This is a genomic window from Exilibacterium tricleocarpae (assembly GCF_007004655.1).
GTDB classification, from domain to species: Bacteria; Pseudomonadota; Gammaproteobacteria; order Pseudomonadales; family Cellvibrionaceae; genus Exilibacterium; species Exilibacterium tricleocarpae.
On record NZ_ML660090.1, the window covers coordinates 1 to 57,671 of the forward strand.

The 57,671-nt window shown below is 52.6% G+C and carries 46 protein-coding genes; 18 read left to right on the top strand and 28 right to left on the bottom strand.

Going from position 1 to position 57,671, the window contains the following annotated elements; genetic code table 11:
* Positions 1-113: 113 nt before the first annotated feature.
* Genes ectB through FKG94_RS06530 form a run of 7 tightly spaced genes read right to left on the bottom strand, consistent with a single transcriptional unit; the run spans position 114 to position 6,092 of the window.
* On the bottom strand, positions 114-1,379 hold the full coding sequence (gene ectB / locus FKG94_RS06500; protein ID WP_142903406.1) for a diaminobutyrate--2-oxoglutarate transaminase: 1,266 nt from the start codon (positions 1,377-1,379) through the stop codon (positions 114-116).
* A 35-nt stretch (positions 1,380-1,414) separates the two neighbouring features.
* Entirely contained in the window at positions 1,415-1,918 is a 504-nt protein-coding gene (locus FKG94_RS06505; RefSeq protein ID WP_142903407.1) for a GNAT family N-acetyltransferase, read from the bottom strand.
* Complete coding sequence (locus FKG94_RS06510) at positions 1,900-3,021, bottom strand: YqcI/YcgG family protein (protein WP_142903408.1); 1,122 nt, start codon at positions 3,019-3,021, stop codon at positions 1,900-1,902. Before FKG94_RS06510 ends, FKG94_RS06505 begins: the two co-directional genes overlap by 19 nt.
* 38 nt (positions 3,022-3,059) lie before the next feature.
* Entirely contained in the window at positions 3,060-3,443 is a 384-nt protein-coding gene (locus FKG94_RS06515) for an ectoine synthase (protein ID WP_142903409.1), read from the bottom strand.
* 25 nt (positions 3,444-3,468) lie between these two features.
* Positions 3,469-3,783 (bottom strand): cupin domain-containing protein, encoded by a 315-nt coding sequence (locus FKG94_RS06520; protein WP_142903410.1) that lies wholly within the window; start codon positions 3,781-3,783, stop codon positions 3,469-3,471.
* A 21-nt stretch (positions 3,784-3,804) separates the two neighbouring features.
* Entirely contained in the window at positions 3,805-4,506 is a 702-nt protein-coding gene (locus FKG94_RS06525) for a sulfotransferase-like domain-containing protein (protein WP_281284219.1), read from the bottom strand.
* Positions 4,503-6,092 (bottom strand): amino acid adenylation domain-containing protein, encoded by a 1,590-nt coding sequence (locus tag FKG94_RS06530; RefSeq protein WP_142903412.1) that lies wholly within the window; start codon positions 6,090-6,092, stop codon positions 4,503-4,505. The genes FKG94_RS06525 and FKG94_RS06530 overlap by 4 nt, the downstream gene beginning before the upstream one ends.
* A gap of 1,645 nt (positions 6,093-7,737) precedes the next feature.
* Here FKG94_RS06530 and FKG94_RS06535 point away from each other — a divergent pair.
* The gene (locus FKG94_RS06535) at positions 7,738-9,006 is read left to right on the top strand and encodes a hypothetical protein (protein WP_142903413.1); all 1,269 of its coding nucleotides are present in this window, start codon (positions 7,738-7,740) and stop codon (positions 9,004-9,006) included.
* A 164-nt stretch (positions 9,007-9,170) separates the two neighbouring features.
* Complete coding sequence (locus tag FKG94_RS06540; protein WP_142903414.1) at positions 9,171-10,106, top strand: NAD(P)H-dependent flavin oxidoreductase; 936 nt, start codon at positions 9,171-9,173, stop codon at positions 10,104-10,106.
* 138 nt (positions 10,107-10,244) lie between these two features.
* Here FKG94_RS06540 and FKG94_RS06545 read toward each other — a convergent pair whose 3' ends face one another.
* The 4 genes from FKG94_RS06545 to FKG94_RS06560 form a co-directional block, all read right to left on the bottom strand.
* Positions 10,245-11,063, bottom strand: coding sequence for an NAD-dependent protein deacetylase (locus FKG94_RS06545; RefSeq protein ID WP_142903415.1), 819 nt, complete (start codon positions 11,061-11,063; stop codon positions 10,245-10,247).
* A gap of 22 nt (positions 11,064-11,085) precedes the next feature.
* Entirely contained in the window at positions 11,086-11,484 is a 399-nt protein-coding gene (locus tag FKG94_RS06550; RefSeq protein ID WP_142903416.1) for an ACT domain-containing protein, read from the bottom strand.
* Positions 11,485-11,527: 43 nt separating this feature from the next.
* Positions 11,528-12,277 carry a competence/damage-inducible protein A gene (locus tag FKG94_RS06555; protein WP_142903417.1) on the bottom strand — a complete coding sequence of 250 codons (750 nt, stop codon included), beginning with the start codon at positions 12,275-12,277 and terminating at the stop codon, positions 11,528-11,530.
* 111 nt (positions 12,278-12,388) lie between these two features.
* Positions 12,389-13,795 (bottom strand): Na+/H+ antiporter NhaC family protein, encoded by a 1,407-nt coding sequence (locus FKG94_RS06560; protein ID WP_142903418.1) that lies wholly within the window; start codon positions 13,793-13,795, stop codon positions 12,389-12,391.
* A gap of 231 nt (positions 13,796-14,026) precedes the next feature.
* On the opposite strand from FKG94_RS06560, the gene FKG94_RS06565 reads away from it, so the two are divergent.
* The 4 genes from FKG94_RS06565 (at position 14,027) to FKG94_RS06580 (ending at position 18,230) form a co-directional block, all read left to right on the top strand.
* On the top strand, positions 14,027-15,136 hold the full coding sequence (locus FKG94_RS06565; protein WP_142903419.1) for a DJ-1/PfpI family protein: 1,110 nt from the start codon (positions 14,027-14,029) through the stop codon (positions 15,134-15,136).
* Positions 15,137-15,323: 187 nt separating this feature from the next.
* Positions 15,324-16,031 (top strand): response regulator transcription factor, encoded by a 708-nt coding sequence (locus FKG94_RS06570; RefSeq protein ID WP_142903420.1) that lies wholly within the window; start codon positions 15,324-15,326, stop codon positions 16,029-16,031.
* Complete coding sequence (locus FKG94_RS06575) at positions 16,028-17,308, top strand: sensor histidine kinase (protein ID WP_142903421.1); 1,281 nt, start codon at positions 16,028-16,030, stop codon at positions 17,306-17,308. Before FKG94_RS06570 ends, FKG94_RS06575 begins: the two co-directional genes overlap by 4 nt.
* Positions 17,309-17,393: 85 nt before the next feature.
* Positions 17,394-18,230: a hypothetical protein gene (locus FKG94_RS06580; protein WP_142903422.1), complete on the top strand. Its 837-nt coding sequence runs from the start codon at positions 17,394-17,396 to the stop codon at positions 18,228-18,230.
* 14 nt (positions 18,231-18,244) lie between these two features.
* On the opposite strand, the gene FKG94_RS06585 is transcribed toward FKG94_RS06580, so the two are convergent.
* From FKG94_RS06585 to FKG94_RS06605, 5 genes are all read right to left on the bottom strand, one after another.
* Positions 18,245-19,132 carry a DMT family transporter gene (locus tag FKG94_RS06585; RefSeq protein WP_142903423.1) on the bottom strand — a complete coding sequence of 296 codons (888 nt, stop codon included), beginning with the start codon at positions 19,130-19,132 and terminating at the stop codon, positions 18,245-18,247.
* On the bottom strand, positions 19,129-20,088 hold the full coding sequence (gene rarD / locus FKG94_RS06590; RefSeq protein WP_142903424.1) for an EamA family transporter RarD: 960 nt from the start codon (positions 20,086-20,088) through the stop codon (positions 19,129-19,131). The genes FKG94_RS06585 and rarD overlap by 4 nt, the downstream gene beginning before the upstream one ends.
* Positions 20,089-20,511: 423 nt before the next feature.
* A complete protein-coding gene (locus FKG94_RS06595; RefSeq protein ID WP_142903425.1) occupies positions 20,512-21,132 on the bottom strand; it encodes a ParA family protein in 621 nt (206 codons plus the stop codon).
* Positions 21,133-21,154: 22 nt separating this feature from the next.
* On the bottom strand, positions 21,155-24,268 hold the full coding sequence (locus tag FKG94_RS06600) for an efflux RND transporter permease subunit (RefSeq protein WP_142903426.1): 3,114 nt from the start codon (positions 24,266-24,268) through the stop codon (positions 21,155-21,157).
* Between the two features lie 8 nt (positions 24,269-24,276).
* Positions 24,277-25,557, bottom strand: a complete 1,281-nt coding sequence (locus FKG94_RS06605) for an efflux RND transporter periplasmic adaptor subunit (RefSeq protein WP_142903427.1) — start codon at positions 25,555-25,557, stop codon at positions 24,277-24,279.
* Between the two features lie 375 nt (positions 25,558-25,932).
* Between FKG94_RS06605 and FKG94_RS06610 the strand changes: the two genes are divergently transcribed.
* A complete protein-coding gene (locus FKG94_RS06610) occupies positions 25,933-28,245 on the top strand; it encodes a Tex family protein (protein ID WP_142903428.1) in 2,313 nt (770 codons plus the stop codon).
* Between the two features lie 489 nt (positions 28,246-28,734).
* On the opposite strand, the gene FKG94_RS06615 is transcribed toward FKG94_RS06610, so the two are convergent.
* Complete coding sequence (locus tag FKG94_RS06615) at positions 28,735-30,129, bottom strand: hypothetical protein (protein WP_179957514.1); 1,395 nt, start codon at positions 30,127-30,129, stop codon at positions 28,735-28,737.
* A 377-nt stretch (positions 30,130-30,506) separates the two neighbouring features.
* On the opposite strand from FKG94_RS06615, the gene FKG94_RS06625 reads away from it, so the two are divergent.
* From FKG94_RS06625 to FKG94_RS06640, 4 genes are all read left to right on the top strand, one after another.
* The gene (locus tag FKG94_RS06625) at positions 30,507-30,755 is read left to right on the top strand and encodes a helix-turn-helix domain-containing protein (protein WP_179957515.1); all 249 of its coding nucleotides are present in this window, start codon (positions 30,507-30,509) and stop codon (positions 30,753-30,755) included.
* A gap of 106 nt (positions 30,756-30,861) precedes the next feature.
* Positions 30,862-31,350, top strand: a complete 489-nt coding sequence (locus tag FKG94_RS06630; protein WP_142903430.1) for a DUF4240 domain-containing protein — start codon at positions 30,862-30,864, stop codon at positions 31,348-31,350.
* Positions 31,351-31,531: 181 nt separating this feature from the next.
* Entirely contained in the window at positions 31,532-32,128 is a 597-nt protein-coding gene (locus FKG94_RS06635; protein ID WP_142903431.1) for a glutathione S-transferase family protein, read from the top strand.
* Between the two features lie 9 nt (positions 32,129-32,137).
* A complete protein-coding gene (locus FKG94_RS06640; protein ID WP_142903432.1) occupies positions 32,138-33,172 on the top strand; it encodes a 2-dehydropantoate 2-reductase in 1,035 nt (344 codons plus the stop codon).
* 361 nt (positions 33,173-33,533) lie between these two features.
* On the opposite strand, the gene FKG94_RS06645 is transcribed toward FKG94_RS06640, so the two are convergent.
* From FKG94_RS06645 to FKG94_RS06655, 3 genes are read right to left on the bottom strand one after another with little or no spacing between them, the layout of a single operon-like run.
* Positions 33,534-34,070 (bottom strand): GNAT family N-acetyltransferase, encoded by a 537-nt coding sequence (locus FKG94_RS06645; protein WP_142903433.1) that lies wholly within the window; start codon positions 34,068-34,070, stop codon positions 33,534-33,536.
* 14 nt (positions 34,071-34,084) lie between these two features.
* Complete coding sequence (locus tag FKG94_RS06650; RefSeq protein WP_142903434.1) at positions 34,085-34,477, bottom strand: hypothetical protein; 393 nt, start codon at positions 34,475-34,477, stop codon at positions 34,085-34,087.
* A 16-nt stretch (positions 34,478-34,493) separates the two neighbouring features.
* Positions 34,494-34,970, bottom strand: coding sequence for an OsmC family protein (locus FKG94_RS06655; protein WP_142903435.1), 477 nt, complete (start codon positions 34,968-34,970; stop codon positions 34,494-34,496).
* 157 nt (positions 34,971-35,127) lie between these two features.
* Here FKG94_RS06655 and FKG94_RS06660 point away from each other — a divergent pair, with 157 nt between their 5' ends.
* On the top strand, positions 35,128-36,189 hold the full coding sequence (locus FKG94_RS06660) for an adenylate/guanylate cyclase domain-containing protein (protein WP_179957516.1): 1,062 nt from the start codon (positions 35,128-35,130) through the stop codon (positions 36,187-36,189).
* A 28-nt stretch (positions 36,190-36,217) separates the two neighbouring features.
* Here FKG94_RS06660 and FKG94_RS06665 read toward each other — a convergent pair whose 3' ends face one another.
* Positions 36,218-36,595 (bottom strand): hypothetical protein, encoded by a 378-nt coding sequence (locus FKG94_RS06665; RefSeq protein WP_142903437.1) that lies wholly within the window; start codon positions 36,593-36,595, stop codon positions 36,218-36,220.
* A gap of 289 nt (positions 36,596-36,884) precedes the next feature.
* Between FKG94_RS06665 and FKG94_RS06670 the strand changes: the two genes are divergently transcribed.
* The 5 genes from FKG94_RS06670 (at position 36,885) to FKG94_RS06690 (ending at position 45,648) form a co-directional block, all read left to right on the top strand.
* The gene (locus tag FKG94_RS06670; RefSeq protein ID WP_142903438.1) at positions 36,885-37,739 is read left to right on the top strand and encodes a beta-keto acid cleavage family enzyme; all 855 of its coding nucleotides are present in this window, start codon (positions 36,885-36,887) and stop codon (positions 37,737-37,739) included.
* Between the two features lie 653 nt (positions 37,740-38,392).
* A complete protein-coding gene (locus FKG94_RS06675) occupies positions 38,393-39,976 on the top strand; it encodes a hypothetical protein (RefSeq protein ID WP_142903439.1) in 1,584 nt (527 codons plus the stop codon).
* A gap of 146 nt (positions 39,977-40,122) precedes the next feature.
* Entirely contained in the window at positions 40,123-42,831 is a 2,709-nt protein-coding gene (locus FKG94_RS06680; RefSeq protein WP_179957517.1) for a TonB-dependent receptor domain-containing protein, read from the top strand.
* Positions 42,832-43,099: 268 nt separating this feature from the next.
* Positions 43,100-44,989 (top strand): alpha/beta hydrolase family protein, encoded by a 1,890-nt coding sequence (locus tag FKG94_RS06685; protein ID WP_179957518.1) that lies wholly within the window; start codon positions 43,100-43,102, stop codon positions 44,987-44,989.
* A gap of 266 nt (positions 44,990-45,255) precedes the next feature.
* A complete protein-coding gene (locus tag FKG94_RS06690) occupies positions 45,256-45,648 on the top strand; it encodes a hypothetical protein (protein WP_142903442.1) in 393 nt (130 codons plus the stop codon).
* 222 nt (positions 45,649-45,870) lie between these two features.
* On the opposite strand, the gene FKG94_RS06695 is transcribed toward FKG94_RS06690, so the two are convergent.
* The 5 genes from FKG94_RS06695 to FKG94_RS06715 form a co-directional block, all read right to left on the bottom strand.
* Complete coding sequence (locus tag FKG94_RS06695) at positions 45,871-46,119, bottom strand: BrnA antitoxin family protein (RefSeq protein ID WP_142903443.1); 249 nt, start codon at positions 46,117-46,119, stop codon at positions 45,871-45,873.
* Positions 46,097-46,375 carry a BrnT family toxin gene (locus FKG94_RS06700; protein ID WP_142903444.1) on the bottom strand — a complete coding sequence of 93 codons (279 nt, stop codon included), beginning with the start codon at positions 46,373-46,375 and terminating at the stop codon, positions 46,097-46,099. Before FKG94_RS06700 ends, FKG94_RS06695 begins: the two co-directional genes overlap by 23 nt.
* Before the next feature lie 599 nt (positions 46,376-46,974).
* On the bottom strand, positions 46,975-47,355 hold the full coding sequence (locus tag FKG94_RS06705) for a hypothetical protein (RefSeq protein WP_142903445.1): 381 nt from the start codon (positions 47,353-47,355) through the stop codon (positions 46,975-46,977).
* On the bottom strand, positions 47,355-54,044 hold the full coding sequence (locus FKG94_RS06710; protein WP_142903446.1) for an FG-GAP-like repeat-containing protein: 6,690 nt from the start codon (positions 54,042-54,044) through the stop codon (positions 47,355-47,357). The genes FKG94_RS06705 and FKG94_RS06710 overlap by 1 nt, the downstream gene beginning before the upstream one ends.
* Positions 53,987-55,375 (bottom strand): fibronectin type III domain-containing protein, encoded by a 1,389-nt coding sequence (locus tag FKG94_RS06715; protein WP_142903447.1) that lies wholly within the window; start codon positions 55,373-55,375, stop codon positions 53,987-53,989. Before FKG94_RS06715 ends, FKG94_RS06710 begins: the two co-directional genes overlap by 58 nt.
* A gap of 463 nt (positions 55,376-55,838) precedes the next feature.
* Here FKG94_RS06715 and FKG94_RS06720 point away from each other — a divergent pair, with 463 nt between their 5' ends.
* On the top strand, positions 55,839-56,099 hold the full coding sequence (locus tag FKG94_RS06720) for a hypothetical protein (RefSeq protein ID WP_142903448.1): 261 nt from the start codon (positions 55,839-55,841) through the stop codon (positions 56,097-56,099).
* A 325-nt stretch (positions 56,100-56,424) separates the two neighbouring features.
* Here FKG94_RS06720 and FKG94_RS06725 read toward each other — a convergent pair whose 3' ends face one another.
* Together FKG94_RS06725 and FKG94_RS06730 are read right to left on the bottom strand one after the other, a co-directional pair.
* The gene (locus FKG94_RS06725) at positions 56,425-56,820 is read right to left on the bottom strand and encodes a type II toxin-antitoxin system RelE/ParE family toxin (RefSeq protein ID WP_142903449.1); all 396 of its coding nucleotides are present in this window, start codon (positions 56,818-56,820) and stop codon (positions 56,425-56,427) included.
* A gap of 4 nt (positions 56,821-56,824) precedes the next feature.
* The gene (locus FKG94_RS06730; RefSeq protein WP_246124985.1) at positions 56,825-57,040 is read right to left on the bottom strand and encodes a ribbon-helix-helix domain-containing protein; all 216 of its coding nucleotides are present in this window, start codon (positions 57,038-57,040) and stop codon (positions 56,825-56,827) included.
* Positions 57,041-57,671 lie beyond the last annotated feature (631 nt).

Sequence of the window (57,671 nt, forward strand, 5' to 3'; positions counted from 1 at the left end):
TTCGGTATTTTTACATTTCCCCTCTGTATTGGCAGGAGATGTTCAATAATTTTGAATTGTGCTTTCGTGATTTCCATAGGCGCACATTCTATCAAAATTAGTGTGAACAGGCCCTAGCATCTCATTTTATTGTTTATTACCTCATCTATACTATCGGCTATAGTGTCTAACGCTTTATGCAAACAGGAATTATCAATAATTAAAGGAGGTAAAATTTTTAAAACATTTGATGTAGGCCCACATGGCTCAACAATAACTCCTTTTAAAAAGGCATTCCGACAGATTTCGTTTACAACTTTTCCATCCATAAAATCAATACCTTGCATCATACCTAAACCTTTATGTTGAAAACCATGCTTTTCATATTTATCAGTTATTTCTTTGAGACGATTCTTTATTAATAAGCTTTTATGCACCACGGCTTCAGAAAACTCAGAATTTTTCCAATAATATTTGAATGTTTCTGTAGCCGTAACAAATGCCAAATTATTTCCTCGAAATGTGCCATTATGTTGACCTGGCTTCCAATTATCGTAACATGGCTTTATTAAAGCCACGGCAAAGGGTAAACCATATCCACTTAGCGATTTAGCCAGTGTCACTATATCTGGATATATCCTAGCTTTTTCAAAACTAAAAAAATCTCCTGTCCTACCACAACCGGTTTGTATTTCATCAACAATCAATAGCATTCCGTGTCTTTTGCACAATTCCTGTAGTTCTTGCAACCACTTTATGCTAGCTTTGTTTAACCCGCCCTCACCTTGTAGCACCTCTACGATAACACCAGCTGGCTTATCAATTTCACTATTTGAAGTGGTTAGTTTTTCACTAATATAATTAATACTATCAAAACTATTGTCATGCTCTCCATCATATGGTAAACGAAAAACATTATTCAATGGCACACCCGCTGCAGCCCTATAAAATCTACCTCCTGTAACTGCCAAAGAGCCAAGTGTTACGCCATGAAACGCGTTAGTAAAAGCGATTATGTTCTGGCGGCCTGTTACATTTCTACATATTTTTAATGCCGCTTCTACAGAATTTGTTCCAGTAGGCCCTGTGAATTGTACAATGTAACTTAGATTTCTTGGCTTTAATATTTTTTCATGAAATACAGATAAAAACTCCTTCTTAGCTAACGTCATCATATCTAACCCATGAGTGACACCATTTGACTCTATATAGCTAATTAGTTTCTTCTTCAGAATTGGATTATTATGCCCATAATTTAAAGACCCAGCACCTGCTAAAAAATCAATATATCTTCTATTTTGAACATCGAAAATATAGACACCTTCAGAACTATTAAATACTGCCGGATAAAGACGAGAGTAAAACGCCACATTAGATTCAATACCATCAAATAAACTCATAGCCATTTACCAGACTTAAGGAACTGAAAAAATTTTCATAAATTTATGCCTATTTCTTCTATATCAATTTGAATTAGCGTTTCATTTTTCTTTAAATATTCGTAATTGGATTTCAAATAAACTTTCTTTTCAAATAATTCTCCTCTATATATTTTTGAAATTGACTGAAATAGTTTTTCAGATACCGCATTGTTTTTATCAATAGTTGCTTGAATTGCGCCAGCCTTGTTAACGTCAATCAAATAACTGATCAAGGTTTTTGCGAAACCATAGTTCTGATAATTTGGCAAGACTCCTACCTGCCATATAAATAAAACTTTATTATTTTTTTCATGTGAAAAGCCAAGGCAAAAACCAACTATTTTCTTGTCTAATATGGCTACGGAACTTGTTTTTTTGAAGTACGAGCAGAATATCAAATAATGGTAAAAAGAGTTAATTTCAAGTGACGATAATTTTTTAACAATGCAAAAAATACTATTTGAATCAATAGGTCTCACATTTCTATATAATACTCCACTTACAGCGAGTTCCACCACTCAACAACCTCCTTTCCTGCATATTCAGATCGAATATATCTCTGAGGCTCCCTAGGAGACTTTATATTCGTATAAGAAACGCCATTTTTTTCGAATATGTTGCGAATTTTTTTTCTAGTAAGTTGCTCTTTATCCTGACTGAGAGCATCGATAGACCTCAGAGTAAAATCAGGCTGTAAAAAAAATATGGTATTATTTACTCCATAAGTATGCCTTGGGTTATTCGCTTCATAACATACACCAAGAGCAGTAATGAACATAGGTTCATCGGAATATATAAACGACCAATTTTCGTCGCTATTGACATTGCTTAGATTATCTATTGAATTTCTGTCATCTTCAGAAATTATACGAATAAAATTCGCTAACGTTACGGATAAGCAGCTGACTGTATAGCTATAACGAGGCGGTAGTACTACAATAAAACCGTCGAGCCTAGCTGCTTTGCCGACGACCAAAAACACTTTAAGCCAGCAAGATATATTTTTTACATTATCAGAAAAACTATGTTTTTCATCCCAGTTCGGAGCACCCCAGTATTTTCCTGATAGAGCGTAGGGGCATGGAGTCAAACTGACTATTGCATTAAACTTATTTAAAGAATCGCAGTTGCTTGGATCAAAACTATTAGTAGAAAAATTTTTGCTTGAAGATAACGAGTCAGAAATTAAATCTAGTACAAACTCAACTCTCACTTTGAACTTAAAAAACAATGAAGACAAGTAGATTGACAAATCATATATTCCTTCCTCAATAAAGAACTTGTCAGGGTAGTTACTTTTTATTTCATAACTATATAAACTTTTCAAAAAAAATAGGCAACTTTCTTTAAAACTGATATCACTTTTTCTTTTATGAATAAAGGTTAGATTGGCAGGAGATACGCGATAGTAGTTTGAAATCACCCAAAAAAATAGCAATATGCTCGACAATTTTTTATAAGTTTCTGATTTGGAGCTATAGTCAAGCAGACCGTTGTCAGTATTTTCGATAGCTTTTCTAAGAAGCCTTAAAGATACAATGGCGGAATATTTGTATTTAGATTGGATATAATTCTTTTCGATACTTTCAAATACAGAAGCCCATAGATTATTCTCTTTCATACAAACCTCTATTCGCCAACATATAATGCATTCAAGATCTAAACTTCCAGCAATGGATATGACCCACTTTCATCATGAGTTTCTGAGCCGATACAGGGCGGATTGAATATACATAACAGCTCCAAATTTGTCTTAGCTTCCAAAATATGTTTATCATTTTCGTCTAAGGCATACAATGTTCCGGGAGAGATTAAATGGGATCGATTGTTATCCAAGTCCATTAACCGACCTTGTCCTGATATACAATAGACAGCCTCTAAGTGATTCTTATATTGCATAATGTTTCTTGATCCAGCTTTGGTTTTCGTCAAGTGTAATGAAAAGCCCATATTATCTTTTGCAAGTAGAATTCTGTAGCTTGTAAACCATTCATTACTGACAACGCTATCGCTTTCTAAGCCTTTAACAGTTCGGATAATCATAACTTTTAACCTTAAAAAACCAATACTATTTAATAGCATCAACAACGAAAAGTTCAGCATAATCTGTAACTTTAACCCGGTGCCTAATTCCGGTAGAAACTTTAAAGACATCACCCGGATTTAATGTATATTTCTCATTTTCTGTTTCCACTTCCATCCTTCCTTTGTGCAAAATAAACAACTCGTCACTATCAGAATGAGAATGCCAATTAGTAGTAATATTTTTCATTAGCCTAAATCTAACAGTATTATTATTGACAACAGAAATATCTGTAGATTTCCACTCCTTGAATTCCTGTCTAATTAACTCACTAGTGCTTCTAAAACTACTTTCTGTCATTATGCTATGCCTCACAATTTATTAAATGACGTAATCGAATAACTTATTATATATTGGTGTTACCTCTTGTATAGCGTTTTTAACTTTTTCAATGCTTAAATATTTGGCATAGTTTGAATTAAAATTCGTAAAACCCGAGCTATTTATAGCATTTAAATGCCAATCTTCTCTCTCTACCCATTCTTTTTTACTACCTAGATTCCAAGTTAGTGATTCCAAGCGTTTATCAATACTAATTCTACTAGCAAGCTTCTCTACCGTAGAAACAGGGTTCTTTTTCAATAATTCTCCATCAATAATAACAGGAATATTTTTTTTAATTTTTTGAGCTTCTTGAAATACATTATAAATACTGTGATAGCCTACTTCGAATAATGTAAATTTGGGATTCATACTATATAGAGATGGCACGGTATATACTGGATTTCTGATCAAAAATATGTTGACCGATCGCTCAATCAATATTTTTGATGTCTTTTGATCAATATGATAAGCCATATCCTTGACAAAGGTATCGTTATTTAAACTCTCATATAAAATATTTCCGAGAATTTCATCATTTTTTTGCATAAAATACTTGTTAGTATAATTGTCTCTTTTATATTTGTAATTTTTTAAAAATGGCTCACTAATAACAAAGAAGTCTCCACGATTATCAAACATTTTTTCAAATGCTGTTGATAACGATCTAGGAACACACCACAAGAATATTAGCTTCTTCATTGATCAATTTTTAAACCAAATCTATTCATTTCATTAAATTTCCTTCTATCTAACTTCCCATTAGTCAATAAAGGTATTTTTTTTACTTCTATAATCTTATTAGGCACACTTTGTGATGGTAAGTTTTTTTCACAATACGACATCAATTCTTTTGATAAGTGATTGTCATCGATTTCAGTCATAAAGTACAACACGAGATGCTTATTATCCCTATTTTTCCCACTTTCCACCGTTGCTATTGTTCTATTAACTCCAGGAAAAACTGAAGTTATTGCCTCTACTTCTTCAAGCTCTATTCGAGTTCCATTGATTTTAACTTGATTATCAATCCTGCCAATATACTCAATTTCATCACTTTCCAATTGTTTTACTATGTCCCCACTTTTATAGAATCTTATTGAAAGATCATTCTCAATTCTTACTTTTACAAATCGCTTTTTGTCAATATTTCCAAAGCCCCCATTAATATAGCCAGGTGAAACACATATACCTCCTATCCATAATTCACCCGGCTGACCTGTTTTAACTGAGTTTCCTTCATTATCTACAATTAATAGAAATACATTATAAATTGGCTTTCCTATGGGGGGCTTCCTATTATATTTTTTATCGTATTTCCAAACAGTTACGCCAATTGATGTTTCAGTAGGTCCATAACCATTATAAATATTAGAATTTGGTAATACTTCATTGCAGTTTTTTGCTAAATCTATATTCCATGACTCTCCTCCGCATACAATAGTTTTAATAGACTTGCAGCTTTCACAATCCTTTTCTGCTAAAAACTCTCTTAGCATTTCTGGCACGAAATGAACAAAGGTGATTTTATGTAGCTTAACTAAATTAACGATGTAAGCTGTCGATGCATGTTTTCCTGGTTCAGCTATAATTAGTTTACCCCCACTAATTAGTGGTAAGAATATTTCCCATATAGACACATCAAAATTCAAGGGCGATTTAAACAGCAGAGCGTCTCCAGTTACAAAGTTATAATACTCTTTCATCCATTCTATACGATTAACTACCCCTAAGTGCGTGATCATGGCTCCTTTGGGATTTCCAGTAGAACCGGACGTATACATTACGTAACAAATATCTGTCATATTAATTCCTTGGTTGTGAGACAACACGAAATATGAAGACAGATCTTTGATATCTACGGAGATATCTTTTTGAGTGAAGGATTTGTAATTATTGTTATCGGTAATAATCAGTATAGGCTTAGCATCAGCAGCTATTTTAGTATTTCTTTCGTCGGGAATATCTCTTGATAGAGGTAAATAAATACATCCTAGTTTTTGAATGGCGATTATTGTAGCTACTAGTTCGATACTTCTGTGTAAATTTACACCAATTATATCTCTTTGCCCTCCAATTATTTTTTTAATTGAAAATGCAATTTCGCAGAACCTGTCGTTAAGTTCACCATAAGTAACTTTATTGTCTTTAAATATTATAGCTATATTATATTTATATTTTTTAATCGACTCATCTACCAGATCAACAAGAGATTTTTCCGAGAGAATCGTTTCTCTACCACATATTAGTTGTTTCGAATTAAAGTGTAGGATTTCATTTCCGTCCATGATACCAACCAACTAATACACATAAACTTAGTCGAGTGTAAATCATGCTACTTTATGTTAGCTAGTCATATAGGGATAATATATAGCACAAAAAGGAGAATAGGCTGGATCGGGTAGACGACGGTATTACCACCACCGCCGCCCACATATTCGGACGTGCGCGATTAACGTACTCGGCTCCTCAATTCATCACATTGGCAAGGGCATGATAGCTGCCGTCTCTGGCTCGCCGCAAAATACTCTCGAGATTTTCTTCTAGCGCTTGCCCATAGTCGCTGGCTGTCTGGCCATCGACACCTACCACGCCATCCTTGCGCATTTGATAAAAGGCTAATTGCAGCAACGCCTTCGTCAGATACTAATTGAGAGTGGCAAAGCCCCTCTGTGGATATCTCATCTACCCAGCATCGCTAACCTCAGCAGTGGGGTGGACATGGCTTCCGAACTCTTTGTTTCGTACATGTTGCCCTCCTGAGGGTGTGATGAGGTGACCTTCCTTTCCCTCTACAGGCTCTTGGCGGATTGAGATGGTCCAGCTTCATCGGTACTATGTAAAGCTCCGATTTCTGCCTCGACTTCTCGCGGCCGTCCTTTTGATCGTCCCGCCCCAATATCTGGGTTCATGCTGTCTTTCTTCGCACAGCTCAGCATCCAACTGTGTGTCTGGGCTCATAGAGAGGTATTTAGGTGCTCTATCTCCGTGGCCTACTGACTCGCTGTCTACGCTTAACCTTCAGCGTCACTGCTGAAGGTTCAAGACTCGTTTCCGAGTGGTGGCCAACCTTGCCCGGGTGGGACTTTCACCCACAGGAAACTACCGCACAGTTTCCGTTAATTCACCTCCTTGTTGATTAACTTCCTCTGCGTCTAAGCTTTGCTCGACGCACAATGGCAATTCATTCAGCGTATTTGCACCAGTTTATCGATCCCCAACCCAATCGAACCAACCTCAGTTAATCGTGTTGAAGAGAGGTCTGGCTCTGGCTGAAGCCTTTAGAAACTCTCGACAGCAGGGATGCAGGGAAGCCGCCAGGGACAGGTTTAGGACGTGTTTCTGAAGGCTTCAGCCAGAGCCAGACCGGTCAACCAGCACATATTCTCTTGAAGTAGTGCCATTAGAGCCTGCCCCTGATGTTTAACACCGTATAGTAACCGATTTGGCGCCCTTGGGTTTCGAAAGTAGGCAGCGGAGCGGGCAAGTGTCATTTGTTGGTGGACTATACAGTCAACGCGCTTGATTCGAAATGGCGCGTGACTAAAGGGACAGCTGTTGACAAGATGGCAGTGAAGAAGAGTACCTCGGTGAATGAGGGCGATAATTTTGTCGCGCATCGATAGGGCCTTACGGCGCGAGCTTTCACTCGTGCCGATATCCTGTGGCCGGGTCGATTTCTATACTCTTGGTCTGTAGTCCCGGGGGTGACCGTCAAACGTTATTGTGGGGCGGTCGGTATGGATAACGCCGGCCTGTCGGTGCGCGGTATTTGTTTTTGCCATTGATTTTGTACGTTGCATCGGACTGTATTGCCTGTTAAAACTGCCCTTCACACCGCTGCGAGAATCGCGCTGCCGGCGGTAATTCCGTAATTGGGCGGCGCCGGACAACAGCCGCGCACCCACTGCGTACAAGGTATGATCTTAAATTATGAAAGAAGCGCTGTCCGGTATAGTCGTTTTTATTGTTTTGGCGGTAATGCTGCTACAGGCCGATGATGAGCTGAGGCCGGAGGCCCGACAACTGCTCGATATGGCTTCGACCTCAGAGCCGAGCGATGCATATCTCTACCTCATGGGTATTTTTGCCGCAGCCGATGAGGAGCCTATGGCGGTGGGCGCCCGAATTTATGCATCTGTCAGGCAGGGAGAGCAAGCGTTCCTGAACCGGGAAGCTGAGTTCAGTTATGAGGACTATCCCGCCGACAAAAAACTGCCGATGCCGGACGGCGATCTACTCTGCGGCGCTTGGGAAGCCGGCTGCCTTGGGCGCCTCTTTAGCGCAAAAGACCAGTACGCAGAAATGCTACAGACCCATGCCACTGTCTTGGCGCGCTATAAAACCTTTCTGGCGCTGGAGGACTATCGAACGCTGAGTTCACCGGCTGTTGTATCGGCGCCCCTGCCGTCCTACCGATACATAACCGTGGCGAATCGTATCGCCATTATGCAGGCCATTAGTACAGCGGAGCGATCGGGCATCGATCGAGCGGTAGGCGATTTGCTGAGTAATACTACCGGGTTGCGCAGCCATCTCCGGCAAGCCGATACGCTGGTAGGAAAGTCGGTCTTTCTGCTGGCCGTGTCTGAAAATATAGACGTGCTGTTTGTTTTGATGCGCCGCTACGGCTATCAGCTCGACGCCGAACTGCCGCTTCTATCGACAGCGGAGCGCAGTTTTGAACTGCCGATGGCCATCGAGCTGGCGGCGATCTACGGCGTTTATACGAATATGGATGGGCATCCTGAGTTCTGGAACGCGGGGGACAATTTTCCCGGCTGGGCGACGAGAATTTTCTTCAAACCCAATATGAGTATAAATGCCCTCTATCCCGTCTATGCGAGGATAGCGAAATACTCACTGCTGCCGCCGGTGGCGTTTGCCAGTGCTGTAACTGAAGACGGGCCGGTGGACATCGAGCAATCCAGATTGCGAAACTGGGTTGGGACTGTATTGAACCAACTGGCTAATTCCGACTACGAAAAACACGTCGCAAAAGTTTTTGACGTGAATACAAAGATTTTTTTATTTAACGAATTGCGGAGCTTGGACTCGCTGCCGGCTAATTTGGCATTTATCGTAAACCCATACTATGATAGCCCGAACACTGCCTTTTACTCCGAGAATGGCCGGGGCGTATGTCTGACCGGGCCACTTCGCGATACCAGAAATCTGCGTTGTCTGAGAGTCAAAATATAGTTTCAACGTGTCGGTGCGATCCGGCTCGAAAGCTTCGGCAACACCCCTCGATTTCCAAAACCCAAAAGGCGTCAAATCAGTTACTATACAGACTGTTAATAAGGCAGCTTTTTAGCCGACATTTTGTATCCAAGCATAGCGACGGAGAGAAAACGGAGAGAAATATGAATCGAGTGCTCGCCCACACAGGTGTTCAATACCCCATCGTCCAGGCCCCCATGGGGTGGATTGCCCGCGCCCGGTTAGCGGCGGCGGTTTCCAATGCCGGCGGTCTCGGCATCATCGAAACCTCCTCCGGTGAGACGGAGAACTGCAAAGCTGAAATCGAAAAGATGCCCGCGCTTACCGACAAACCTTTTGGTGTCAACCTGCCGATTATGTTCCTCAAAGACGATGCCATGCTGAAGTTTATCTGCGCATCGGGCGTGAAATTCGTTACCACCTCCGCCGGTAGTCCGAAGAAATTTATCGGCCCGCTGAAAGATGCCGGCATCACTGTGTACCACGCCGTACCCACGGTAGAGGCTGCATTGAAATGCGCCGAGGCCGGTGTCGACGGACTGGTGGTCGAAGGCGCCGAAGGCGGCGGTTTCAAAAATCCGGAGGAGGTCTCTACGCTGGTGTTGCTGCAGGCTATCGGCGCCGAGGTGGATATACCGCTGATCGCCGCCGGCGGTATCTGTGACGGGCGCGGCATGGCCGCAGCCTTTGCCCTGGGCGCCGAGGCCATACAGATGGGTACCCGCTTCGTCAGCGCCGCCGAGAGTCCGGTGCACAATAACTACAAACAGGCTATTCTCGACGCCTCGACCGCGGGAACCTATGTGCTCAACAAGCAGTCGACACCTTGTATTCGCGCCCTCAAAACCAAGCGCACAGCAATCATTCACGAGGAGGGCGTGATGCCGGTCGATACGTTTGCCAAAATTCTCGATCTCTATTTCGGCGGTGATATGGAAGCCAGCGTGGGACTGGCAGGGCAGTCGGCGGGCCTGATTGACAGTGTCAAACCGGCGGCACAGATCATCGAGGAGACGGTGGCGCAGTTTTTTGAAATTACCGGTCGCCTGGGGCAGTTGGCGGCGGCACGCGGGTTCTGACCCGTCTCTGCAAATTCCAAACTTATTCACGCCTGCATAAGCATTTACCACTGCGCGTCAAAATAACGTTAATAAGACGTTCAGTGGTATCGCCCGGCTTGTTGTTTGCCAATACCGGGGGCAGCTCTGCCCTAACACTCAGGCTCCCAGCAGACCGACTACGCCATCTAAAACCTCACCACAATCCCCTTCGACTTTAAACTCCACCAGATCATCCGCCCGCGTCACGCCCCGATTAAGCACAGCAATAGGAAAACCCGACTGCGCGGCCAGCTTGCAAAACCGGTAACCGGAGAAAACCATCAGCGAGGAACCCACCACCAGTAATGCACCGGCGCTTTGCAAGGCAGCGGTGGTTGCCGCCACCCGCTGGCGCGGCACATTATCGCCAAAAAAAACCACGTCCGGCTTGACCACACCGCCGCAGCTTACACAGTCAGGCACAGTGACAGCGGATAAATCCAAATCGTCCACATCGGCATCGCCGTCGGGACCGGCAGCGGCCGCAAAGTCGACCAGTTCAGCGTTGTGGTGTTCCAGGAACCGTTGAATATCGGCGCGGCAACGCTGCGTGCCACACGCCAGGCACACCGCCGAATCGATGCGCCCGTGCAGGTCCAGCACCCGCTGACTGCCGGCGCGCTGGTGCAGGCCGTCGACGTTTTGCGTCACCAACAGTTCAATCCGTCCGCGCGCCTCCAGTTCCGCCAGGGCCCGGTGAGCGCGATTCGGCTGCGCCCGCTGCATATACCGCCACCCCACCAGGCTGCGCGCCCAATAGCGCTGGCGCACGGCGTGATCGGCGAGAAAGTCCCGGTGTTGAATCGGTGCATTGCGCTGCCAGTTGCCCCGGTGATCGCGATAAGTGGGAATACCGGAGGCGCGACTGATGCCGGCGCCGGTCAGCACCAACAGCCGCGGGTGGCGCTGCATAAATTCCAGCAAGCGGTCTGCCATCGAATACATCGCTTTTATCGCATCACCCCTGCAGGGCCTGCAACGCGACCAATGCCTCCTCGGCCTTGTCAGTCGGCACAAAGACATGGTCGTGGTAGAAAGCCGCCACCACATTGGCGCTGATACCGTGTTCGGCCAGCACCCCGGCCACCGTGGCGGTAAGGCCGACCGTGTTGAGGCTGGAGTGCACAGTAAGCGTAAGCTGGCGAAAACACGCGTCGTACTCGATACCCGCCCGATCGGCGCGATGGCGCGGCACGATCAGTGTCATGCCCTCGGGCTCCTGAAAGACGCCGAGCGGTGTCAATTCGGCGTGGTCGCCATATTTCATGTCCGTAAACGTGCAGAAAACAAATTCACCATCACCCAGGTTCGGCTGCAGAGACCGCAGTATCTGCTCCAGTTCCACTATTCCACTCATAATACTTACCTCAGCATCGATATTTCGACCGGGAAACCGTCAATCAGTCCAGCCGGCGCCACGCGTACAGGTGCTCATCCAACTGTGACTTCAGTTCGGCCATTGCCAACTTAACCTGCGCTGCACTGCCTTTAATACCGACCTCGTTGCTGGGCAGATCACCCTGCATACTGGGCAGGCAGAATACTTTTACCTGAGGGTGCCGGGTTGTCACCGCCTGCAGTAACGGGGTGAGCACACCCTCATACTGACCTTCGACCATCAGGGCCTGCTCCAGATACTGTCGATCGTTCAGTTCGGGGTAGAGATGGTCCAGTACCCACTCGATCATCGGCCAGGCCATCTCCGGAAAACCCGGCACAAAATGATGGTGACCGACGCTGAAGCCGGGCACGTTGTTGACAGGGTTCGGGATCAGGGCGGCGCCCTTGGGAAACTCGACCATACGCCGGTGGTGATCTTGCAGGGCCACGCCGCGCTTGCGCGCCAGGGCGGTAACCAGCTCCAGGCCCTCGGGATGCACCGCTAAGTCGATATCCAGCGCCGCGGCGGCCGCCGCACGGGTCAGATCATCCGGCGTTGCACCTATGCCGCCGGTGCTGAATACCAGGTCCGGTGTAGCAAACGTGGCGTGCAACGCCTGCGTCAGTAAAGGCCCGTCATCGCCGAGTATCCGCACCCAGTCCAGCACCAGGCCGCGACTGCGCAGAATCTCAACCACCTTGGTGAAATGCCGGTCCTGCCGGCGACCGCTGAGAATCTCATCGCCGACGATAATCAAGCCAATGTGCATGGCAAATACCTCTACAACCCGGCCCTAAAGCCGCTTAACCCATTGCCTTGATCCCGCTGATTTGAGATCCCTTATACCCCGATCCGGTCAAAACCACGGTTACAACAACAGTTACAACAACAGCCCGGTGACGAAGAAGGCCAACAGTGCAATGGCCGCTGAGGCCAGCGCATAGGGTAACTGGGTGCGGACATGGTCGATATGGTCCGTCGCCGCGGCCATGGATGCAACTACCGTGGTGTCGCTGATCGGCGAGGCGTGATCACCAAAAATCCCCCCCGACAACACCGCCGCCAGAAACGGCGCCGGCGGCAGACCCAAAGCACCCGCCATGGGTACGGCTATGGGTATCATAACGGCAAAGGTGCCCCAACTGGAGCCGACCGAAAACGCCATGATACCGGCCAGCAAAAAAACCACCGGCAACAACAGCGCCGGCGGCAAACTATCGCCAATTGCCGAAGCCACGTAAATGCCGGTGCCGAGCTTGTCGGTCAGGTCGCCCAGGGCCAGGGCAAAAATCAGGATAATCGCCACCGGCAGCAGGCCGCCGGCGCCCTTTAAGCTTACCTTGGTGAGCTCATCCATGGTGAATGCTTTTTGTGCCAACAGCAGTATCCAGGCAATCGCCAGCGCAAACAGGGCTGCCCAGAGAATGCTGGTGGAACCCGACCCGGCCACGAGATCGCCATCGCCGGTAATATAGAGTCCCGCCGCCATCATCAATACCATGGCAAACACCGGCACCACCATATTGCGCGCTTTTGCCGGCGGGCCCTCAGCGGTGGCGCCGAGTAAATCCTGATCGACCATGGGGGTTGACTCAGGCCATAACGGCAGCCCTTCGCGTGTGCGTTTCTCAGCCGCCGCCATGGGGCCCACGTTGAGTCCGAAGCCGATGGTCGCAGCGGCCAGCAACACCGCCGCAATCGCGTAAAAGTTATAGGGAATAGAGGCGATGAATATCTCCAGCGCGTTGCCCTGGCCGAGATCACTGAGCAGGCTCAGATTAAAAGCCCCCCAGGCATTCAGGGGAATCAGTATGCAGATCGGTGCCGAGGTGGAGTCGATCAGGTAGGCGAGCTTTTCCCGCGCAACCCGAAAACGATCGAACAGAGGACGAGCCACTGCACCGGAGACCAGCAACGTCATATTGGACTCGATAAAAATACCCACCCCGATCAGCCAGGCCAGCCACTGCGCACTCCTGGCACCGGCCACCAGGCGCTTGTGCTCCAGCCAGTCGACAAAACCCTTGACGCCGTTACTGCGCTCCATCAGGGCAATCAGGGCACCGATCACCAGGGTGAACATCGCAATGCGCGCGTCGCCGGGGTTCGACAGAACCGCCACCAATCCCTCGATAGCTTCACGCAGGCCGAGCAGCGGGTCGCCTGCCAGCAACAAGGTGTAGCCGAGCCATACCCCCGCTGCCAGCGACAGGTATATCTGCCGGGTCGTAACGGCCAGCGCGATTGCCAGCAGAGGGGGTAATAGCGAGGTAATTCCCGGTTCCATTAAAGGCTCCCTTTTTCTCGTCTTTTAACATATCGAACTATCGATATCCAGACTGCAGCGCGGGTGCCGGTCACTGTCCGTATCGACCCGGGCAATTTCTACCGGGCCGCCGCTGTGCCAACGCCGCAGGTGTCAAGCGGATGCCCGCGGCTTTTTTTTCATGCCTTTCACATCGATTTCACACCGGCACCGTTACTGTCCAGTGAAACAGACCAAAAGAGGGAACCAGCCATGCAACACTTTATTATCGCGGTGGTATTGATACTGATACCGGTTTTACCAACCTTTGCCGCCGGCGCCGCAGAAAACCGCCTGCTGATGGTAGTCAGCAGTCACGGGCGGGAACAGGGGCAGGAACAACCCGGCTTCGAGTTCGAGGAGTTCGCCCAGGCCTATCTGATCTTCAAAGCCCACGGACTGGTGGTGGATGTCGCCAGCCCCGACGGCGGAAAAGTCGAGGCAGATAAATTCGACACCACATCGGCACTCGCACAACGCGTATTAAACGACGCCGAGGCCATGGCAAAACTCTCGGCCACTTTGTCTACCGATGCGATCGACCCGGACAAGTATAAAGCGATATTTATCGTCGGCGGCAAGGGCGCCATGTTCGATCTGCCGGGCGACACCGCGCTGCAGCGAGCCATTGCCGCTATCTATGAGAACCGGGGAACGGTAGCTGCCGTCTGCCACGGCCCGGCAGCGCTTACCGATGTAAAACTCAGCGACGGTACCTATCTGGTGGCGGGCAAGGCTGTCAACGGCTTTACCAACACCGAGGAAAAACTGTTCGGCCGCAAGTGGATCGACGACTATGATTTTCTGCTGGAAGACCGACTGAAAGCGCGCGGCGGCCTCTTCGAGGGCACGGATATGATGTTGAATCACGTCGCCCGGGCCGATCGTTTGATCACCGGCCAGAACCCGACCTCCACCGCCGCCACCGCCGAAGCCTTATTGATCTCCCTGGGCATAACACCGCAGCCCCGCGAGGCTTCCAAACAAGAGCAGCAGTTTGCGCGGATCGAACAGGTACTGCGCGGCGACCGGCAGACCATCGAGGCGATACGCGCCAACCCCGCTCAACAATCGTCCCTGATGGGGATGTACGGCTACTATTACCTGTTGGCGGCGGAATCGGAGCAACAGGTCAAACAGGCGATATTGTTGATGGAACTGGTTTCCACTACCATCGATAATCCGCAGGTGGACCTGCAAATCGCCAAAGGCTACCAGCGCCTGGGGCAACCCGATAAAGCCAGGCAGCAGGTATCGAACCTCCTGCAACGCCACCCCGATCTGGGACCGGCAAAAAGCCTGCTCGCCGAATTGGACGAGTAAAGAGCTGGAACAGTAAAGGGCGTCACGAATGGCACTGCCTTAAGCGTACTTGCAGGCAGTTTATCGATCCTCGCTCCAATCGCATCGATCTCGATTAGGCGCGGCAACACCAAGGCGCCAAGACAGCAAACAGACGCAGGGTGCCGGCGCCCACAGCGCCGCCGCGCCGGCAGGCTGAAAGCACGACATGCAAAAGCAGACATTGACCGTCCTGGTGATTGAGGACCAGGATTCAATCGCCCGGAATATTGCCCAATTCCTCGAACCCAAAGGGTATATTCTGGATTTCGCCGGCCAGGGTGCGCAGGGCCTGCAACTGGCGCTGGCAAATTATTACGACCTGATCCTGCTGGACCTGACACTGCCGGGCATGGACGGCATTGACGTCTGCCGCAGCATCCGCGCCCGCGCCGACCGCCATATACCCATTCTTATGCTGACGGCCAGGGACGGGTTGCAGGACAAAGTCACGGGCTTCGAGGTGGGTGCGGACGACTACCTCACCAAGCCGTTCGCGCTGGAGGAACTCCACGTTCGCTGTATCGCGTTATCGCGGCGCCACTCGCTGCAGGAGAAACACCAACTGGTCATCGGCGAACTGCTGATCGACAGGAAAACCCACCGGGTCGAGCGTCGCAACCGGCCCATATCCTTAAATAACATCAGCTATCAATTACTGCTGGCATTGGCTGAGGCTTACCCCAGGGTGGTTACCCGCTCGGAACTCAGCCAGCGTATCTGGGGCGACGAGCCTACGGAGTCCGATGCCCTGCGCTCCCATATCTACCAGTTGCGAAAAGCACTGAACCAAGGCTTCGATAAAACGCTGATCAAAACCATTCACGGCGTCGGCTTCGTATTGCAGAGCCATACCCCGGAAACCCCGATACCATGACCGCCACCCACCGGCTTCGCAATCGCATTGTGCTGATGTTCTGCCTGTTTGCCGCGTTTATCTCCGGGATTTTCAGCCTGTTCAGCTTTATGTTCATCTATAACATTGAAGACCTGTCCCTGATAAAAACACTGGAAGGTGAAGCCGCCTATATTGCCGGTCACTTGCACCGGCACCAAACCCTGCCGTCTCCCCGTTACCCTTATATCGCAATCTACAAATCACCGGACCGGTTTCCGGCAGACTTGGGAAGGGCATACGCCGCAAATCCACAGCGCCGGGAATTTTTCGGCGACAACGGCCGGCACTACCACCTGCACATCGCCAAGGATGCCGAGGTCTACCTGGTCGCCGAGGTGAGCGGTCAGTTGGTGGTCAGACCGATACGCGGCCAGCTTATCGCCATACTCGCCGCCGTGGCGTTGTCAATGTTCGCAATCGCCCTGCTGATCGGCTACCGCATGGCCGGCAAAGCCACGGCGCCACTATCCGAACTGGTGGCATTAATCAAAAGCTCGGCGCCACAGGAGCTGCCGCGTGACTTTGCCAGGCAGTTTCCCGACAACGAAGTCGGCGCCCTGGCCCGCTCACTGGAGGGGGCCATGCTGCAGATAGACGAGTATATCCGGCGCGAGCAGCATTTTACCCGCGACACCAGCCATGAACTGCGCACCCCCATCGCCGTTATCAAAGGTGCAGCCGAACTCCTGTCGACCCGGCAACACCCGCCAGAGACGCAGGCCCTGGTGCAGCGTATCGCCGCTGCGGCACAGCAGATGGCCGCCATCGTAGAGGTCCTCCTGGCCCTGGCAACCGGCGCCCAACATCAATCGGCACTAGACGAAATCAGACTGCTGCCGCTGATTGAGCGGGCGGTAGTGGACCATGCGCATCTTATCGGGGAGAAAAATGTGACCGTGCAGGTTGAAGTGCCGGCCGATGCCAGCGTCCACGGCAGCCAGTCGGTTATCGCGATTTTACTCAACAACCTGATCAGCAACGCATTCCAATATACCGCCCGCGGCCGGGTAACAATAACATTCGATCAAAACCAACTGCACATTGCCGATACCGGCGCCGGTATCGATGTGCGGCTCATACCCGATATGTTTTCCACCCTTGTCAAAGGCGAGGGCAGCCGCGGATTCGGCATCGGCCTGTCCGTCGTCAAGCGCCTGTGCGAGCGACACGGCATCGCGCTGCACGTGGACAGCGACCCGTCGGGGACACAGGTGACATTGAACTTCGCCGCACCTTCCTGCTCTAAGAATCCTTAACCGACACCACCCACTCTGCGATGTTACTCAGTCTAGCTATCGATGTAGCAACCCAACTATACTGCCATTCAATTACCGGGATATTGTGTCTGAAACCATCCACGCCCCTCCTTGGTTGACCGAACGTCCGTTCAATTCCCTGGAGATATTCGATCCGGAGCTGGCGGACAACGCCTTCCATCCAAAACGCTATGCGTGGTTGACCGGTGAGAAAATTGAGCAGCTGCTGGCACCCGACACTACCGCCGGGCAGGATGCTAAAAAAGGCTTCGCAAAAGACTGGATAGAAAAATGTTTTTGGTGTGGCTTCTGCCTGCTCTATCTAACCGGCGCCTGGTTGACCCTGACCGCCCCCGGCCCCTATCCGCTGCCGCACCGGCAGGCTGAACCGATTCGTATAACCTTGGCACCTGCTGCAGCCACCTCACCTGCCTCCGTAAAGGCGCCGCAGCCGGTGATCGAAGCGCCGGCCCCGCCAAAGCAACGGCCAACAACCCCGCAGCATCCGCACACGCCGATGCGCCCCAAACCCACAACGCCGGCTCTGGTACAACCGAAACCAGCACCATCCGCGAGTGCTCCGGCCCGTTACCAATCACTGCCGCGCACGCCGCCGGTGCTCAACCCCGAGTCCAGCGCCCCGGCAGCGCCGCTGCGCCGGGGCACCACCGTGTTCAATCCGCACCTGCGGCAACAATTGGAAAGCGCTGAAGTGGCCGATCTCAATACCCGCCGGCTGCAAACGAAAGCCGAAACCTTCACACCATCGCCGACCACTGAGATTTACAGCGACGGCAAACACTGCCTGCGCATCGTCAAGGACCCGGTTATTGGTGAGATGTGGATCAGCGGCGATGCAGGGGTCTGCCAAACCGAGGATAGAGTACAACGCTTTGGCCGTCAGGCGGCACCCGGCGACTAAGACCGGGGCGGCGATCAACCGGCCCCGGTGCGCACCGGCATTCGCCTGCCCACGGCAACCGTGCCGACGATCAGTAGCGCAAACACGATAGTGACCGCATCCACCGGCTCCCCGATTAACCATGCCGAAGCGAGCAGCGTCACGAAGGGTTGCAACAGTTGAGTTTGACTTACGCGCGCAACGCCGCCCAGTGCCAGCCCTTTGTTCCACAAAAAAAAGCCGGCCAGTTGACTGACCAGGGCCAGGTACAAAAAACTCAACCAGACACCGGCGGGTAGTTCCAGCCCCCCTTTCGGCAGCGCCAGAGCGGCCGGCACCAGAATAAACGGCAGGGAGATAACCAGGGCCCAGCAGATGACCTGCCAGCCCCCTAGCTGTTTCGACAACTGCCCGCCCAGCGCATAACCCACGGCAGCACTGGCCACCGCCGCCAGCAATGCCAGGTCGCCCCAGTGCAGGCCGACGCCGCCACCGGCCAGGGAAAAACTGATGACCAACAGGCTGCCGACCATACCCACCAGCCAAAAACCCGGTGAAGGGCGCTCATCGGAAATCATGACACTCACCAGTGCCGTAGCCAACGGCAAAAGCCCGAGTACCACGCCGCCATGGGAGGCCGGCACCGATTGCATGGCCCAGGCGGAACACAGGGGGAAACCCACCACAACACCCAGCGCGACGACGATAAGCCGGCGCAACTGAGCGCGATTCGGCACCGGCGCGCCGGACAGCACCAGCAACAACGCGGCAACCGCCGCGGCCACCACGGCCCGGCCAAGCCCGATAAACACCGGATCGAGATAGGGGATCACAAAGCGCGTCGCCGGTAACGTCAAGCCAAAAGCCACCACCGCCAGACCGCCCAACAGCATGCCCTTGCCAGCGTCACTGAGCGCCATCATTTGTCCGCACACTGCGTTGCCTCGGGTTCCGGCGGCGGGACCGGCCCCACTGTTTTTCGACCCAGCCCCATAGCATCGAGGGACACCAGCACCAGTGCCATCCAGATAAAGCCGAAGGTAACGCTCTTATCCATCGTCAACGGCTCGCCGTATATAAACACTGCAATCAGAAACATCAGGCTCGGTCCGATATATTGCAGAAAACCCAGCGTCGTCAGTTGAATACGTTTGGCCCCGGCGGCAAACAAAATCAGCGGCGCCATGGTGAAGGGGCCGGCCAGCACCAGCAGGGTATTCACATCCCAACTGTTGTGGAGCAGATTGGCGGTCGGCGAGTCCACCCAGATCAGGTAGCCCAGCGCCAGCGGCAACATCAGCGTGGTTTCCAAAAACAATCCGGTCTGCGCATTGACCGGCACCTGCTTGCGAATCAGCCCGTAGAGCCCGAAGGTAACCGCCAGAAACAGCGCCACCCAGGGCACGGCGCCAAACTTTATCACCGCGACCGACACACCCATCACCGCCAGACCGGCGGCCACCTGTTGCAGGCGGCGCATCTTTTCATTGAGAATCAGATAACCCAATATCATATTCATAATCGGGTTGATGTAATAACCGAGGCTCGCGTCCAGTATCCGGTCCTCGGCAACGGCCCAGACAAACACCAGCCAGTTGGCTCCCACCAACACAGCGGTCAAGGCCAGGTAGGCGAGCAGTCGGATATCGCGCAGCACCGCGACCAGGCCGGGTAACTGCCGGGTCGCCACCAGCAGCAGCCCGCCGAATACAAATGACCAAAAGGCCCGGTGCGCAACCACTTCAAGACTGGAAATATCGCCCAGCCATTTAAAATAGATCGGCAATACCCCCCACATTAAAAACGCGCCGGCAGCCAACAACCCGCCTTGCTGGTGGGGCTTAAGCTGTGTTTTGCCTGGAGCTTCGCTGTCTTTCATTGCCGATTTCTGTCCACCTGCGCGCGCAGCATATCTCACCGCCACCGAAATTACCGGCGTGTTACGGACCTGTCTTCATTTTCGTCGCGGATAGACTAAGATAAACTGGACGCTGTTTTATCGCCGGCGAGCTGCGGCGGAAGCATTGAATTGCGCGGATAAGCGACTTGCGTTACGCGGCTCCACTATTCGTTCGTCGCCAACAGACCGCCTGTCAGGCCACTTTATCGCTCGCCGCGCCAGCCCGGTAATGATAAAACAACCTCTAATGAAAATTTCATCAGCACTGAAGAGAAAGTCCTGTCCGCCGCCCGACCCGGTATCTTATCACTGCTGTCTCCACAATCACGCTATTTGTTTTTTTTATTTAAAGCCAGGCCTCGCTGTGGCGTGGTTGCAGGGTGAACTGTTTCACCGCAGCACTTAGCCGGCCTCCAGCCACTCCAGCAGCGGGTGCCACTGTTCCAGGTCGGCGGCGACGCGTTTCGCCGGCAGGTCAAAGAGGGTGGTGCCGCTGTCCATGGCCCGGATATAATTCTGCGTATCGCGGATATTGGCGATAAGCGGCATATTGACCGACTCCAAAAACGCCGCCAGCACCTTGAAATAGCGGGTTCGAAACCGCACCCGGTTGCCCACCAGACCGATCCGTACTTCCAACTCGCCGATCCGCTCGTGACTGTTGAGCGCCATTAAAAACCGCACCGAGGCCTTGATATCCGCCGGCGACGGCAATATCGGCACCAGCAGCCGGCAGGCGTGCTGCATAGGGCCGACCAGCTCGCTCAGCTCACAGGCCGCCGGCATATCGTGCACTTCGAGATCGTAGCCGTTTACCGGCTTCTCGCCCTCGTAGGCGGCAATCGGGGTAATGGCCGCCGTGGCCGGCGGCCGGCACTTGACCCAGTCCAGGGCCGAACTCTGGCGATCGTGGTCCACCAGCGCCACCGAGGCGCCACGACAGGCATAGTAACCCGCCAGTTGGGTTGCCAGTGTCGTCTTCCCACAACCCCCCTTGGGATTGGCAATAAACAGTTGTCGCATGGGCGGCAGTAGCGGCTCCGCATCAGGTTTCCGTTGCCAGCCTGTCGCCGCGGCGCAGGCGGGCTTTTATCTTCTCAGCAGTATAGTAGAGACTCGGCACCAGTATCAGGGTAACAGTGGTGGCAAACAGCACGCCGAATGACAGCGAGATCACCATGGGGATCAAAAAGCGCGCCTGGGTGCTCTGTTCGGACAGGATTGGCACCAAGCCGACAAAAGTAGTAATAGACGTCAGCACAATAGGCCGGAAGCGGTCCTGGGCCGCCTGCGCCACCGCCTTGAACGCCTCCAAACCCTGCTTGCGCAGCTGATTGATGCGATCGAGCAGCACCAGATTGTCATTCACCACCACCCCGGCGCAGGCGATAAAACCCAGTATCGACAACATACTGATTTCCCGGCCCATAATCAGGTGACCGATCACCGCCCCCATAAAGCCAAAGGGTATAGCCGTGAGAATCAACACCGGCTGCCAGTAGGAGCGGAAGGCCACCGCCATCAGCCCGTAGATAATCAGCAGCGTCAAGATAAAGCTGCGGGTAATGGTGCTCATAAAGTCCGCCTCATCCTGCATATCGCCATCGATCTGCAGGGTGAAACCGGGGAATTGCCGCTGCCACTGGCCGAGGTTGCGCGCCAGCAGGTCCGCCACGATCATATTGCCGTTGCTGGGACCGTCGGCCACCTCCGCAGAGAGGGTGATACTGCGCTTGCGATCGATGCGGTTAATGGTCGTATAACCGGGTACAAAGCGGATATCGGCCACGGCCTCGAGGGGAATTTCCCGATCGTCGTTGGTCCTGATGCGCATATCGCCGAGCTGCTCGACCTGCTGGCGCTCCTCGCGGGGATAGCGCACCATGACTTTGACGTCCTCTTTGCCGCGGGGAATACGCTGTACCTCCTCACCGTAAAACCCCTGCCGCACCTGGCGCGCGATATCGGTCAAACCCAGCTCGAGATTTTCGGCGTGGGCCTTTAAATCCAGTTCGATTTCCGTGCGACCGGTCTCCAGCGAATCCTTGAGATCATAGACATCCGGATAGCGGGCCAGCGCCCGTTTTACCGTATCCACGGCGGCGGCGAGCTGCTCCTCATCGCCCGCCGTGGACAGCCGCAGGCGGATCGCCTCGGTGCGGTGGTTAATGGTATAACTCAGATCGAAGTCTTCCACCTCCGGCAAGTCGCCGATCAGTTCGCGCCAGCGGGTGGTGACCTGCTGGGTGCCCACCACCCGCACATCGGCCTTCTGCAACGCCATGACCACCGTTACCCGATTGCCGTAACCCCAGGTCTGCACATTGGCCACGAAATCCGCATCCTCGTTCGCCGCCAGCATGTCCGGGTCGCGACGCAGGCGCCCGGCGGCGGCGTCGATCTGGTGCATCACCGCCAGGGTATCGGTAAACGGCACCCCCTCAGCCAGCACCACCTGCGCCATCACAAAGTCTCCAGGCACGATCGGCATAAAGGCCTGCTTGATCCAGCCGCTGGCATAGACGGCAAGCGACAGCGCAAAGGCGACGACAAAACAACTGATGGTAGCGGTGCTGGCCTGCAGCAGGCGCTCCAGCCGCGGGCGAAAATAGTCACTGGCAAAGCGCGTCATGCCGCCGGCAAACTTTTCCCTGACCCGGGCCAGGCTGCGCAGTATCTTAAAGCGGCTGGGCTGTTCCGGCTGCAGGTTGGCCAGGTGCGACGGCAGAATCAGCATCGATTCTATCAGTGAAAACGTCAGGCACAGAATCACCACCGCCGGAATCGGCAGGCTGATATCGCCCATATTGCCCGGCAGGAAAAACATCGGCGTGAAGAAAATCATGGTGCTGATCACCGCAAACAACACCGGCTTGCTCACCATTTTCGTGCCGCTGGCGGCCGCAGCGGTGCCCAGCATGCCATGCTGTTGTCGGGTGTAGATACTCTCCCCGACAATAATCGCATCGTCCACCACAATCCCCAGCACCAGCAAAAATGCAAACAGCGAGATCATATTAATACTGGTGCCGGTGTAGGGCAGAATCCACAGCGCGCCCACAAACGCCACGGCGATGCCCACACACACCCAACCGGCCAGGGCCGGGCGCAGGAACAGCATCAGCACCACAAAAACCAGCAGCAGCCCGGTGAGGGAATTTTTCAGCAACAGGTTCATACGGCCGGTAAACAACTCGGACCAGTCGCGCCAGACCGTAAGCGTCAGCCCCTCCGGCAACTGCGCCTCGACACCGGCGATATACTCGCGCACCGTGGCGGTGGAGGTGAGGATATTCGGGTTTTCGGTAATGAAAAGTTCCAGGTAAACCGCCGGTTTACCGTTCAGCCGGGCCACCACATCCTGCTCGGCAAAACCATCCACCAACTGCGCGATATCACCCAGGTACAACCTGGCGCCATCGTCGCGGCTGGCCACCACTATCGAGGCAAAGTCCTCCGCCGTGTAGGCCTGGCCGCGGGTTTGCAGTTGAATATCGCCGCCCTCGGTCTTGATGGTGCCGGCGGGCAGGTTCAGGGAGGAACCGCGCACCGCATCGGCCACCTGCTGGAAGCTGAGGTTGTAACGCCGCAGGCTCTGCTCCGAGACCTCGATGGCCATTTCGTCGGGGCGGGTGGCGTTCAGTTGCACCAGCGAGACCCCGGGCAGCAGCGCCAGCTCATCGCGCAGGCGCTCGCCGGTGCGCTTCAACGCCGACTCGGCGACATCCCCGTAAAGGGCGAGACTCATGATCTGGCGCCGAAACGGTTGCTGGGTTATCTGCGGGCGCTCGCTTTCGGCGGGAAACGTCGAAATGGCATCGACGCGGGTCTTGATATCGTTGAGTACGCGCTGCGGGTCGAAACCGGAGATCACCTCGACAATGACCCGCCCGCTGCCCTGGCGGGATTCCGAGCGGATTTCCTCAATGCCGTCGAGGTCGGCGATCGCCTCCTCGATACGCACCGCAATCTGCTCCTCCACTTCCTGGGGGCCGGCGCCGGGATAAGGCAGGGTGATTTCGATGGTGTCGGTCAGCACCGCCGGGAACACCTCTTTGTCCAGCGCCGCCAGATTGAACACGCCGCCGGTAATGATCAGCACCATCAGCAGATTGGCGGCGATGGGGTTCTCAACAAACCATTGAATGATCCGACTCATAACACCGCTCAGTTACCGGCCCGACTACCCGCCTGCAACGGCAGCGCCTGCCGGCTCGCACCCGCCCCGGGACCAGGTTGCCCGGAGGTGCCGTCACCGACCACCCGGGTTTCCTCCAGTGTCGTGCGCGGCGCCACCACCAGCCCCGGCTGCAGATAGGCCTGTTTGTCCGTCACTACCAGTTCGCCCGGCGCCAGGTCCCCTCTGACCCAGGCCCATTCGGCGTCGCTGTGCAGCACGGTAACGGTTTTCAGTTCCACCCGCTGCTCCTTGTCGAGGGTGTAGACATGGTTGCGCTTGAACAGCGCCTGTTTCGGCAGGGTAATAACTCCGGGCAGTTGCCGCCCGCTGATTTCCGCCTCCACAAACAGCCCCACCACCAATGGCACCTGGGCCGTCGCCGGGTCCGCCACAAACGGGTCCAGCACCTCTGCCACTGCGTAATAAAGGCGGCTGCGAACATCGACGCTGGCATCCGTGCGCACAATGCGCCCCTGCCACCGGTAACGCTGCCCGGCAATAACGCCGCTGATCGTCACCGCGGGACCGGGCTCATCGGCATTGCCGCGAAAGCCCAGTGGCAGGTCCACCAGCGCCGCCTGACGGTCGGTCAGCGGCAGGCGAATTTCAGCCAGGCTGGTGTCGTAGACCTTGGCGATCTTGGTACCGGGAGAGACATACTGGCCCAGGTCCACATAGGTTTCGCGCACGCGGCCGGCGAAGGGCACGCTGATAGTGGTGCGCTCAAAATCGAGTCGGGCCTGGTCCCGCTCTGCGCGCGCCGAGTCCAGCGTCGCCTCGGCGGCCGCCAGCTGCGGTTTGCGCAAAAACAACGCATTGGCCTCGGCGTTGCCCAGGTCGCGCCACTCGCGCTGCGCCTGGCGCGCCCGCCCCCGCTCCGTCGCCAGCGCCTGTTCCGCCTCGCGCACGCGGGCGGTGGCCCGCACCAGGGCAAACTGGTAATCGCGGTCGTCAATTTTGATCAATGTCTCGCCGGCGGCAAAAAAACCGCCATCGACGAAGTTGCCGGCCGCCGACTGGATATTGCCCGCTACCCGGGTCACCAGGTCGATCTCCCGCCGGGGCGCCACCGTGCCCTGCGTCTTCACTGTCAGTGCCTGGGGTCTGGGGTCGGCGGCCATGACCTGTACCTGGGTGGGCAGGACCGGCACCGCCGGCAAGGGCTGTGAAGTGGGTCGCAGCATCACCACTGTGGTCACCGCGACCACCCCGGCCGTCAAGATCTTCACCGCGAGAGGAATGCGCTGCCAGTAAACTTGAATACCCAAGGAAAACCCCGACTACTGATACGATTGTAATTAGACCAATATATACCCCTTAAGTGCGCAAGCCCAAATGTGGCGCCTCTGCGGGCGGCACGGTGTGGGGATCTGCCTATATTTTCACCTGACAGCAAAGTTTAATAGCTCACCCTCACAGTGTCCCAGGCCTTTACCCATCTTGACACAGTTGCTGATCACCGGCCCCCGATCACCGCACCGCACATCGTATTTGACCTATTTCTCAGCCATAAAAAATACCTAAATACAAGGCTGCAATATCGACCCGATTTGCGCATAATGCTGCTCCCCGAGAGGTCGCGAGAAGTCCACAGCAGACCGCAGTTAACCCGAAACCCCCATTTCCGAGAGCCATTCCCATCCATGAAAAGCATTTTTGACCGCCTTGCCGAAGAGTTGGATATTCGCGAACGCCAGGTGGCCGCCACGGTCGCCTTGCTGGACGAGGGCGCCACGGTGCCGTTTATCGCCCGCTATCGCAAAGAGGTCACCGAGGGTCTCGACGACAACCAGTTGCGCACCCTGGAGGAGCGCCTGCGCTACCTGCGCGAGTTGGAGGACCGGCGCGAGACCATCCTTAAGAGTGTCGCCGATCAGGACAAGCTGACGCCGGAACTGGAGCGCGACATTCGCGCCGCCGACACCAAAAACCGCCTCGAAGACCTCTATCTGCCCTATAAACCCAAACGCCGCACCAAAGGCCAGATCGCCCGCGAAGCGGGTCTCGAGCCCCTGGCCCAGGCGCTGCTGGCCGACCCCGAACTAAACCCCGAAGACGAAGCGACCAAGTACCTCGACAACGAACACAAGATCGACGACACCAAGGCGGCGCTGGACGGTGCCAAATACATCCTTATGGAGCAATTCAGCGAGGATGCGGATCTGCTCGGCAAACTGCGGCTGTTTCTACAACAGGAGGCCAATGTCAGCACCCGTGTCATCGAGGGCAAAGAAAACGACGGCGCCAAGTTCCGCGACTACTTCGAATACGACGAGCCGCTGAAAAATGTCCCGTCACACCGGGCCCTGGCGATTCTGCGCGGCCGCAACGAAGGCGTGTTGACCCTCGCCCTGCAGGCGGGCGACGACAGCGGCGCCCACCCCTGCGAAGCCATGGTGGCCGATCACTGGGCGGTGGAAAACCGCGAGCGCGCCGCCGATAAATGGCTGGCCGAAGTTGTGCGCTGGACCTGGCGGGTGAAACTGCTCACCCATCTGGAAACCGACCTGGTCGGCACCCTGCGCGAGCGGGCGGAAGAAGAAGCTATCAAAGTCTTTGCCAGCAACCTCAAAGACCTGCTGCTGGCGGCGCCGGCGGGACAGAAAGCCACCATCGGTCTCGACCCGGGTCTGCGCACCGGCGTCAAAGTGGCGGTGGTGGATGCCACCGGCAAGGTGGTCGATCACGGGGCCATCTTCCCCACGCCGCCACAAAACCGGGTGCGAGAAGCCGAGGCCACGCTGGTGGCGCTGTGTAAAAAGCACAACGTCGGCCTGATTGCCATCGGCAACGGCACCGCCTCGCGGGAGACGGACAAGTTTGTCGGCGACGTCCTGAAACACCACAGCGATCTGCAAGCGCAGAAAGTGATGGTTAACGAAGCCGGCGCCTCGGTCTATTCCGCCAGTGAATTTGCCGCGCGGGAATTTCCCGATTTGGACGTCACTATTCGCGGCGCCATTTCCATTGCCCGGCGCCTGCAGGACCCCTTGGCGGAACTGGTAAAAATCGAACCCAAGTCCATCGGCGTGGGACAGTACCAGCACGATGTCTCCCAAACCCAACTGGCCCGCTCGCTCGATGCAGTGGTGGAAGACTGTGTCAACGCCGTGGGTGTGGAGGTCAATACCGCGTCGGCGCCGCTGCTGGCCAAAGTGTCCGGGCTCAACCAGACCATCGCCAACAATATCGTTGCGTTTCGCGATCAAAACGGCGCCTTCCGCAACCGCAGTGACTTGAAAAAAGTGACCCGGTTCGGCGACAAGACTTTCGAGCAGGCGGCGGGTTTCCTGCGGGTCGCCGGCGCCGATAATCCGCTCGATGCCTCAGCCGTGCACCCGGAGTCCTATTCGGTGGTGGAAAACATTTCCGCCCGGCACCAGCGTGCTGTCAACAGCCTGATCGGCGACTCGGCATTCCTGCGCGCGCTCAACCCCGCCGAGTACACCAGCGAAAAGTTCGGTCTGCCCACAGTCACAGATATTATCAGCGAACTGGACAAACCCGGTCGCGATCCGCGCCCGGAATTCAAAACCGCCCGCTTCCAGGACGGCGTGGAAAAAATTTCTGATCTCGAACCGGGCATGGTGTTGGAGGGCTCGGTTACCAATGTCACCAACTTCGGTGCGTTTGTCGATATCGGTGTGCACCAGGATGGCCTGGTGCATATCTCGGCGCTGGCCAATACCTTTGTCAAAGACCCTCGCGATGTCGTCAAGGCCGGCGATATCGTCAAAGTAAAAGTCATGGAAGTGGATGTGGCGCGCAAGCGCATCGGCCTGTCGATGCGCATGGACGATCAGCCCGGCGAAAAAAGCAGTGCAGGGGAGCGTCCGCGCCGACAGTCGAACAAGCAGCGTAGCCAATCAGGGCAGGGGCGGGGCGAAACAAATGCCACCGGCACCATGGCGGCGCTGTTTGCCCAGGCGAAGCAGAAAAAAAACAAGCGCTTGTAAAAAGTCTGCCCAGTGCGGAGCAAGGCGTAGCACTACATAGGGCGCCACAATCCTGAGTCAGAACAAAAATTGCATTTTAATTTTTGCTCTGACCCCAAACGTCGAATGGTGCTACTCCCTGTCAACGAGGGCACCTCTTCCGGCGGCACGGTGCGGGGACAGGTTTTACCTGTCCCCCTCGACCGGGGCCACTCCCCGTTAACAGGGGCACTTCTACCCGCGGCACGATGCGGGGACGTAACTTTAGTTGCGTCCCCTTCGACCGGAACCACTCCCCGTTAACGAGGGCACCTCCTCCGGCGGCACGGTGCGGGGACAGGTTTTACCTGTCCCCCTCGACCGGGGCCACTCCCCATCAACGAGAGCACCTCTCCCCGCGGCAAAAATGCGGCGACGCAACTAAAGTTACGTCCCCGCACCGTTCCACCGGAGGTAGTGCCGTTTGCAAGCACCCTACCAATCTCCGCTACCTTTAATTAGTGCCCCGACCTACCCCCCGGCCACCGTATCACCGCTGCCGGTTTTGGTTTTCTTAACCCCCTGCGCCTGCGGCTTCAGCCCCACCAGGGCCGCAGTGCTGACCACCGCCAACAACAAGCCCAACCAGGGCTCAAACAGCGCCAGGCAGATACCGGACAGCAACAGACTGCCGCGCTCGGCCGGGGTATTGGCTTTTGACATGGCAATATAGGCACAGGCAAACCCCGTCAGCACCAGGGTAATGGCCAGCGCCATATCCATCAGCGGCCGCATCGCGGTCATAAACGGCAGGTAGTAAAACAGAAACGGAATCGCCAATACGTAGTAGGAACTGACACCGTCAAAAAACGAGTCCATGGCCTGGCGACCCTGCTTCCAGCGCTGGATGATCACCACATGGATGCCGGTCCACAAGATACCCTGGGTGGGGAAAAAAGGTGCGACTATACTCATGACCGCGTTGCGAATGGACAACGACAGGTGCGTGCGCGAATGGTTGATCTCCAGCTTTTCGTCCGAGCGCTTGCTGCTACCGTCGCGCAGTACTTCATCACCGGTGATCAGATCGCCGAACAACAGCACGTAAGTAATCAGCGCCAGCGGCAGGGCCTGCAGATACATCTCCAGGCCCGGCCAACCGATACTGAACGGCGAGGATTTTTCCCAGAGGCTGCCGAGCGGCAGCAGCGTCCAGCCGCTTTGGATGTTAAAGGTCAGCTCACCGGCGAGGGTACCTACCAAAGCACCGATCGCAAAGCCCGGCAGCAAACCGAAACTGGCCACTATCGCAATCCAGCGAAAGCGTGTCTGCAAGCGCTGCAGCGGTGTCGAAAACGCCAGTAACAGTGACAGCGCCAGCGCCGTGATAATGGTGAGCGGCTGGCTGTGCAAAACGTTTTGCTCGTTGTCCAGATCAAACACCTGCAAGAACGCGGCAATGGCGGCACCGAGAATAATACCGCCCTTGAGCGTTTCCGGAATAATTCTGATCAGCTTCGCCCCCAACCCGGTCACCCCCAGTACCGCCAGCACCAGGGCAAAATTCAGTGCCAGCGCCGTCATCATCTGGAAGCGCAGCTCCGGCGTTGGATAACTTTCAGAGACCACCAGCGTCAGCACGAACGGCAGCGCCGGCGTCACCCAACCCGGTGCATAGGGTTCACCGAACAACCACCATGACGCATTGATCAGTACCGAGTGCAGCATCGCCATGGCGACGGCTTCTTCGAAAGTCAGGCCGAAATAGATGGTCAATACCGGCACCAGCGCCAGCGCCGTGGTGGCTGCCACCAGCATTCCCTGAGCGAGTTCGGGCCAGGCTACTTTGGTGTGCACCAGCGGGATGCGCAGCGTAAACCCAAGCCAGCGAATTCCCGGTTGTACCTGACCGTCGTCTCTTCTCACTATAACCTCCCGTAATCGATCGCCATCAATGTTATTTATGCCCATGCAGGGCTAATAATAGTCGGTATCGAGTATATCCAGGCGGGCAATGACAAGGCCAGCAATTATTTGACGAGCCGTAAACAGTCGGGCTGGAAGTGCGCCGAAACACTAAAATCGAGCCCGGCACTCTTTCATCGCCCGGGCCCGGGACAGCAGTGACAGAGCCAGGGCGCCGGTTTACTTCGCCGCTTTGACATCCAACTCGTACCACGGCGTCGGATTGATCGGACAGCGGTAACGGAACCCGTTTTCAGTAATAGTCACTTTTGAAGTGCGGGTTTCGCCGGCTCCAGCGGGAACATATCCAGGGTTTTGTGGGTCTTTAAGTCCTGTAGTTGAAAACCGACCAGCTTGTTGGCTTTATTGGTAACAATGAAGTGGGGATGCCGCCGATGAAATACCTGACCGAGTGGCGCATGCATTTGGCCGGGGACTTGCTCACCGATACCAAACTGCCCATCTCCTCGATTGCCGAGCGCATCGGATACGGTTCGGAAGCCGCGCTCACCAAAGCATTCAAACAATTTTATCAATTGCCGCCCGGTGAAGTGCGGCGGCAAAGTCGGGTGCAGCGAGCGGGGTAGGTTTAAATCGCGCACAGCAGCCGGCCAGCGGCGGGTAGCGGAAAAGACGACAAAGTGTGATAATTGTCCGCGATAAAGTCTATATAAATTTAAAAAAGGCAGGACTATGAGTTATGCATTTTGGGGCTTGGTAGAGGCAGCAAAAAGTGCGGCTGGTGCAACCTGGGAAGATCGACCGGCAACGCTAAAAAGGGTCTTGCTGGCACAAAGCCCGGAGACTATACGGCAATTCAATAAAGACTATCACGATAAACTGGCACAGGCGTACCGCTGGGATCTATGGGGAGCGGCCTACCTGATCAATGGCGGGTGCTCGGACGATGGATTTGATTACTTCCGGGATTTTCTTATATCCGAAGGCAAAACGATCTTCGAGGCAGCGCTCGATAGCCCCGATAGTTTAGCGGCTCAGGATTATATAGATGGTACAGAACTGGAGTCGTATCGCTATGCCATCAGTTCCGCTTATGAAGAGCTTACCGACAGTAAAATCCCGGACGATGGGCTCAATTACCCTACCGACCCCGCCGGTCAGGAGTGGGATGAGGATGATTTAGAACAGTTGTTCCCGAAGCTCGGAGCCAAGTATGGATAACCACTGCGGATAATAAGATTTTGCTCCAGAGGAGGGTTATGTCCCCGCACCGTGCCACCGGAGGGGGTGCCAATCGACAGTGTCTGCCAATGCATAAATGCTGTCTGTAAGTTCTTAATCGGCACTTTTTGATACAGCCAAATAAAAAGTGAGCAAATACATCTTATCCACTGGAACAAACATGAAACTCTACGATTTTGATATATCCGGCAACTGTTACAAAGTCCGTCTGCTGCTGAATTTACTCGGCACTGACTACGAACGTGTACCGGTGGATCTATTCGGCGGCGAACACAAAACCGAAGCCTATCTGGCCATCAACCCGAAAGGACAAGTACCGGCGCTTGCCGATGGCGATATCGTTGTCAGCGATTCACAAGCCATACTGGTTTACCTGGCCAAAAAACTCGGCGCCGACCAGTTCTGGCCGGATGACGGCCTCACCCAGGCACAGATCACCTACTGGCTGTGCACTGCAGCCAATGATGTGGTTCAGGGTCCCGGTGCCGCGCGGCTGGCCAAAAAATTCAATTTTGATATCGATTACGAAGCGGCCCAAGCCCGGGCCCATGCGTTGTTCGCGGTTATAGAGGCCCATTTGCAAAACCGGCAGTTCCTGGTGGGCGCCGAACCCACCCTCGCCGATATTGCCATGTTCCCCTATATCGGCCTGTGCGGGGAGGGTGAACTCTCCCTGGCGGACTACCCCAATATCCAGGCCTGGTTGTCGCGCATCAAGGCACTGCCGAATTTTATCGCCATGCCCGGCATCGACTGAGATAAAACCATGACGTTGAATGCTACTGCAAAACCTCGCATCGCCGTTTTCGGCGCCGGCGCCATCGGCTGTTATATCGGTGGCTGCCTGGCCCACAGCGGGGCGACCGTGGTAATGATCGGACGCGAGAGAGTCAAAACCGTGCTGCGGGAACACGGCCTGCACCTGACCGACTGGCGCGGCCGCGATCAACGAGTGACGGCCGGAGCAATTACCTTTAGCTGCGACCCTGCTGACCTGGCTGCAGCCAACATTGTTTTAGTGACAGTCAAGAGTGGCGACACGGCGACGGCCGCCGCCGCGATTGCCGGCCATACTCGCCCCGATGCCCTGATTGTCAGCTTCCAAAACGGTGTGCGTAACCTCGAAGTACTGCAACAACACCTGCCCGACCACAACGTACTGCCCGGCATGGTGCCTTTCAATGTCGTCAATGCGGAGCGCGGTCACTTTCATTGCGGTACCGAGGGCAACCTGGCGCTGCAGGGACATCAGGGTCTGGAGGCGCCGCTGGTGACGGCCCTGGCCACGGCGGAGTTGCCCACCGATGTCTACACGAATATCAGCAGTGTGCAGTGGAGCAAACTGATCATGAACCTGAGCAATGCCATTAATGCGCTGGCCGGCGTACCGCTGTTGGAACAGCTCAATAACCGCCGCTACCGCCGTGTAATGGCGGCGTGCATTCGTGAAGCACTGCGCACGGCACGCGCGGCGGGGATTAAACCCGCCCGCACCGGTAAAGTGATTCCGGCCCTGCTGCCCGGTATTCTGTCGCTGCCGACCTGGGCGTTTCGCAAGGTCGCCGCCGGTATTCTGGCAATCGATCCCAACGCCCGCTCCTCGATGTACGACGATTTACACCGAAAGCGCAAAACCGAAATCGATTTTCTAAATGGAGAAGTCGTGCGACTCGCGCAGCAGCTACAGTTGGAAACACCGGTTAACGAGTCGATTGTGGCACTGATCAAGCAGGCGGAGCAGGCGCAATCCGGCTCGCCCAAAATAACAGCCGAGGAGTTGGCAGACAGGGTCTTGGCTTAGAGGCCGCCCCATAACTGCCGGATCAATGCAGCAGCACTACTTCGCGCCCGGCATAAAAACGCCGAAATCAACCCTACCTCTGCTCGCTACCGGTACTAAATCACACTCAGCGCACCAGCCCTTTTGCGCCAGATCATCAAAACCGGGTACCTGACACTGCCGGGTTTTTGCACCCCAGGCATAGCGCTTACAATAAATAACTTTTGGAGGACACGGTTTTTGAAAACACCGGTTTTGGAAAAATATTTTTGAAAACCTGGTTTTTGAAAAAAGTCGCAGACGCATCAGCTTCAAACCAACCCGTTGGCTTGGCGCTTCGGCATAATCGAGCCGGAACTTTCCCAATACACCAGACTGTGAATCAATCGATGCGATTGTCCAAATCACCGGGCACCAATGAATAACAATGGGCCGCAACCGGCTTACCATGCAGTTTAAGCTTGTCGCAATAGAGCCCGTCGTAAACCGCACCAATCTTCTCCGCAACACCTCTGCTGGCATGATTGTCTTCGGCAATTTCAATTTCCAAACGCACCAGGCGCAATTGCTCAAACGCATAGCGCGCCGCCTGCAGCCCGGCCGCCGCGGCTATGCCGCGCCTGACGCGGGAACGCCGCACCCAATAGCCCAGCCTGCCCAACTGGTACTTGCGGGTGATATCGTTGATTCCCACACCACCGAGAAAATCTCCCGTCGCCGCCGCCTCGATCACAAAGTGAAACTCCCGTTGCTCAAACCACATGGTTTCGGTGTAAGCGATCCAGTCGCGACTGTCATCTATACTGTAATCGGCTGTGCACCAGGGCAGCCAGGCGGAGAGATGCTCGATACTGTCCCTGACCGCTGCATGCAAAGGCATTTGATCTTGTGGACGAAACGGCCGGATGTGGATATTCACAGGAGTTAACCCGTTTAAATCGCCAGCATATCGTTGAGCAGCACCGGCTCGGCGCCCGCCGGCAGCACCGCCATTTCTTCAACCCGATACAGTTGACGTGGAAAGGTGGCCAGCTCCGTAGACTTTAAAATACCACTAACCCGGCAGGATTCCTGGAACAGTGACAGACCACCGGTGGTATGGGGCAAACGGTCGATCAGCAGATCGGCAACCTGCGGCGAGTTGATCAGAATACGCCCCTGTTGTCGCCCGCCATTCTCCCGCTCCAGGTCGTCGACCAGGTAGGCAAAGTAGGGGGTCACCACCACAAAGGCCGCAATCGTCACCGGCAACTCATGCAGCGCCAGTTCTTTTTTCAGTGCCTGTTTTACATTGACAGAAAGGTCGTTGATAGGAAGGTCATCCATAGCAAAACCCTGCCGATCAAACCGGCGCGGCGACGACGATCTCCGTCACCACTTCGGTCTTTACAGAATTGGCGATAAAACAGCTATCGTGTGACTGGTGATGCATCTGCTCGAGCTGCGCCCGGGTCGGCTGCCGGTCGCCACCGAAATGCACGCAGGGGCGCAGGGTAACCCTGGTCATAGCCTGCCTGCCCGAACGGTCGGTATCCATCACGCCGAAGGCGGCATCGGTGTAACTGTCGACCACCAACCGTTTCTTCGCGGCGATCGACAGGAAGAATAACATATGGCAACTGGACAGCGCCGCCACCAGGGCCTCCTCCGGATCGACATTGGCCGCCACCGAGTAGGGCAGGGGCACGATATGGGGGGACGCCGAGGCGGGCACCTCGCAGCCGCCGTCAAACTGCCAGACGTGGGCGCGACTGTAGCGGTTATCCAAAAATGCCTGCTCGCCCCGCTGCCAGCGGACGGTGGCAATATATTCCGACATACGACCTCCGGCTCATACAATCCCAGTCGCCATTGTGCGCCCTCGCCGGAGCGGCGGCAACAGCCAGAATATAGGCACCCAAAACATTATTTTGGCGTCCTTTACCCAACATGTTTCCTATAGTGTAGGAACAGTCCAGATGGCAGTGACGACTCCAATGAATTCCCAAGCGGACCTGATTGAATCCCTGACCGCGGAGTTGCTCTCCTGGCAGAAGAACCCGCCTCCGCGCGAGCAGATGCGCACACAACTGTCCTCACTGATTCAATCGAACCGAACCCAGCATCATCGCCCGGAAAACCGTTACGTGACCGTTATGATGGCGGACATCCGCGGTTTTAATGACCTCACCGCCTCCTATCCCCCGGAAACCGTGGTGGCCCTGCTAAATCAGTGCTTTACGGTGGCAGCCGATATCATTGTGCGCCACGAGGGTGTTGTGGATAAGTTCGTCGGCGACGGCATCGTGGCGATATTCGGCCTCGACCCCGCCCTCGGCGGCGGCGCGGACCAGGGCATCGCCGCTGCCGTTGCCCTGCAGCAGAGCATGCCGGCAATCAACCGCTACAGCCAGCAACTGGGTACGCCGCCGGTACATATCGGCATCGGCCTCAATACCGGCGAAGTCATTGCCGCCGACATCGGCTCCAGCGTGCACCGCGAATACACCGTTATCGGTGAACAGGTCAACCTGACCGCACGTATCGCCGCCCACAGCCTGCGCGGACAGATACTGCTCAGCCAGGCCACCTGGCAGCAGGCGCAGAACTTCATCGAGGCGGGACCGCCCAACACCGTGCACTTAAACGGTCGCCGCGAACCGCTGACCATTTATGAACTCAAGGAAACCCGCAAGCCCACCCACCGGCAGGTACCGCGTATCGAAGAGCGCAAAGGGCCGCGGGTACACGTCAAGATTCCCCTGGCCTTCCAGCGTATCGAAGGGGCGGCGGTGCTGCCGGAGTACCACCAGGGCGAGATTATCGAACTGGGCTACCACGGAATGAAAGTGCGGATTCCGCTTTACCTCGAGCCCAACTCCGATATCAGGTTTCCCCTCTCGATGGCGCAGGCAGACGCCTCCTCCACCGAGATCTACGCCAGGGTGCTGCGAACCAAGATGGCAAGCAGCGACTACACCTCGAGTCTCGAGTTCACCTCTATCGCTCCCGGCGGCCAGGCAGCGCTGAGGGCATTTATCGACCATCTGGTTGCCTGAGCGTATAGCAGCCTGGAGGCCGTATGGTTCAGCCACTGTCCGCTGCGAGCCAGTCGCGCGCCGCATCCATATCGGTGAAAATACGAAAACTGAAACCGGCGTTTTGCATCACTGTTTCCAGAAAATCCAGTTCGGTGTTTTCCGGGCGCCGCACCAACGCCGCCCGCCAGTGGCGGGTCAACCCCATCTTGGTGCTGTGCTCGTAGGCAAAAAAGTACTTGTCAAAGGCGCCGCTGTAACTGGTTACCAAGCGGTAGTCGATCAGCGCCTTGCAAATCTCATGGGTGTTACCCAGCTCAATGGCATGACGGGCAAATTGGTGGGGCAATCGGGTAGAAGAAATATCCTTTTTCGGCTGTACATAAACATAATCCTTACCTGCGGGAACGCATAACTCGTAATCCAATCGGTACTCCTGACAATAACCTCTGATACATCGATACGTCGGGCGACGCGCGGCTCGAACCACCCGACGCCGGGCGGCGATAATAGCCAAAGCAGGGGTAAACACAATGGCCTATAGGCGGTCAGATAGGTCATCAAAATGGAGAGGTTCTCTTTGCCGACCAAACCTGATATCCTCGACCAAGCAAGCGCTTGGTTTGGCTGTTTGTTCTACGACAGCCAAGCCGATATCGGCTCGACTTATTGATGGCAACAAACTTGGTGGCTACTGACTGAGAAGGAGAGACCCCATGTCAGACAAGGTCGTTATTACCTGCGCCCTTACCGGTGTTTTGACCAACCCGGAGCAGCACCCGGTACCCGTAACCGTGGAGCAGATGGCGGCCTCGGCCAGGGAGGCCTATGATGCCGGCGCTGCGGTTATGCATATTCATTTCCGCCGCCAGGAGCCGGGCCAGGGGCACCTGCCGAGTTGGGAGCCGGCGGTGGCCAGCGCCATCAGCGAGGCGATTCGCGCCGCCTGCCCCGACGTCATTATCAACTACACCACCGGCACCATTGGCCGCGACCAGCAGGGGGCCCTCGACTGCATCCGCGCCGGGCGGCCCGAAATCGCCGCCTGCAATGCGGGCAGCCTTAATTACCTGAAGGTGCGCTCCAACGGCACCTGGGCCTGGCCGCCGATGCTGTTCCAGAATCCGGTGGACAAAATCGAGGAACTGCTCGAGGTATTGAAAGAGACCGGCGCTCGCCCGGAGTTTGAATGCTTTGATATGGGGATAGTGCGCTCGGTCGGTATGTTTCGGGACGTGGGGATGATCGATAAGGCCAATTACAACCTGGTGATGGGCGTGGCCTCGGGCATGCCGGCGGATGCCGATCTGCTGCCGATTCTGATCAGGTATATGAAGCCCGACAGTATCTGGCAGGCAACACTGATCGGTCGCCAGGAAATCTGGCCGGTGCACCGCCGCACCGCCGAATTGGGGGGCCAGTTGCGCACCGGCCTGGAGGATACCTTTTACCTGCCGGACGGCGAGCGGGCCAGGGGCAACGGCGACTTGATTCAGGCCATGGTGCGACTGGCCGAGGAGACAGGACGCACGGTGGCCACGCCACAGGAAGCGAGAACGATGTTCTTGTGATCTGAAAAAGAGTCGGTGGTACCCCGCTGCGCAACGGCGCAGGCGTCACAAAACATTCACAAAAATTTAATATTGGATGATCTCGCGCGTGTAATACCCGTTTAACAGTTGTCTGTTTACAAAGACCTGGGACGTATTACAAACTCTCACAATATCCCGCACGCAGTATCGTCCGTCCACTGCCATACACCTTACCCACCGTTGTAAAGCAAATAGATTAAATGTGAACACTAAGCCTTTGATATAAAGGTTGATCTAAGCGTCGCCTACAGTTTCCCTAATGTTGCGCTTAAGGCGGTTCAGCCAGACGTCACCTCCACAGATATAAAGCCACTTTAATGCGCCCTGGATACCGGGGCGACACAGACCTAATGACCGCCCAGATAATCGGTACGAATATCCGACAACCGGTTTTTTTGCAATATTACTGCAACACGAGTGACATATTTCTGAAATCATCATGCAACAGAATCGCCCCATCCTTCGGTTTTGTCCGGGTTTGAGTAGAACGCTTCGGAGCGGTTTTTTCATGCAGCCGACGCACCGCGGGGAATGGCAGCTTAAACATAAAAACCGTTCAGGCCCGCCGAACAAAAAAGTTTTAAAAAACTACTCACTTTATAGCTAAGACTCAATAGGAGTGGAAATTCGAGATGAAGATCAAGACTTTGGTTAGCGTCAGCGTGCTGGCTGCGATGTTGGTTGGTTGTGGAAGTGGCGGCGATATCAAGATCAGTGCCGATACTGTCGATAACTCTGTAGACAACTCAACCGGTGGTGATAGTGGGTCCGCTAATGATGTGTGTGCATCCTATGTGGCCGATGGTACCGAAGTAGAAGGCACCTTCCAGAACGGCAACTGTGTTTACGACCGCTCATTCGTAGGTGTTAATAACCCGATGACAAGTAACCTAGTGATTCCGTTCCTTGCGGGTGGCGCGCATATTTTTCAAGACAGTCTGGTTATCGGTGAGAATATCGACAACGGTGAGACAGGCACCCCGGGAGCTGAAATTCCGTCTGGTGGCCAAGGCCCAACCCTGACAATTGAAGCTGGAGTGACACTGGCTTTTACCAACCCGGGCGATTTCATCTTGATCAATCGAGGCTCTCAAATCTTTGCCAACGGCACCTCCTCCGCCCCCATCACAATGACATCTCTGCAAGATATCAACGGCATAGCTAATGATGGTGACGTCAGTCAATGGGCCGGAGTACTGATCAACGGCAACGGCATCACTAATAACTGCACCGATGCGCAGCGTACAGCAGGCACGTGCGCGGTATCCACCGAGGGCTTCGACTCAAATTATGGCGGCAACGATAACACTGAGAGTTCTGGTGTTCTAAGATACGTTATTGTCAAACACTCAGGCTTTGCGGTAACAGAGGGTAACGAGCTGAACGCAATTACTTTCAACGCTGTCGGCTCAGGTACTACTGTAGAGAATGTTGAGGTGTTTAGCACATCCGATGACGGCCTTGAGTTCTTCGGCGGCGCTGTCAACGTTAAAAACTATGTCGCTATAGGCGTGCGAGACGATTCACTCGACTGGTCGGATGGCTATGTCGGCAATATCCAGTTCGCTTATATCAAACACGACTTCAACCTCGGCAACCGCTGCATCGAGGGTGATAATACCGGCAGCAGCCTGGATGACGATCTGCTACCATTTTCAAACCCCACCCTATCGAATATTACCTGCGTAACAAGCGGTCAAAGCAACACCGGCCCTGAGCTTGGCGACTCCGAGGGCTTCCTGTTACGCCGCGGTACTAAAGGTCAAATCTTTAACTCTATTATTGTTAGCGCCGATCCTACCACTAGCAATGAGTGCCTTGAAATCAGCAGCACCCAGACACGCGATAACGCCGCTGTTGATGACCTCGCACTATCAAGTACCGTTATCTCCTGCTTTGAGCCGACCAAAAATGAAGAACCTATCGGCAGTCAAACAGAATCGGAATGGTTTTTGGCTGGCAGCAACAACGTCATTATTGAGCCTGTTGGCGGAGTGGCAGGGACTGTATTGGCAGACGACGGCCTGACCATTGCTCAAGTCACCAGAGATGACGATGACAATATTACCGCAAGCGTGGTAACCAGGCCTGATACTACCGAAGTCGTGATCAATGCAACCGCTTTGCCAGCGGGCGATTTCTTCGAGCAAGTGAACTTTATCGGTGCAGTTGGCCCCGACGATAACTGGACTGCCAACTGGACTTTTGGCCTATAAAAAACAGCCACAGGGAAGTGGTAACCCTTGCCCACTTCAGTTGATAAAGGGCGGCATAGGTAAGGCGCTTAAGAGGCGCCTTACCTGTTTAAGAAGCCCAAGGCACACTAAAAGACCGGATTGAACATTTTATAGGTATGCTAGCCATGAATCGAAAATACAACCTCGCTCGCAAAAGATTGCCCGCGGCAATTAGCGGTGCCTTGACAATGGCGATTGCTGCGGCCTCTCCCATCGCCTTCGCTCAGGAAGAGCCGGAAACTCCGGCTGAACAAACCGACACTCAGCCCAGCCAGCCGATGGAAGAAGTCGTTGTACTACAACGTCTCAAAACTGCCGCTGAAGATCTCGTATTTGAAAAACAAGAAGAGGCCTTTGTCGCCGACAAGCTGGGTATCGAGCAAATTAGTCGGGCGGGAGACAGCGACCTGGGTTCAGCACTGCGCCGTGTTACCGGGCTGACCCTGGTTGACGGCAAGTTTATTTACGTCCGCGGATTGGGTGAGCGCTATTCCAGTACTCAGTTAAACGGTGCGGCTGTACCATCGCCGGATCTCTCCAGAAACGTCATCCCGTTGGACCTGTTCCCGGCGAATGTTGTTTCATCACTATCGATACAAAAGTCTTACTCGCCCGATATGCCCGCAGCTTTCGGCGGCGGCGATATTGATATTCGAACCCGCAGTATCCCCAATGAATTTATCTTTAACATCGAGGCCGGCACAGGCTGGAACTCAAACAGCAGCGACGACGCTATTACTTACAATGGCGGTGATGACGACAACTTTGGTACTGATGACGGAACTCGCGCGTTGTCTTCACAAATTAAGCAAGCCATCGCAACCTACCGTGGAAATATATCGGCCTTTAACATTCAACAAACTCTGAACTTCGACGGTACACAACATACTTTCGAAGAGGGCCAGGCAATCAACCGTGAACTGGCTACGGCATTAAACAGGAATGTGGAGCTCAAGGACAAGTCTCTGAGCCCGGATATCGACCTAAAAGGCACAATTGGCAACAATTGGTTCATCAGCGACGACCTGGAATTGGGCGCTATCGGCATCTTTGCCTACAGCAACGAATGGCGCAACAGAAACCAAATAAGGCGTGCCGCCTTTCCCGATGGTGGAGACGTGGGTGCGGGCGGTTTTCTCACCGAGGAAGATATCACCCGGACAGTTCAAGAAGTGGAAATGACCGGCGCAGCCAACTTTGGAGTGCGATATCAGGATGATCACTTTATCGAAACATCCTCACTGTTTTTGCGCAACACGCAAGACGAAGCTCTCGACACTATCGGCGAGAGCATCGATGTAAACCAGGCTGTCGGTCTACAGCGACACGATACGGAAATCCGTTATGAAGAACGAGAATTATTTGTAAACCAAATTCGCGGTGAACACGCATTTCCTGACTACTGGGGTATCGAAGGCAATTGGTTCTATTCCGATGCAACCGCAAAATCGGACATCCCCAATGAAGTCAAAATCGAGGGCATCGATGATATTGACAACCAAACCGGAGCAATTATTCAGCGCAAAGTGCTGGAATCGGCAACCGCCGCCTCTTACCGCTTCCAGGAACTCGAAGATGAAGTGGAAAGCTACGGTTTTGAAGCCAGTCTACCGCTGTCTTTCAGTCGCGCTGAACTAACACTAACGGGTGGCTATGAATATAATCGCAAAGCTCGTGACTATGCCGGATTGACAGTTAACATTGACACAGCCGGAGCCAACCTGGCCGCTCTAGACGGCAGCATAAGTGAAGTGTTCTCCGATGATAATATTCTCGATCCGGACAACCGTTTCGAAACCACTCTCGGGTCCGGCAAACCGGAGAGCTATCTGGCAGCGCAGACCACAGAGTCCGGGTTTTTCATGTTCGATTTGTACTGGGGAGACAACTGGCGGTTCACCGGTGGTGTACGATCGGAACAGTTTATGCAAGTATCAATTCCAATCGACGATCTGGATTTTGAAAACGGCCCATCTAGGGAAGTCATCGAAAGCGGTTCATTTTCAGAGGACGATATCTATCCGGCATTTTCCATGACCTATATCCATAACGATGAGTTTCAGCTTCGTTTTGGCTATGGTCGCACCACCGTACGGCCGGATCTTAGAGAAGTTACAGATATTGAGTACATTGACCCGCAAACGCGATTTCGCGTCTCGGGCAATCCGTCTCTCATAACATCGCAATTGGATAACTTCGATATTCGTGCAGAGTGGTATCTCGCCAGCGGCGATAACTACAGTGTAGGCTTATTCTACAAAGATATTACAGATCCGATAGAGCGCATCGAGACTTTCCGAACAGAGGCTGATGTTATTCTTGGTTACCTGAATGCCGTAGAAGCAGAAATATACGGGGTGGAGTTTGAAGCCTTGAAAGACCTGGCTTCAATTCACGATGCATTTGAAGGGTTTTTCTTTTCCGGCAACCTGACATTTAGCGATTCTGAGATAACTGTTGGAGAAAACGATATCGGGCTTACCAACAACGAACGCAACCTCACAGGCCATTCAGATTATGTTGCCAACTTGCAGTTGGGCTTCGACTCCGGCGATGGTCTGCACAGCGCGTCTCTGGTGTATAACGTTTTTGGTGAGAGAGTTTTCTTCGCCGGACGCAACGGCGTCGATGATGCTGTAGAGCAGCCCTTTCATTCGCTCGACCTTATTTACAGCTTTTACCCCGGCCTCAATTCCAGCATAAAGGTCAAAGTCCAGAACCTGCTCGGCGAAGAAGTTGTAATCGAACAAGGCTTGGAAGGTGAAAAAAACTTCGATATCTTTGAAGAGGAAGTGGGGACCACCGTCAGCGTTAGCTATAGCTGGGAGTTTTAATCTCCGCCCTCAGACCATTTAGCCTACTAAAGGCCGCGCATTAGCGCGGCTTTTTTTATGTACTATTATTCTTGTAACGGGTATATTCCAATACCAGGCATATAAAAGTGCGGCCAAGAGCCTGGATTCAGAGAAATCCTGTTGCAAATGGCACGCTAGATAGCCTATTTGTCATCGTTATACCTATTTTCTACATCGTGACCGTATATATGACAGGATGCTTTATTCAAAGAAGACAGCACATATAGCTATAACACTTCTACTACTTTTGACCGCAGGTCATACGATCTCCGCGACAAAGCTCCCTGTATCCGCCTTCGCCAACCTGCCCTATATCCAAACTGTCAGCATTTCCCCCGGCGGCACACATATCGGTTCTTGGCTGAATATCGACAATGGCTCGCTGATCATAGTCAAAAGCGTAAACACCGGCGAAAGCGTACCGGTCATTTCCACCGACAACACAGAATTCAAAATCAACTGGTTCCGCTGGGCCAACGACGAGCGGCTTATTATCAGTCTGCGCTTTGCAGCCAATCGCTATAACCGTCCTACAACGGAAACCCGGCTGGTCTCTATCAACCGTGATGGGACGGATGCTTTTAACCTGGTAGAACATATCCGCCCGTTGATGAATCTGCAGGACAACGTAGTTGATTGGTTGCCGAAAGACCCGGACCATATTCTGGTTGCTGTGGTCGGCGAGCGAGATCGGCCTATCGGGCCGGCGGTTTATAGAGTCAATGTCTACGACGGACAGAAAGCCCGAGTCCAACGACCTTACGCCCGTATTACCCACTGGTTGACCGACCCGTTCCATCGAGTGCGCGTAGGTATGCGGATTGGTGCAGAGAGCACTGCAGTCTATATCCGGCAGGGCCGCAAGGGCTGGCGCTCAAAGTGGTTGTTTGACAATTTTTCTCTCGGAGAAATCTGGCCTCTCGGTTTTGGTCTCGATCCCAATACGTTGTTTGTGCAATCCTATCACCGAGGACGCAAGGCTATTTTCAAAGTTGACATCACTACGTCGTTTCATGAAAGAGAGCTGGTATTGGCGGACCCAACCTACGATATCGAAGGTGAGTTGGTCTACTCGCCCCGTGGTGAGGTAGTGGGTATCAAGCACCTGCACAACGGGGCTCATCACTTTTGGGACGAGAAGTATCTGGGCCTTTACAACGGTATAAAAAAGCAATTTCCCGATACCAATAATCAACTGCTGTCTTTTAGCAACGACGAGAAGCGCTATATATTATTGACTACCAGCGATGAGGAGCCCGGCACTTACTATTTCGGGGATCGAAAACACAAAGTCATCACTCGTATTGGCCCGCGTTATCCCAATATCGATGCATCGGTTCTTACCGCCACACAAAAAATCAACTATCCTGCTCGCGATGGAACCTTGATAGAAGGCTACTTGACTCTACCGCCGGCAGCTTATCCTGACCGGCCGCCCGTAATCATATTCCCACACGGCGGCCCGATGGAGCGCGATAGTAAAGAATTCGACTACTGGACAGCCTTTTTCGCCAACCGTGGATATGCCGTCCTACAAATGAATTTCCGCGGATCGACAGGTTACGGTATTGAGTTTATGCGAGCCGGCTTTAAGAACTGGGGCCGGCTGATGCAAGATGATATCACCGACGGTGTAAATTGGTTGATAAAAAAAGGCATTGGTGATCCGGAAAGAATGTGTATCGTCGGCGCCAGCTACGGCGGTTATGCGGCCATGATGGGACTGGTTAAGACACCAGAGCTGTATAAGTGTGCGGTCAGTTTCGCGGGCATATCGGATTTGCCCAAGTTTGTCTTTGCACAGAGAAACAAAATCAAATTAAATCAGATTGGGGATTCGTGGAAGCAATTGTCAGAGACTTCGCCCTTGCATCAGGTAGACAGAATTACCGCACCATTGCTAATTTTCCACGGTGAAAAAGATCGGGTCGTTCCCGCCAGTCAGACCCGCGCTATGATAAAAGCGCTCAAGAGCGCGAAGAAGGAATACACCTATATCGAGCTGCCAAATGGGGATCATTACCTCAGCAATCAAGAGAATCGGTTACTGCTATTTAGAGAAATGGAGATTTTTTTAGCACAGCATCTCGGCTCTAATGAGAAGAAATATGCAGAAAATACCCTTGCCCAGCCATGACTTTGGAATTAGGGATGGCATTCTTTGCCGCATCCCATGCAAAGCGCACGACAATCCCTGCATTGGTATTTGTGCAGACAACAGCATCTAAAGCGGTAACCCACCGTTTTCATCCTCCGCGCTCTTTCTTATTCGCCTTCTAATATATTTTAAAAATATTCACTTGGATGAAGCCTTGTATTCATCCTTCGACCTTATACTGCGCTTTCCCATCAAACAAGGGAAACACATGTGGAAATCTTCCAGAGCTATTGAAAGGAGTGAAAATGCAGATTAAGCCGATTTTGAAAAAAGGTGTGTTCGTTTTACTTGCCTGTGTAGTTTTCTCACAAGCAAGTGCTCAGCAAGTTACTGTGTCCATCACCTCTGGTGGAAACAGCAACTCGGCCGGAGAGTTTAAAGCTTGGTGCCTGGATTCAGGTAAATCTTGTAAGGTCACAGGAAATCGCACACACCATGCCGGACCGAGGTCATGTTCCATGACATGTGAAATCGACGAATTGGCGATCTTTTCCTGTGAGGCCAACAACGTTGATCGCTGGGTTGATGATGTGTATGTGCCAAACTCTGCCACCTTAATCAGCATGTCGAGTAATCGAACTGCCTATGGTTGGGTAGTGTCCGAATCAGCCAGCGTTTCTTGTTCTTACACCGATTGATAGCTGGCTAGTCATAGGTAGCAGGTGACATACTGTGGTTAGTGGTGTGTCACCGGCCATTTTAGCAACACAGGGAAATCATGTTTTAATGAATTACGTGTGTTTCAGATTTTTCTGCCTACAGCCAGGGTTGGCGACAGAGTTGTCTAAATGTAATCACTAACCAACTGTTAATGGGGCTAAAGATAACCCGACCTCGAAGGGAACTCGTGTCTGTTCAACTTATCTTTGATGGGCCTCCATGTAACTGCGAAGTAATTTGTTGATGCGGGTTTGATAACCTTGTCCCTGCGCTTTGAACCACTCCAACACATCGGCATCCAGCCGCAGAGTCACAGGTTGTTTCGGCGGTACCCGCACTTGCGCGTTACGGAAAAACTCGTCGCCTAACTCCGGGATATCGCTGGTATCAATGTCTTTATCCGGCATCTCAGCCAGGCGCTTCCAATCAGTTTTTGAGGTTTTGTTCATATCGGCGTACCTCGTATTTCGTCGCTTTACGGGCAGAGATAATGCGGATCACATCATCCCGGCGTTCGGTATAAACCACCACACCCATCAAGGTGTGTACCCAGCCAATCGCTACCCAACGCTCTTCACCGTAATCGTCCCGATTGTCCGGTAACGTCAGTATGGGATGGTTGAAGATATCTTCTACATCGGCAAAGTCGATACCGTGTTTGCGAATATTGACGGCATTCTTTGCCGCATCCCATTCGAAGCCCATGACAATCCCTGTATTGACATTTGTACATACACCGGCATCGTAACACGGTAATCCGCCGTTTTCATCCCCTTTGTTGTTCGCCTCTTGTTCCAGACCCAACCACCCTATGTACCTCCCCAGGGTTAGCGTATGCCCCGCAAGCCCTAGGGTCTCCTCGCCTCAGCCTGGTCGAGAGGGAGGTCATGCACTTGTTTTCCTTGGCCATGGCGTGCCAAAACAGGTGGCATGAACCGGTTTTGTCGATGTCGGCTTGTTGCACATAGCGCCTCACCAGCCGGGTAATCCGTCCCAGTGTGAACACATCACCCGGGCTGGTCAGGAAGAGGTTGTCGGTATCCTGCCTTCCCACCCATTGGTAGCGCTGCTCAAAGGCGTCCCTTGCGCAGGGCAATGACCCTGGCGCCTGGAACAACTATCACAACCGGCAGCCTGGCTGGGACAGACTGAGCTTCCCCCAGTTTAGCGGTGCTTGTCCTCGCTGTTTCTTAGGTTATTAACGACTCAGTGTCCCCGGTACCTCAAAGAATTGGCACATCATTAGCAGCGGTATCGATGACACTGCCGTTTACACCGTAAGGGTCATTAACGACCTTCATGCCTCAATTTCCCAAGCTCCCTCTAAGGAACGTTATTGTACATGTGCGGAGATTTTCTATTGCTGCTATGTAACTACAAAAATCAGGGAACTCATCTCCGCTGTTAGCCAACCAATCAATTAAAACTTCAGAGCGATAAACTGAGCTTTCCTCTAAGGCATCAGTTAACTCATTGATATTTTCTGGCTGCTTTCTAAGACAAGTTCGTGCAATACCTATAACTGTATCAGCCCGCACTTCAACCTCTCCAAGAACTGAAGACCCCCCTTCTTCTGCTTGCCACTCGAGCTCATGCAAAACCTTTCTATTTACAGAACTATTAGAGAATGCAGTTTCGAGAAGTCTAAGTAAAACAGCCAACACTTTTTTGTAAGAAACAGCCATTAATTCACACCATAAGTTACAATTTTTCCATTGCGTTCGATCAAGAACTCACCATTTTTCCTGTTCCATCTAGTTGCACCATCATCAAGAATTGTTTTCTTTGCACCTTTCTTGTTGAAATTTGCAGCCTTACGAAGGTATTTAGGTATGTCACCTCCAAAACCATGCCTTCTGGCATGATCTCTAATACTATCAGAGAGAGTGCTATAGGTGGCTTTATCCCACTTAGATAGTAACTCTTTAGCTTCGCTTAAAGGTATTCCCCTTAAGTTGCCAACTCCTGGATTTCTCCCAATAAGTGAAACCACCATTGCGAGAGCCGGCGCTAAATCGCGCCCTAACTGCTCTTCTGAACTTGCCGCCGCCGGGAAGGGTGAAACAAAACGGTCAGTGCCTAATATATCAGCTAAAGAAGGATCACCCGGTAATATCGGTATGATCGGATTAGCGATACCAATCAATGGTTCATGAAAGATTGCCGCAATGTTCTCTTCAACAAACCTAATGCCAACACCGCGCGCAACATCACCGCCACCACCACTACCAACATTGGTGCCTACAGCCCACCCCGCCGACGCAGTCCCCTCACCATTCGTATACTTCCCACCCGTCGCAACACTAAACCCCACCGACAGCGAAAAGCTATTTTCTTTGCCTCCGTGAGCCTTCCCAAGCCCCTCAATCGTACTATTTCCTACTGCATTTGGCGATGCATAGTTTTCCAAATCGTAGAAGCTATCACGCAACAGGATATTTCCCGGACTGACAAAAGATATCTCCGACGCACCTATAATGGGCGCACCGGCCATCGGCAGACCACTGCTTCCCGAGCGACGCCCCGAATCGCGCCGCGGATCGTCGCGGGAATAACCACTCGGGTCAGTCGCATTGAGCGGATTGTTCCAAACATAACTATAGCGATTAAAACTCTGCCCATTGTCCGGTGCCTGAATAAGCGGATCGGCTTGCAAGAACCTCCCGAGCTTTTGGTCATAGATACGGCCGTTCATATGAATCAGGTTCATTTCATCGACCATCTCATGACCGGTAAACCCTCGCGATGTCGTGGGTTTTATCGCTTTCCAGTACTGTGTTGAGATATCTGTAGCCGACATTTCACGCCAGGTGCCGGGAATGCGCCGCGCCCCCCAAGGATCGAAGTCCAGCGCCGCTTTCACACCGCCACCGTCATTGAGGATATGGCTGACACTCCCCAAATGATCGTATAACAGGTAGTTAAGCTCAGTGCCCGAACCTGCGCCGGAGGCGGTATACCTCTCGGTAACCAGTGCCCGGCCGGCAATCGATCGCTTCCACTCACTGCTGCCGTCGGGATAGTAGATTTTTTCCACAGCCCCCAGGTACAAGGTGACAACATCACCGGCAGAGCTGGTGTCAACCCGCTTATAGCGAGATTGGTCGGGCCCGTAGAAAAAGCGGGTGGTTCGACTAGCCCGCGCGACAGTATCCACCTTACCCATCGCCCTATACGTCAGCGTCCGCCCTGCACCACTGACCATCTGGCCGTTGCTGTTGTAGCTGTAGTTATGGCTCCCGGCTGCGGTCACGGTATGCGGCCGGCCGCCACCATAGACGTAATCAGAGGCACTGACATCGGACTTGCGTTTGATATTGCCATTGGCGTGATAACCCACGGCGACGGTGTGGGCGGCATCCCCGGATACGGTGTAGCCAGTCAGGCGATTGATGGCATCGTAAGTAAAGTCCTCACGCAAATTCCGGGTCGCGAGTTGTTGACCGCCGGTAAGACGCAGGCCGTTGGCTTGTCGATAATCGAGATTGCCCAGAGCACTCCAGCCATAGGTGCGGTATTGTAACGTGCCCACATGGGCGGTGATATCACTGCTTGCCTGCTGCCACTCCACCAGGCCGCTGTCGGCGGCATAACTCGCAGTGAGATACACGATACCATTTCCGTACTGCGACGCATCTATATTGCCGTGCTGGTCTACAGATTGAACGGTATAGTAATCCTCATTCGCTGCAGATCCAGTGCCGGAAAGGCGGGCCAGGAAGCCATGTTGGTTATAGTAACGCGCTACCCCGTTTTCATTCCAGGTTGCCGAGCCTCTGGCCGCGTCGAAAACTTTCACCAGGCGGCCTAGAGCATCATAAGACCATCCTTCATAATGACTGGCTACCTGATTAGCATAACCAGCAATACGTGTCATTTTGGCGCCCGGCCGCCCCATATCATCGTAAGCCACTACTTGAAAATAATCGCTGTTTAAGTCCGTTACATAATCCAACTGTCCCAAGCCATTGTCGGCCGAATCATACTGCCATTGATACAAGGCATCGATCTCTCCGGTAGTACGAATCTCATTGCGCTCAACAACCCGGCCTCTGTGATCATATGATTCCTCAACGGTATTTCCTTCGGCATCTGTTGTTTTTAGTAATTCTCCAAAAGCATTGTAAACAAAATGGGTGGTGCCGCTATCGGGATCATTGATCCAGCGTTTGCGTCCCCGTTTGTCATAATTCACGGTTATGACTACGCCATCAGAGTCAGTCGTCCTGGCTAGATAGCCATTAACATCATAGTCATAACTCAACCGAAAGCCGTTGTGGTCCTCTGACGATACTAACTGGTTTAGTGCATTTACAGTTCTTGAGTGCTTCTTGTTGGCAGCATTATAAGTGGTGGATTGATAACCATCATATACCGTCCTGGTAGAGCCATAGAACGGGTGGCGAACCTCTACTTGGCGCCCGAGAATATCATGGTCATACTCGATCCAGTATTTGGTCGAACCGGAAAAATATGGCTCAGTCTCCCTGACCAGGAGGTTGCGGCGATCGTATTCATAGTCGACAAATACCCATCGCCCGTCAAACCCTTGCGATACAGAGCGAATAAGCCGCGACGCAATATCGAAGCACTGACGTGTTTCGCCGCCGTCTCCACGGCGATTACGACTGTAATAGGCTGTCGCCGTGGGACAGATACCACTGGCGCCCCTGGCCAGCGTGGTGGCACTGTAAGCCCCATCTGCAGAGGCCTGAAAGTAAACGAGGCCGAAAGCACTGCTGTTGGCACGTGATTTTATCCATCGGTTCAGACCGACACGGTTGTCAGCTTCAATGACATTACCGAATTTATCCCGTATATAAGCTTCAGTCTGCAACTCAACCCTGTTGCCGAAAGCATTTGTAACACCCTCATAAACCTCGATTGGCTGACGTCCAAATTCATCGTAAACGATTCTTTGCGACTCCCTCACTTCTCCCGACGGTGCTGTAATCAAAGTCTGTGTCACATTACCAAAGGAATCGTGGTGATAGGTTTTAGTGACAGTCAAGGCGGCATCATCCGGTTCGATAGTTTCGGAAACCAGAATGCCACGGAGTGAACCGGTAGTATGGTAACCGAAGGTCGAGGTGCGGGTCTGCGTATTCCCGTTGCGGATTTCGGTAACGGACAAGCGAGACAATCTGGCCAACTGCCTCTCCCAGGCGGTCGTACCATATTCTTTCACGGTAGTTTTTGTGCTGAGAACCTGCCCGGCATTATTTTCTACAGACTCAGTCATACTCAGTATATTCAAGTACTCGTCTATCTGATTAACCGTTGTTGTGGTGGTGCTAAGCAATATTCCCTGGCTCGCCCCATTGTTGGCCAATGCATAGTCCTCACGCACAGAAACAGACTTGTAAGGCTGCATGACACCTAGGCTGGCGGTGCCGTTTTCGATAGCCTCCTGAGGCCAGGTTGACTGCCAGTTGTGCAGCGACCAGGTGTGGTGTTCTCGCGCCAACAAATGCCCCTCGGCAGAGCGCGTTTCAGCACTGGTAAGCCTGCCGATCAGCGGCCAATCCTGCCGATAGCTTTCAATAGTTTCCATGCCACTTTGCTCATCTATGGCTTTGATGCTTTCGAAACCGAGAAAGCCGCGACCGGCGGCTTGCAGCTTAATACCGGCATAGTAGTAACTGGTCACTTGCGTAGCCGCTTGATCGACGGCAGCAGCAGTCAAATCGTTTGCCGCCGGCGCAGAGGTTGCTACACGCGTAACGATGGGGAGCGCACCGGTCATCGTTTTAACGTGCTGGACGGCACCCAGACTCTGAGAGTTTTGCTGTATATCCGCAAATGGATCAACCAGTGTTTCATAGTACTCATTCACTGTTGCAACAGCATGCTGCTCCGCCCAACAGCTTGATACACTGTTGCAGTTGACGACAGGATCAACCTGCAAGCCGGCATAATGATCTGAAGTGACGGCGCTTTCATAGGTGATGTCTGTTTTATGACCAAGCCCTGTTATCACTGAGGCAATCTTACTGTCCGCCGGGGCGCTTGTCGGTGAACCCGGCTCAGCATAGTAGATCTTCAGCCTGCCATCGTCATAGTGGATATAGTCGACATAGCCATCACCATTAATATCTCGGAAATAGTTGTGGGGATTACTGGAAAATAAGTAAAAGTAGCTGTAGTAAAAATCACAATTATTCGAACCTCTTGGACAAAAATCGACGGCGGGTGAAAAACGATTGGCGCCAATGTCCCAATAACTGACTTTAAGTCGCCCGCGGGTACCTTGGTTGCCGTTATAACCCAATTCGGCAAATTGAAACCAAACAAAGTCCTCGTAGCCGTCACCATTGAGGTCGACAACCTGCGCTGCAGTGTCGTGGCGATAATGGAAGGGTTGGTCGAAGTAGACTGTAGTCGCATCACCCTGAATCGGATCGGGCAAATCGACCAAGACTTGAGCAGGCTCAAAACCGTTGCCATTATTCATTATATACAGCCAATCGCCGGCACCGATTTTTATTTTTCCACCCCCGCCAATACCACCCGGCACAACGTCTGTCAGATAGATGATGTCGGTGAGACCGTCATTATTCAAATCGACCAAACGATACTTGGAAGCTTCCCAGAAGGATTTGGGCAGTGATTCGACACCGTATGGAACCAGATAGACGTCCGTCTCAGCAGTAGGTGAATACAGACGACCGTCACTGCCTAGCCGGGCCTTTTTCTTTATAAAAGGCACAAAAGTCTGTGTATTCAGGCAATTGATACGTGTTTGGGAGTAAGTGTAACCAGGTGGTGGTCGATCACAGGAGTAGAGGTTTTCAGTATCAAAGGCAACATAGTCAACCACACCATCGCCATTGAAATCCGCTACGCCCTCTGCATTCTCAGCCAGCCGTTGCACTTTGGAATGTATGCGATAGGTACCGTTTCCCTGCTCCAACAGAAAGCGAACCCGCTCTTCCGGGCCCACTTCATAAGGCGTATAGACAGATGTGGATGACGAACTCGGTGTTAGGGGAAAGGTTCTAAACGCGCCGACGCCGGCATCTGAAGCAAAGGTAGTCGACCCTATCAGGTCAGCCAAGCCATCACCGTCAGCGTCGCCAAAATACAAACGTCTTGTCGGTAAATTAGGGGGAACTATGGCCTGACTTGATAACCTCCAATCGCCAGAACCATGGCGCTGCGAAAGATATATCTTCAAATCAGTATTTAGCCAATAGGTAGCAATATCGTCCCTGCCATCATCGTTAAAATCAACTACAGAAAGGAATTTATTGCTATCAGCACTTACACTACCATTGATGAAATTGGTTCGCTGTAGTGTTGTTCCCTGACTCAGGGCACACTCAATGCCGTTTTGGCTCTGCCAGGCGATATCCGTTTTTTCGTCGCCGTTAAAATCGGCAAATATCAACGAGCCAGAGTTTTTAATATTGATATCGAACTCGTAGGGAGTACTCCGAAATCTTCTCTCTGCCAGATTCCATGTAAAAAGCGTAGGCTCACGACATAGCGTATCCACGCATTCCTGTATGCTGGTTAGATAGTTTAAAGATGTATTGCGATTGGCCAGATTTTCATTGTAGTTTAGGAAATACTCTCGAAACTCATTGCCAGCCGGGTCTGTGAGTCGAATACCTGTCAACAAGTTAGGATTTTTAAAGTTAAAGCCTTCGACGTAACTGCTTCGAGCATCATTGTGCTGGTCATAATAAAATCGGTACTGGTAAGACCAACCGTTTACCCAGGAAGTATCGCTGATATATCCATATCTTATTGCGAAGATATCCATACTGTCAGGGGAGTTAAGGTAATCAAAAGCAATAAAATTACCGACACTGTCTTGAAATCTAGTTATGCTCCAGGCAAGAATTTCATCGGCGAAGGTACCGTTTTCCAGTTTGCCCCTTAACTCTGAATCCCAATCGCCTTCACCGCCATATCGGGTTTCTGATCCGTCGCGCCGCCTTACAATAAAGTAATCGGGGTTATGTGAAGAACCACGCATGGATACCGTAGTATAGCCATCGTCTACCTCCGGGCGATAGAGCCCGTTACTCATCTGGATAAGACGAATACCGTCGAGACAGTACGCATCAAGGCTCGACCAAGTAATCGGCTGGGGATTTTGATCTTGCTGCAGTGTTTTTCGACATCGGGTAATAGTGGAAAGGCCCCCTATAGACCAACCGACACCAGCTACCCCGTTGCCGGCCTGACTCGAGTAATCCAAACTCAGTTGCGGTGTGACACCACCATTCCCGCGAACGGAGAACAACGGTATGCTGTAGGAAAATGCTCCCGCCTTTGTAACTTGGTAACTCCCTTGAGTGCTGCCGGTTAAATCTGTCTGCCTGACATCATTGTTTGTAACGACATCAGATGCTGCAACTGCCATCGGCGCTGTCGATGCCGGCACTGTGAAATGGTAGCCGGAGTCAATACTGAATTCTTGTAACAGAATACTCGGATTGAGCCCCCCCCCGCGACGACCACTTCCACTGCGGCGCCGTATACCGAATCGGTAAACTCGACTCGTAAATCATTATAGGTGTCTCCATTATAGTCGAGTACGGAATAGGGTACGTTACGCAGACTTATACCGGTGGTATCGACAGGATCGAGTCTGAGCACAGGGGCCAGGAAGTAGGGCTCGGCAGCATCCACGCTATTGATAAGATAACTGCTGTTGTCTGCGGTTTTGGCTTGCAGGTAGATATCGTCTAGTCCGTCGCTGTTGATATCCCCAATCAACAGGTTGTGACTGTCGGGAGCAAACAGCACCGGCTGAACAGAAGCGCCGACAGTGACTGAAATCTTAGTAGATAGTTCTTCGCAAACCTCTTTTTCCCGATCATCGCCAATATAAACAGTCCGACATTTTTTACTCTGAAAGCTGTAGGTGCCGGGCCCTGTAACGCTGACAGTTCTCGGATTACCGCGCCGTTCTGTCAGTGTGGTCGAGCCGTCCGGATTTGTTTGATAGACAACCAGATAGCCACCATTGGAAAGCTCGGCGTACAGGTCAAAAACGCCATCAGTGTCGAAAAAGGGCCCCTGGTCCTGCCCTTGCCATTGGAAAGTGAATGTCTGGTCGGGCACAGTTACCCGTAGCATTGCAGTCCCGACGGCACTGCCGGCAGGGCCAATACAGGTCACAGTAACCGTCCAATCAGTGGTTCGAAGTATCCTATAATTCTTAGACCCATTTGGCACTGTTGTCGGGTCATCGGGGATGCCGCTGCAACGAGTTACATGAGTGGAAGACCAGTGCAACCGGGCATAGTCTCCGCTGACAACCGAAACGGGACTAAAGTATGCACTAACCGCTGGTACCAGCGGCGGACCGGATTGCACCAATACCTCAACGGGAGGCGCGGCGCCGCATCGTACTCTCTCTCGATCGTCTGTGATATATTCTACCCAGCATATTTTGACACGAACCGTATAAATCCCGTCTTCAAGGTTACTGAAGCTGTAACTCGTATCTTGATATCTCGCTGTGTATTCACCGATAACACCGACACTTAATTTGCTGAGACTAATTCTGTATTCTTCAAAGTCGTAGGGTTTGTCAAAAATGGGGTTCGGCGGTGTTTGCCAGGTTATTGAAAAGCTTCCGTCGTCATCGATCTCCGGGCCAGTTAAATTCTCTGGGGGAAAAACCTGCGCAACCAAAGTATGGGAAAGCAGTAGCGTGAAAAAAGCCGTCAAAAGTCTGGAATACACGTTTTATTTCTCCAATTAATAAGGCTTTGCCTGAGTAATAGACAAAGCAAGCTATCATCTTGGAGTCCAAGTTGGAGTCCAAGCTCTTGCATTCGGAAAACGGGAAAAATTAGAAAGTACTCAGCGACGAATTTAATCAGGAATCACATTTACCATGACAAAGTTCCTTGTTCGTTTTCAATATTCCAAAGTGAGGATAAAAGCGTGTGGAAATAGCAATATTTGCATGTAGTATTGCAGAACGCTTGACCTCGATTCTGCATCTGCAAGATGACAAAAATATTACTGTTTTATGAAAATAGATTGTTTGAGGTCAATTCTCTACCTCAACCGTTGACAATGTCTACTGTCTGTATCGGTGATTTCAGGTACGGGCGGGCATGTCGATCATCCGTATTTCATACATCTGCCACTTCTTCTGTGTAGTATCTTCTTTACTAAAATCCATGCGGAGTGACTGCTTGTGAAAAACACCATCAACCAACAGCGCCGCCGCTGGCATCACCATTTCAGAAATGAAGTCATTCTGATTCGCAATCACAAACGCGGCCTCGAGGCGGACGACTCGCCGCTACCCATTGTCGGAGCCGGCTTGGCACTGATATACGACAACCTGCAGTTGGCGGGCGTGATCGGCGGACTCGGCCGCGGCAAACCTGCTGGGACAGACACTCGAAGCCGTGCCAGGGGTATTCGTTACCAAATTACCAAACCTATCGGTTAAGGATTAGCTGGGACAGACTGAACTTCCCTCAGCTTAACGGTGCTTGCCCTCACCGTGCCTCCTTTGACAGTGCATGCCCTAGCTCTTTCTTAAGTTATTAACGACTCAGTGTCCCCGGTACCCGGTACCTCACTTATTTATTTGTAAGAAACTCACTAGTTTTTTCTTTCTGGCTTAAGTAACGTATACATTTCTTTTTGAGTTGATGGTAGTACCCTTTAGAAAAATCAATCTATATATCGCTGCTTACTTTTATCGAGGAAACTCCAAGGCGCTTTACGCCTAAACTTTGCTCAGTGAACAATAAACTGTACCCAGAATACCCTCACTTTTTCAAATTCGGTATCGCTCCTCTTTCCAGCTTTTCAAATATCTCTTTCAACTGCCGCTGAATTAAAAAGCCGTTGGCATCGAGGACTGCTGGCACATCCCGAGTCTGTCGAATGAGGGCAACGATAGCTATGCAACCATTACTAGTGGGTACATACACCAGGTAGTGCTCCCGAATGGGATAAATACTCAATTCGACTGTGTCGACAATAGACTCTATGGAGGCACAATGATTGTGGTTCTGAGCAATACTTTCAGCACATTTGTGCAAATCAGTAAAGTACTGTTTGGTCAACGCCTTTCCCCATCTGGACAAAGACCATTGCCACGCCGCTCGAAAATCGCCCTCGGCAGTTTCAGTTAGAATGTAATGTCTTCGCTTCCCTGCCATCGAATCACTCCTCCTGTGCTATATCGAGGATGGATTTGTCAGAAAAACGGCCATGAGACAAATCATCTAAACCACCCAGCACGTGCTTAACTATCGATTGGGATTCCATGTCACGGCGGATCAAATCTCGGAGATATTCGCTTGGTGTCGCATAGAGACCGGCATCACCCGTGCGGCTATTGATAAAGTCTCGCAGCTCATCAGTTAGGGATAAGTTCATACTGCTCGCCATCGTGTGCGCCTCCGTCATATAGTTACGGCGACTCTAGCCTTTATGTCAAATAATGTCAATATTCGACAAAGAGAGTAGAAGGGTAAAGTTTAAGAGGATGAACCAGATCATCCACCGCGGCCAACCGGTGGATACTATCTGCAGCGTAAATACGCATAGTGTTGATGCGGGCAAGGGGTGCCTAACGGATGTAGAAAGTGTCAGCCACTCTCTCCAAGTAACATTGTTGCCACTGCCTGTGGAAGCAGGTGACGCGAGCCGGCTTGTCCATGTCCACCTGCTGTAAACACCGCCTCATCAACTCGATAATCTGCCCAGAAGAACCATATCATTCATACCGGTCGAAAAAATGTCAGCATATTGCTGAGGCTTTGGACACCACGCCTCTTATACGAAGGGCAGACGCCTTGGCGGGCGGGAGAGGCACTCAACTTTGATGGAGAAGCCTGCTGGGACAGACACTCGACGCTGATCAAGCCATAGATGCTGGGGGCAGAGTAGTGTTCTTTATCTGACAGCGTTATGGGAGTTGCTACTCGCATGGTGATAATTCGGCAAAGTGAATTTTACTAACTATACCAAGGTCAATCTTAATCTGCAGTTTATTTGAAGCACCACA

Bases quoted from the DNA above. Each gene is read 5' to 3' on its own strand.
- FKG94_RS06660 (WP_179957516.1), top strand. From the start codon at position 35,128: ATGAATTCCCAAGCGGACCTGATTGAATCCCTGACCGCGGAGTTGCTC.
- FKG94_RS06705 (WP_142903445.1), bottom strand. From the start codon at position 47,355: ATGGCTGTTTCTTACAAAAAAGTGTTGGCTGTTTTACTTAGACTTCTC.
- FKG94_RS06675 (WP_142903439.1), top strand. From the start codon at position 38,393: ATGAAGATCAAGACTTTGGTTAGCGTCAGCGTGCTGGCTGCGATGTTG.
- FKG94_RS06555 (WP_142903417.1), bottom strand. From the start codon at position 12,277: ATGCACATTGGCTTGATTATCGTCGGCGATGAGATTCTCAGCGGTCGC.
- FKG94_RS06655 (WP_142903435.1), bottom strand. From the start codon at position 34,970: ATGTCGGAATATATTGCCACCGTCCGCTGGCAGCGGGGCGAGCAGGCA.
- FKG94_RS06610 (WP_142903428.1), top strand. From the start codon at position 25,933: ATGAAAAGCATTTTTGACCGCCTTGCCGAAGAGTTGGATATTCGCGAA.
- FKG94_RS06545 (WP_142903415.1), bottom strand. From the start codon at position 11,063: ATGGCAGACCGCTTGCTGGAATTTATGCAGCGCCACCCGCGGCTGTTG.
- FKG94_RS06530 (WP_142903412.1), bottom strand. From the start codon at position 6,092: ATGGACGGAAATGAAATCCTACACTTTAATTCGAAACAACTAATATGT.
- FKG94_RS06700 (WP_142903444.1), bottom strand. From the start codon at position 46,375: ATGGGCTTCGAATGGGATGCGGCAAAGAATGCCGTCAATATTCGCAAA.
- FKG94_RS06730 (WP_246124985.1), bottom strand. From the start codon at position 57,040: ATGAACTTATCCCTAACTGATGAGCTGCGAGACTTTATCAATAGCCGC.
- FKG94_RS06640 (WP_142903432.1), top strand. From the start codon at position 32,138: ATGACGTTGAATGCTACTGCAAAACCTCGCATCGCCGTTTTCGGCGCC.
- FKG94_RS06635 (WP_142903431.1), top strand. From the start codon at position 31,532: ATGAAACTCTACGATTTTGATATATCCGGCAACTGTTACAAAGTCCGT.
- FKG94_RS06535 (WP_142903413.1), top strand. From the start codon at position 7,738: ATGAAAGAAGCGCTGTCCGGTATAGTCGTTTTTATTGTTTTGGCGGTA.
- FKG94_RS06630 (WP_142903430.1), top strand. From the start codon at position 30,862: ATGAGTTATGCATTTTGGGGCTTGGTAGAGGCAGCAAAAAGTGCGGCT.
- FKG94_RS06525 (WP_281284219.1), bottom strand. From the start codon at position 4,506: ATGAAGAAGCTAATATTCTTGTGGTGTGTTCCTAGATCGTTATCAACA.
- ectB (WP_142903406.1), bottom strand. From the start codon at position 1,379: ATGAGTTTATTTGATGGTATTGAATCTAATGTGGCGTTTTACTCTCGT.
- FKG94_RS06710 (WP_142903446.1), bottom strand. From the start codon at position 54,044: ATGGCAGTTGCAGCATCTGATGTCGTTACAAACAATGATGTCAGGCAG.
- FKG94_RS06680 (WP_179957517.1), top strand. From the start codon at position 40,123: ATGAATCGAAAATACAACCTCGCTCGCAAAAGATTGCCCGCGGCAATT.
- FKG94_RS06575 (WP_142903421.1), top strand. From the start codon at position 16,028: ATGACCGCCACCCACCGGCTTCGCAATCGCATTGTGCTGATGTTCTGC.
- FKG94_RS06725 (WP_142903449.1), bottom strand. From the start codon at position 56,820: ATGGCAGGGAAGCGAAGACATTACATTCTAACTGAAACTGCCGAGGGC.
- FKG94_RS06565 (WP_142903419.1), top strand. From the start codon at position 14,027: ATGCAACACTTTATTATCGCGGTGGTATTGATACTGATACCGGTTTTA.
- FKG94_RS06585 (WP_142903423.1), bottom strand. From the start codon at position 19,132: ATGATGGCGCTCAGTGACGCTGGCAAGGGCATGCTGTTGGGCGGTCTG.
- rarD (WP_142903424.1), bottom strand. From the start codon at position 20,088: ATGAAAGACAGCGAAGCTCCAGGCAAAACACAGCTTAAGCCCCACCAG.
- FKG94_RS06670 (WP_142903438.1), top strand. From the start codon at position 36,885: ATGTCAGACAAGGTCGTTATTACCTGCGCCCTTACCGGTGTTTTGACC.
- FKG94_RS06570 (WP_142903420.1), top strand. From the start codon at position 15,324: ATGCAAAAGCAGACATTGACCGTCCTGGTGATTGAGGACCAGGATTCA.
- FKG94_RS06520 (WP_142903410.1), bottom strand. From the start codon at position 3,783: ATGACAGAAAGTAGTTTTAGAAGCACTAGTGAGTTAATTAGACAGGAA.
- FKG94_RS06595 (WP_142903425.1), bottom strand. From the start codon at position 21,132: ATGCGACAACTGTTTATTGCCAATCCCAAGGGGGGTTGTGGGAAGACG.
- FKG94_RS06515 (WP_142903409.1), bottom strand. From the start codon at position 3,443: ATGATTATCCGAACTGTTAAAGGCTTAGAAAGCGATAGCGTTGTCAGT.
- FKG94_RS06600 (WP_142903426.1), bottom strand. From the start codon at position 24,268: ATGAGTCGGATCATTCAATGGTTTGTTGAGAACCCCATCGCCGCCAAT.
- FKG94_RS06540 (WP_142903414.1), top strand. From the start codon at position 9,171: ATGAATCGAGTGCTCGCCCACACAGGTGTTCAATACCCCATCGTCCAG.
- FKG94_RS06690 (WP_142903442.1), top strand. From the start codon at position 45,256: ATGCAGATTAAGCCGATTTTGAAAAAAGGTGTGTTCGTTTTACTTGCC.
- FKG94_RS06695 (WP_142903443.1), bottom strand. From the start codon at position 46,119: ATGAACAAAACCTCAAAAACTGATTGGAAGCGCCTGGCTGAGATGCCG.
- FKG94_RS06560 (WP_142903418.1), bottom strand. From the start codon at position 13,795: ATGGAACCGGGAATTACCTCGCTATTACCCCCTCTGCTGGCAATCGCG.
- FKG94_RS06650 (WP_142903434.1), bottom strand. From the start codon at position 34,477: ATGGATGACCTTCCTATCAACGACCTTTCTGTCAATGTAAAACAGGCA.
- FKG94_RS06550 (WP_142903416.1), bottom strand. From the start codon at position 11,484: ATGAGTGGAATAGTGGAACTGGAGCAGATACTGCGGTCTCTGCAGCCG.
- FKG94_RS06510 (WP_142903408.1), bottom strand. From the start codon at position 3,021: ATGAAAGAGAATAATCTATGGGCTTCTGTATTTGAAAGTATCGAAAAG.